The organism is Nitrosospira sp. TNL200 (assembly GCF_055386305.1).
In genome coordinates this window covers 1,263,684-1,321,354 of record NZ_AP041003.1, presented here as the reverse complement: position 1 = coordinate 1,321,354, position 57,671 = coordinate 1,263,684, and the positions used below count along the sequence as shown (strand labels likewise).

Sequence of the window (57,671 nt, the reverse complement as noted above, 5' to 3'; positions counted from 1 at the left end):
TTAAGAACTATGCCTGATTTTGAGATATGATTGGCGGGGATAATTCCAGAAATTCCGGTCATGCGAACTCTGATCACCTATTGCATGCTCTATCCCCGGCGTACCGCTTATGTGCTGATCGCCCTGCTGGCGGCAGGCGTCGCCGAAGGACTCAGCCTCACGGCCTTGCTTCCATTGCTTTCGGTTGCCGTCGGCAGCCCCGAAGACTCCGATATCGGGCGGCAAATCGTGAAAGTACTTAATGACGTAGGCATTGAACCCACGATCGGCGCCATGCTGTTGGTAATCGTGGGCGGCATGATCCTGAAAAGCATCATACTGCTGGTGGCGAACAGGCAGGTTGGCTACACCGTCGCGCATGTTGCGACCTCGCTGCGCCTCGAACTCATCGGGGCGCTTCTGGCAAGCCGGTGGCAATATTATTTGCGCCAGCCCATGGGGTCGCTCGCCAATTCCATTGCCACTGAAGCCAATCGGGCCGCCAATGGGTATGAGCATTGCGCCACCGTACTTGCGTTGTCGGTACAGGCGCTGGTTTATGGAACGGTTGCCATGTTCATTTCCTGGGAGGCGACCCTTTCCTCTTTTACCGTCGGTTTCCTCATGCTGCAGATATTGAGCAGCCTGATACGCGCCACCCGCCGCGCTGGCGCGAAACAGACCCACCTGTTGCGCCATTTGCTGACCTATCTTTCCGATATTCTTGGCTCGGTCAAATCGCTCAAGGCCATGGCACGCGACAATGTCGCCGACGCGATTCTGCGGGACCAGACCAAGCAGCTCGAAAAAGCCACCCGGCGCGAGGTCATGAGCAGGGAAGCGCTCTTGGCGCTGCAGGAACCCATTCTCGCCATCCTGATGGCTTCGGGATTGTATATAGCGCTGGTGATGTGGGAACTTACCCTTCCCTCAGTAATGGTCATTGCATTTTTGCTGGTGCGCATGCTTGGGTTGCTCAACAAGATACAGCGGCGGTACCAGCAACTGACAGCACAGGAAAGCGCGTACTGGGCCTTGCGAACATCGATCGAAGAAGCACGCGCGGCGGCTGAACGAAACACCGGCTCCCGCCGGCCTACGCTGAAAAGCGGGATCAGCCTGCGGCATATCCACTTCGATTACGGAACCAAAACGATATTCAAGGGCCTGGACCTTGAAATACCGGTGCGATCGTTCACCACGATTTCCGGAAGCTCGGGCGTTGGCAAAAGCACGCTGCTGGATTTACTGTGCGGTCTCGCCGAGCCTAAATCCGGCGAGATTTTCATTGATGGTATTTCGATGCGTGAAATTCATCCGCGCGACTGGCGGCACATGATAGGCTACGTATCGCAGGAAACGATATTGCTGCACGACACCATTCTCAGCAATATCCTCGTGGGTGCTCCGGCCCTGGGATATGCCGATGCCGAAAGAGCCCTGCGGCAGGCTGGCGCATGGGATTTCGTCAACGCGCTCCCTGACGGATTGCATACAATCGTCGGCGAACGCGGCGGCCTTCTTTCCGGTGGCCAGCGCCAACGCATCGCAATCGCCAGGGCACTGGCCCACCAACCCCAGTTTTTACTTCTCGACGAGCCGACAAGCTCGCTGGATCCGGAAAGCGAGCGAATAGTTTGCGAAACCTTGCAGGAGCTGGCGAAGAATCTTACCGTCATCGCCGTATCGCACCAGCCTGCGCTCATCAACGCGGCTGACACGATATATGCGCTCTCGAAAGGCAAGGCGGAACGGGTGCGATATCCGAGCATCCTGGAGAATGGCGCTCATCCTGCTGCCACCTGAACAGGGCAGCCTACTCCCCTCGCTGCCAGGTGACACGGATAGGATATTCAATGGCGAAGCGGCATCGGTACCACGATACCGCCCGTGCGTCCTCCGCATCTCGACGTTGCTGCGTCGTCGCCGCCTTCCGGGCTTTCAGATGCTCTTTCAGATCAGATGCCCACGGGATCGGCCGCGCGCTTCAACCGCCCCGTCCGGGGGAGCAGCAGGAAAAGCACGATGATGAGCATGAGGCCATGCAGCCACCAGAGACCCGGGACACGCCCCACGTCGCCGCGCAAAACCCAGTTCTGCGCCAGCACGCTCAGAGCATAATAGAGGGAAGAAACGCCGGCAGCGACCAGATAGGTCCTGGTACTCTTGTCCTGGCGCGGGGAAACGCGACTTAGCGGAACGGCGATCAGGGCCAGCAGGATAGTAGCCACCGGACGCGAAAGCCGCCATTGGAACTCGGCGATATCCTTTGGCCGGTCCGATAGCGATAATGCCGCGGTAGTCGTTGCTTTGCGATTGATTTCCGCAACCACCTTGTTATCGGTGAAATAGATCAGTTTTTCAAACTTCACGATGGTGTCTTTTTCGCCGGGCGAGCTCATGAGCTGGTAGATATAGCCATCGTAAAGATGGATCTGGGGCCGCTGGTCCACTACGGGCGGCTGCTGACGAGCCTCCTTGGCAACGATGATCTCGCTCCTGTCGGATTTTCTCATATAGTGGAATACGCCCTCCATCTGTTTGGCGGGATCACCCTTCGACTTCGATTCGATATAGATCACCCTGCCGCTACCCTCGCTGCCATAGAAACGTCCGGCCTGGAACCGGTCCGTATTCAACTCTCCCTCGGCCTGGGAGTTCAGGCTATAGCTTTCCTTGTAGGCCCATGGACGCACATAGATCGACAGCACTCCGCTGACGATCCCCACGGGGATGACGATCAGAAGCACGGCATATATCAGGCGCTTCTCGCTGACCCCAGCGGAGCGCAATACGATGATTTCCTGGTCCCGATGCAACCTGCTCAACGCCATGACGATGGCGATATAGATGGCGATGGGCATCACCACTTCGAGAGCGATGAGCGTCTTGAGCAGCAGCAGCTTTACCATGACGACGACGCCGAGCGTATTCGTCACTCCTTCGGCCAACAAACGGGCACTGATGAAACTTCCATACAGACCCATGAAAGTGACGCTTACCACCATGAACGGCCTTAACAACTCACGAGCGATATAACGTTCAATTATTTTCACGTAGTGCCCTGCACGAGGGTTAATCTCAGAAATATTTCACCGATATGGCAGGAAGCTCGTTCGAGTGCGACCGGGGGTGGTTATTGTAACCATTCGCCTCCACCTTAGGCCGGAAAGAACCAAAAAAACCATTACGGAAAATGGAGAAACGAGGAAAATAAACTACCCCCCAAGCCGGCTCACTGCATGCGTTAAATTATGGGAACCCTTTATGGGAACCCTATTTTCGGGGACGCCAACCAAGCCTGGGGCGCTGGAGAAGGAAACAATGCCGGAAGCAGGGGCAAGAATCGTGCAGCATCCGATTAACCAAGCCAAGTCAAGTCAAGTCAAGTCAAGAGGAAATAATATGAGAGCAACCAGAAGCTACAAAATCATCTTCGCCAATAATCAGGGGTCGTTTGCGGTAAACGCGCTCTCCCTTGCCTGCGACGGCTCGTGGCGGGATGCGGTCCAGCGCTACAACGGCAAGCATGATCTGGCGTTTATCGACGTGGAAGAAGAGAACGTGGCGCATCTGGAGGAAATGCTGGAGCAGGACGACAATGTTCTCTCCTATTTATGTATGGATCATTAAACCCAAATCCAGCTGTTGATCGCTCACTTCCAGTTTAAGGCTATGATCTATAAAGACTTTCAACGGTATTCGACGTTCACTTAAATGGTGAGTTCGCTACAGGGCGGATTCAGGTTAAAAAGAATCCGCGAAACCCGGCAATTCGCTCGGGCTGACGGAGCCCGGTTCGGGCTACTCCTGCACGCGACGGAATGCTCGGTGTGCATGCGGAAGAGCGGGCAACAACGCAAGACTTGGTCCAGCGCATCACGACTGTAGTAGTTGAGACTTCATCTGACAGTTACCCAATTTGACTTGGTGCGGTGTCAGATCAGATTTGGCTGTTCAGTGATGTGATTTTATCGTTCCAAACCTCCTTTGCGTCAATCAATATTTGCATGGGTGTGCGGCCGCAACACATCCTGCCCTGATGGGTGCGAGCCTCGTTGTAATAGCGCAACCAGTCATCCAGATCGATTTGCAACTCCTCGATTGACCCGGTATATCTTGCGCGGCCCGCCACCTGGTAGAACTCTTGCAGGATGGTCTTGTGGAAGCGCTCACAGATGCCGTTGGTCTGCGGGTGATTGGCTTTGGTCCGGGTATGCTCGATGTCGTTGATCGCCAGGTAGAGCTGGTAATCATGGGTTTCTGGCTTTCCGCAATACTCGGTCCCGCGATCAGTCACACACGGATCAGGCCCATGCCTTGCCCTGCGAAGAAGGGCAATACCTGATCATTGAGCAGATCGGCTGCCGTGATCGGCGTTTTGGTCGTATAGAGCTTGGCCGCCGCCCACTTGGAGTAGGCATCGACGAAGGTCTGCTGATAGATCCAGCCCACACCCTTGATCGTTCCCACATAGAAAGTGTCCTGGCTGCCAAGGTAGCCTGGATGCGCGGTTTCAATCTCGCCATGGGCCGCATCATCGTCCTGCTTCTTCTCCAGGGCACAAACCTGCACTTCGGTCAGCACTTCGCCGGTTTGCGCAACATGGCGTTCCAGGGCTGCCAGCCGCTTCCTGAATGATTCCAGATCGTGCCGCAGCCAGACTGAACGAACTCCTGAGGGCGAAATGAAGATGTCGCCTTTGCGCAGCTTGTTGGATACCCATACCTGCCCGAACGCAGGCTGCTCAATGGCAAATGCAGCCACTGCCATCTCCGCCGCTTCTTCAACCTCATTCCTGGGGTTGGGCTTTTTCCGGTTGGCATCGATCAGGGCATCGAGTCCGCCTGATTCCATCGCCGATTGATAGCGATAAAAGGCATCGTGGGAAAAGCCCATTACCCTGCAGGCGCGCGATACATTGCCAAGCTCGGCTGCCAGATTATCAAGGAGGCCCTTTAATATCCTTGTATCAGCCTTATGGAAATCAGTAACTTATAGCTAAATTGGTCGTTGGTATTTTTGGGCCGGATTAATAAGCAAACCTACCTTGTGTTTGATAACATTCTGTTGAAAACTACTGATGGGGTTACTCCTTTGCGCTTGCGCGCTCAATTGATAAAGATTTCGCAACCTCTATCAAACCGGGTAACCCCGCCTTTGGCAAGGCCCTACTGTCATAGATGGTCGCCCCGGTTTGTCAAGCATTCAGTCAATGACGGTAAGAAGGTAAAGACTGCAGTCATAGATCCGGACTTTCTTTGAGGCAAGGCCTCTGTCCCTGATGGAATATGCTGACTGGCTCCTCTAACAGATTAAATCGGAACTACTACAAATCAAGAAATGCCTTCAATTTCTCAGAAAGTGTTTCAGAATTTCTAGTTTCGCACTCCCAGACAACCAAATAGTCCCATCCAAGATCTTTAATCTCGTCTTGAACCCTCTGATCCCGAGCCTGATTTACCAAAAATTTCGCATCCCAAAACTCATTACGCGTCTTAGGGGTGGTGGTTTGTCGACAGCCCAGATGCCGGTGCCAAAAACATCCATGGACAAAGATCGCTTTCCGCCGCGGACGAAAAACGATATCCGGCCGACCTGGAAGCTCCTTTGCTTGCAGACGAAAGCGATATCCCAAGGCATGCAGAACCCTGCGAACAGTTATTTCCGGTTTGGTGTCCCTTGGTCCGATTCGGCCCATGAGAGCCGATCGTTTCGGTTCAATCGGCGGATCATTGATCACTAGATTTCGCCGTGAGTTTTCACATGCTCGACCAATATCTCGCCAATATACTCGCCCAAAAGAACCGGCACCGCGTTTCCGATCATCCTTCCAAGCGTACTAAAACTTATGGGCGCACCTTCAGGAACGAAGGCGTAGTCCTTCGGGAAGCTTTGAATCATTGCAGCTTCTCGCAAGCTGATTGCGCGATCTTGCTGCGGATGACCGAACCTGCCATTTCCGAACCCGTAGCATTGTGTCGTCATGGTGGGTGCGGGCTTATCCCACTCCATTCGCCCATAAACCGATGGATAGGTTGATCCGGTATCGCGCGCATGACAAGCCGAAACGAGTTCCTTCGGCCAATCCCTCCACGTTCCTCCCGGCTTCGAGTGACGCATACGAGCGAGATTCAAGTCACTGAGAGATGCCGACGCATGAAGAGGGTCGCTCGGATCCGAAGCACCCGCTACGAGCGCCGGCAAATCCCCAATTACATCTCTTACCGTAACTGGCGGCTTCTCCGCGTCGGGAATTGAGATTGGGCCGAGCAGGGAAGCCACGAGGACAAGGCGCTGCCGCCTTTGTGGCAAACCGATATCACGGCCGTCTACTACCCTGAAGTCGATATTGTAACCTGCACCCTCTAGATCGGCGACAAAATCCTTGAAAATTTGCTGCTTACAAAGTGGCGGGACATTTTCCATCGTTACCAGCGTAGGACGAACGGCTAGGACGAGCTTGGAAAACGATGAAAGAAGTTCCCAATCTTCGTGCGGCTCCTCGTGTTTAGCGGACTGGGCATAGGATGAAAACGGCTGGCACGGGGCGCAACCTGCAAGCAAAGTGATCTTCGAGCCATTAAATACTTTTTGAATATCAGATGGCATGAGTTTGCCAATATCTGCTTCGAGAAACTTTGCAGCATTATTGGCTTCCATCGGAAAACGACAGGCAGGGTCGAGATCGACGCCGAGCTGGATCTTGATGCCTGCCCTCATCAATCCGTGAGTCAGTCCTCCAACACCGCAAAAGAGGTCAATCGCTACGATTTGGCTTTCGGCGCCGCTCATGCCGCCAACTCTTCGGCCGTGAGGTATTCCTTATTACTTAGAAACGCCTCATATGATTCGGTCACCGCCTTCAGGAAAGGCAGAACCCTGTCGGCTAGCTTAGAAAGCTCATCCAACGTCAGATCATGTGCACCTTCTTCAAAAGTAGTTTGTCCGTGGGCGATATCGTTTCTTCGGCGTGATAAATACTTCAGAGCAGTCGTCTCGTCCCGATATATGCGCTCATACGCCGCACGCTTGATCTCATCCGACAAAACGAGTTTGCATCCGAGACGTTCCGCTACCTTTTTGATCGCTTCATCATCCCAACTTCCAGGTTCGCCTTTAACGACGAAAGCATCTAGAGCTTCGCCGGATACCAATACCCCGCTCACACGCGTCAGCCGCGTAATGGCTCCTTCGCCAACACGTTCCTCACCACCCCATATCGCAGCGCGTACCCATTCCTTCAGTACGGCTTCAGTCCACCGCTTCGGCTGCTCCGTTACGACTGTTTTGCCAACCACCACCATAGTTCGTGTAGCAACAGCTTCCACGATATTGTATAAGTGTATGAGTAAGCCGGACTTTAAGGTATTGACGTGCCTAATCTCGACTTGAGTATCCTTTTCATCCACGGCTTCGTCAACGCGAGCCTCAAGCAAGCGCGCTACAGAAAGGTGACGAGCGAATTCAGATTCCCGATCTGCGAGGTAGGCTAAAATGTCTTTCATTGCTGCAGCAACCAGTCTCGCACCAATTTTATTCGCCCCAACAGCTTGCTCTTCACATTGGCAGCATCAGATTTCGTCGCCGCTGCAAATTTGCTAGAATCCAAAAGCGGGGTGATATCAGGCGCGCGTTCGAAAAGGGTCGGATCGGCCCGCAGTGCGAGGGCAGAGCCAACCGCAATCGCTTCGAATCTGACGCGCGGAACTTGGTTGCCTGTCTCCGATTTCGTAAACCCATGAGGCGATATCTTTTCCACGAAGGAAAGTACCTTCTCGAATTCCACCTTCATTGCATCAATGGTCGGAGAAACGCTGGTCTGTTCAATCTCTGAAGCAGTCCGTTCATTCATTTCCTTGACGAACGAAAAATAGAACCGGCGAGGCTCTTCCTTGTAATTCGATATATCGCCATCACCATTTGCCAAAGCGGAATCGAAACTATTAAGATATGCAAAGAAACGTGTCACCAGTTCTTCGCGTTCACGCTTGTCGATGAGCGGCTGACTGATCGGAGTCAATTTAATGAACTCCGGCTCAACCGCGAGATCAACGATCAGATTCATGAAATGACCAGGGAGGCTACCTCGACGGATCTCTGCATCGTTCGCCGTCGTGCCACCCGTATTGATGCGTGCAAACATTTCGGTTCGCGTCTCCGCATCGGTAGTGTTGTCGAGAATGATTACCCGGATGGCAGTTTCCGCAAATTTAAGCTGTCGCGATACTAAAAAATCCATATAGCGCGACCCGTTTGCCGCCGGAATTGACTCTAAATCCCGCAAGGCAAATTTGTTCGCCATAAAATCCCTGATGGTACGCAAACGCTGCGAGCCATCTACAATTTCCATACGGCCATCCTTGTCTTGCCAAAAAAAGACAAATGGGATCGGCAGACCCATAAAAACAGACTCAATAAACTTCGACTGCTTAGTAGGACTCCATACCAACTCCCGCTGATAGCCCGGCACATAATATCGATCGGAATTCAACTTCTGAACAATAAACTCAAAGGAATACTCCGTCACCGTGAACTTCACGGTACGTGAATATTCCATAATTTGCTTTTCCGCTTCCTCAACGCGCGCAGAGTCCGGGAGCTTTCGCGTCGCCTTTTTCATCGTCCTCTCCCAATATTTAACCTGCTTAGATAAAGAATATCCTCTAACGAAGATTCTAGAGTTTCTCGTCCATATTGCTTCTCGCTCCCCCTAGAGTGCACAGATAGCGTTTCGCCACCGCGAAGTACCGCCCCAATCATTTACTCAACTCCAATACACCTTGTGGATTTCCAGCAAACTTGCCAGGTTTGGATGCCCCACGCGGTCTCTTTTTACCGGGCTCAAGGCGTGCAAAGACAGGATCGAAATCTATATCGTGACTCGACATCTCCGCGAGAAGACTTGCAATTATCGCCAGATGATCAGGCACCTCCCCTTGCTTTTTGTTATTTGAAATTGAGTTCGGCTGCATATTCATAAGATCCGCGAAGCGCCGGATACTCAGTCCCGCCTTACTAAGCTCGGCGATGAAATCGTCATAATTCATAGCGAAAGTCACCCATATTTTAATGAGTTTAACACATAAAAATATGTGTGTGCAATGCCTATTTCGCCGGGCAGACGCCCCCTTCCCGCACGTCTCGCCATGGCGAGCTCGCGCTCCGTGACGATGAATCACCTCAACATCAGCGCGATGGGCCTGACGGGATCGACGATTGGCTGGCCGGTTTCGCGGTCGCGTTCTGATTCATGCTTCCAAGGGTATGGAAGGCAAAAACGCTTGCATCCAAGGAAATCGAGGTACCCAAAACCAAGAAGTCAGTTCGCTTCGTTAAATTGCTTGAGCCGGCCTATCAAGCCTTGATCGCCCAGAAGCAGCACACATTCTTAGCTGGCAAGGAAGTATTCCAACATCCGAACTTGTTGCAGAGGTGGACCGGAGACAAGCAGATGCATGAGAGTTTTTGGCGACCTACCTTGGAGAAGGCGAAAGTAAGATATAGGCGACCGTATCAGACCAGGCATACGTACGCCAGCATGATGCTATCGGTAGGCGAACCTCTTGCCTGGGTGGCCGCTCAACTCGGCCATACGGACACAAAGATGGTTGAGGAAAGGTACGGGAAGTTTATGCCTGAAGCAATGCCTGATGCAGGATCAAAAGCCGTTTCAGTATTTTTCAGCGTGACAAAGGCATAGAAAAAATGCTGGCAAAATAGCACCAAAACAGACCATTTCCAGACCCATTCTATTTCTAATACTCTTTATAAATCAATAGCTTGTTGGTTGCGGGGGCAGGATTTGAACCTACGACCTTCGGGTTATGAGCCCGACGAGCTGCCAGACTGCTCCACCCCGCGATTCGCATTTTAGCAAAATGCCCGCATTGGCGTCAAAGATTTTCCTGCGGATCAATCAGCAAAGATCATTGACATGGCAACGAAACCCATCCAGGCCGGCATCGCCTGGAATACCCGATAAAAATGATCAAAAATCACGCTTATGAGATATAGCGCACAGAGCAGATCTGGTTTTGGTCTCTAAAATAAAAAGATAAAAAGTAAACGCCGAGAGATTCAAGGAACTCAAGTCTTGACAGCTCTACTCATGTTTCGCGGATACATTTCGAGTGAAATCGCTTGACGGATTTCCTCCCGGATGCATGCAGCTCTGCGAATGGCGCTCCCACCCCCTTCCGCATATGACAACGCCGAAACCAGGATAAACGAGGCCCGCGCGGCTCACCATTACTGGCCTGTACACTTCCCGGTTTCACTGATGCAGGTCAGCCGCATCAGCGAAAAGGAAACGGCATGCTTATAGGACATGATTACTGAGACAGAAATTCGAAGCGCAAAAATATTGATTGTGGATGACCAGGAATCCAATATTCTACTCCTGGAACACATGCTGGCCGTCGCGCAGTACACATCGATTTCCTCGACGACGCATCCCGAAGAGGTCTATGAATTGCACCGCCAGAATAACTACGACCTGATCCTGCTGGATTTGATGATGGCAGGCATGAACGGATTTCAGGTACTGAAAGCACTCAAGGAAATTGAGAAGGATGGATATCTCTCGGTACTGGTGATCACGGCAAATCCGGCATCCAAGCTGCACGCGCTCGAGGCGGGTGCAAGGGATTTCATCAGCAAGCCGTTTGACGTGACCGAAGTATTGGCGCGCGTTCGGAACCTGCTTGAAGTGCGTCTCCTGCATCAGCAGGCATACAGCTATGCCAAATCGCAGGAGTTCATGGCGCTGCATGACCCACTAACCGGTCTCGCGAACCGGCGGCTGCTTACGGAAAGGGTTTCCCAGGCCATTATCCATGCAAAAAGGAACAAGACCAGCATGGCGGTCGTTTACCTGGATCTGGATGGCTTCAGGCAAATCAATAATACCCTGGGCCATGACCTGGGAGATCTGCTGCTGAAAACCGTTGCCGCAAGGCTGGTGATGGCGGTGCGGCAGGAAGATACCGTGGCGCGCCTGGGAGGGGATGAATTTGTGGTGGCGATGCCTCACGTAAACGGCGCAGGCGGGGTATCGCTTGCGGCGGAAAAAATAATCCAATCGTTGTCGGAGCCCTATGCCATGGGGGGACATGAGGTCAGGGTAACGGGCAGCGCAGGCATAGGCCTTTTTCCCGATAGCGGGGCCGATGTTAAAACATTGCTCAAGAATGCGGATATGGCGCTGCTGAAAGCCAAGCAGGCAGGCAAAAATACTTATTTCATCGCGGAATGCACGAAATAGAATCTGGAATCGCGCGAAATACAGGAGCAAAACGGAAGAACCGGATGCGAGCGTTGCCAGCCGCATGATGGCAACTGCATATCGGTAAAATATTAGTTGCTTTGATATCTCATCCATTAGAATCAGACAAGCTGAACGAGTCGCGCCACGATGATCAATAGCGCTTAGACAGGATAGGAATAATGATTAGTAAATCCGATATCCAGAATGCCAGAATCCTGATCGTCGATGATCAGGAGGCCAACATCAGATTGCTCGAGCAGATGTTGAGCGATGCGAACTATACCTCCATTACTTCGGTCACCGATCCGCGCGAAGTCTGCGCTCTCTACGCTGAATACCGCTACGACCTGATTCTTCTGGATTTGCAGATGCCTGGAATGGACGGCTTTCAGGTGATCGAAGGCCTGAAGAAAATCGAAGCGGGAGGCTATCTTCCTGTGCTCGTCATCACTGCCCAGCCAGGGCACAAACTGAGAGCGCTGCAAGCGGGAGCGAAAGATTTCGTGAGCAAGCCTTTCGATCTGATCGAAGTTCAGACGCGCATCCACAACATGCTGGAAGTGCGCCTGCTGTATAAAAAACTGGAAAATTACAATAGGGAGCTGGAGCAGATCGTGGCTCAACGAACCGCGGAACTGCGTGAAAGCGAGGCGCGTTTCCGGCGACTGACCGAATTGGCTTCTGACTGGTACTGGGAACAGGACGAGAAAGGACACTTTACCAAGATCTACGGACCCGTCCTCGAAATGCTCGACATTTCGGTGGATAGCTTGCTGGGGGAAGCCAAGGGGAATAACGAAATGCACTGGAACGAAGCCGAGCATGCGCAGTTCAAGGCGAATATAACGGCACGGCGTCCTTTTCTCGACTTCGTTTACAGTCGAACCCGCGCCGATGGCTCGCGGCAGTTCCTGATGGTCAGCGGCGAGCCCATGTTCGATTCGTCGGGCCGCTTCACCGGTTATCGAGGAATAGGAAAAGATGTAACCGAAAGCATGCAATCCAAGCAAAACTCATAGGACCTCGGCGCTACCAGCCCGTTAGCAACTCGTTACCAGCCTGTTACCAGTCTTAGGGGTGCTATTTCCATTTCCGGCGTCACTTCTCCCAGGCCGAGAAAACAGTTCCTGCCGTCGTACAATCGAAGCCTTTGTCCTTCCTTAAGATTCGAAAAATCCGCGAGACACGCGTCCTTTCCCTCATTTGTGCGGTAAAGTCCGGCCTCGATCTCCCTGATCTTCCGCCCGTGCAGCAAAGCCTCGACCGATCCGTCAGCGAGAACGGCTGCAAAATAGCGATGCAAAAGCCTGTCGGCGGGCAGCAGGCAGGCGTCCCGCTGCGACAACGTCATTTCTCCTAGATCGCCCAGGGCGTGGGATTGCGAGATATCAAAATCGTCCAGGGCAACGCGGCGCAGGGCGGCGAGATATGCGCCGCCGCATCCCAGCGCAACGCCGATATCTTCGCCGAGAGTGCGTATATAGGTCCCGCTGCTACACTTGACAAAGATGCGCATTTCGTTTCGCGCGAGGCCCAGCATCCGCAAGTCGTGGATATGGATCTCGCGCGGCTTGCGCGGCAATTCCACTCCTTCCCTGGCATAGGCATAGAGCGGTTTGCCCTGCACCTTTATGGCGCTGTACATGGGAGGCGTTTGCATGATCGCGCCGGTAAAGCTTTTCAATACTGATTCGATCCGCCCAGGTTCGAAATGCATATCGCCGACATCGCGCTGCTGCCCATCCCGCGCCACCGAGATCTCGCCCTCGGCATCTCCCGTCGTGCTGGAATAGCCCAGCATGAGCGCGGCCTCGTAGCACTTGTCCGCTCCCAGCAACTCAGATGAAAATTTCGTCGCCTCTCCCAGGCAGATCGCCAGAAGGCCGGTAGCCATGGGGTCGAGCGTACCCGTATGACCGGCCTTGCGTGCCAGAAATAGCCGCTTGGCTCCTTGCAGAGCCTGATTCGAGGAAATATGAGGAGGCTTGTCCAGCAACAGGACACCGCTAACAGGGCGCTTTTCGCCTTTATGCTGCGCGTTGTCGAAAGTATGGGAAATCAGCGGATCCAGCCTGAACCTCGATAGGAAAGGTTTCCGTCGCGGAGCGCCCGGGAACCGGGCCATCCCGCCTGATGGAAAGACGCTGCATTGTCATCTGGGAGAAAATACGGGGAAGAAAATGACGTTATCGGAAGAAGACCATAGCCATGCGCGAGAGGCGGCTCGCTCGTTTCGCCACCTTATTGCGTCCACTATTCTTCGGCAGAACCATCCCGTGCCATGGCACGATCGATGAGTTGCGACAGGCGTACTCCGCGCTCCACCGATTCGTCATAGATAAAATGGAGCTGGGGAATGACCCTTAATTTGAGCCTGTGAGACAGGCGGCTGCGCAGAAACCCCGCCGCATGCTCCAATCCTCTGGCCGTAAGAAAATTATCGGCTTCGCTGTGAAGGGTGGTATAAAAAACCTTGGCGTGGGAGTAATCATGGCTCACCTCCACGCTGGTCAGCGTGATCATTCCGATACGCGGATCCTTCAGCTCGTTGCGAATCAAGTCCGCCAGTTCTCGCTGGATCTGGTCGGCGACCCGCAGCGTACGTGAATAATCCCTCGGCACGATATATTCCTGAAATCGACGGAATCGAGATGGCAACCCTTTATGGGACTACAGGCTGCGGGCGATTTCGACGATCTCGTAAGTTTCCAGCAAGTCGCCAATCTGGATGTCGTTAAAATTCTTCAGCGACAAGCCGCAGTCGAAACCTGCCCTGACCTCCTTCACGTCATCCTTGAAGCGCTTCAGCGAGTCCAGCTCGCCGCTGTAGATGATCGCGCCATTGCGTACCAGGCGCGCCAGCGATCCCCGCTTGACTATGCCTTCCAGCACATGGCAGCCCGCCACTGCTCCCACCTTCGAAATACGGAACACCTCGCGAATCTGGATCATTCCGGTGACGTTTTCCTTGCGATCCGGGGCCATCATCCCCGACAGCGCCGCCTTGATTTCATCAACGGCCTCGTAAATGATGCTGTAATACCGCACATCCACACCGGTCGAAGCGATAAGCTTGCGCGCGACCGTATCCGCACGGCTGTTGAAACCGATCACCACCGCCTTGGAAGCCAGCGCCAGATTAATGTCCGACTCGGTGATGGCGCCCACCCCGCTGTGGATGATGTTGACTCTAACCTCGTCCGTGGAAAGCCTTTCCAGGGCATGAGACAGCGCCTCGTACGAACCCTGTACATCGGCCTTGATGATGAGCGCCAGCACCTTGACCTCGCCCTTCTGCTCGAACACGTTCTCCAGCTTGGCCGCCTGCTGCCGGGCGAGCTTGACATCCCGGAATTTGCCTTGGCGAAATAGCGCAATCTCCCGCGCTTTGCGTTCGTCGGCCAACACCAATACCGCCTCGCCGGCAACGGGCACTTCCGACAAGCCCTGAATTTCCACCGGAATTGAAGGGCCCGCGGATTCAACCGGCTTGCCATTCTCATCGAGCATGGCCCGGACGCGGCCAAACACCGCACCCGCGAGCAGCACCTCTCCCCGCTTGAGCGTTCCGGACTGCACCAGTACAGTCGCCACCGGGCCGCGCCCCTTGTCCAGGCGCGACTCTATGACGATGCCTCTGGCAGGCGCCTCGACGGGCGCACGCAACTCCAGGACTTCAGCCTGGAGCAGCACGCTCTCCAAAAGCTCATCTATTCCTTGCCCGGTCTTTGCCGAAACTTCCACGAACATTGTGTCCCCGCCCCAATCCTCGGGAACGACCGACTGTGTCACGAGTTCCTGCCTGATGCGCTCGGAATTCGCCTCGGGTTTATCTATCTTGTTTACCGCCACGACGATGGGCACCTTGGCCGCCTTGGCATGGTGTATCGCCTCGATAGTCTGCGGCATCACGCCGTCATCCGCAGCCACCACCAGTACCACGAGATCCGTCACCTTCGCCCCGCGTGCGCGCATCGCGGTAAAAGCTTCGTGGCCGGGTGTATCGAGAAACGTCACCATGCCACGCTCGGTTTCCACATGATACGCGCCAATATGCTGGGTGATGCCTCCCGCCTCCCCGCTGGCTACCCGGGTGCGGCGAATATAATCCAGCAAAGAAGTCTTTCCGTGATCGACGTGGCCCATCACTGTAACTACTGGCGCACGTGGCTCGGTCTTGAACTCCGTAGCCGGCACTTCGGCATCCGCAAGAAATGCTTCAGGACTATCAAGCGCGGCATATTTGGCGACGTGGCCTAGCTCTTCCACCACGATCATCGCGGTTTCCTGATCCAGCATCTGGTTGATCGTTACCATATTTCCCATTTTCATCAAAGTCTTGATAACTTCAGCGGCCTTGATCGACATCTTCTGGGCGAGCGCTCCCACGGAAATCGTTTCCGGTACCGTGACCTCATGCACGACAGGCTCGGTCGGAGCGGAAAAACTATGAGCAACCTGATCTTCGGCAGGCTTGCCATGCCTGTCCCGGCGCGTGCGCCATCCTTTTCCTCCGGTCAGGTCTCCGCGAGTCTTCAGCCCGCGCTTCTCCACCCGCTCGTCCTTCCAGACAACCTGCTTGGTCTGCTTCTTTTTCTTCTCCGCCTTTGCCGCCTTGTCTTCGGCATTGACTACTGGTTTATGCAAGGTTCCTTCAGTGGAGGCGGGCTGTGCCTGGGGCGTTCCCGTACCGGCTCCAGCCTGAACGCCCGGCGCAGCGCCGGACTCCGCCGGTGCCGCCTCCGGAGCAGCCGTGGGAGTGGCGGTGGCAACAGCACCCGGGACGGCAGGTTCGGCTTCTGGCTCCTGCTCCCTGGATTCGGGTGCGCCAAGCTTGCGGCGTTGTTTCTCCTTGAGCTCAGCGGTCTGCCGGGCGATCAGTTCAGCCTGCTTTCTGGCTTCCTCTTCACGCAGCGCCTGCTGCGCGGCATCCACCACTGGCCTGGGCGCCTGAGAAGGAGCAGGCTGGACGGCGGGCGCTGCAGGCTCCGCGGCGCCCGCTCTGAGCGCCAGCCTGTCGCTCGAATCATCTTTCAACAATACCCGCTTCTTGCGCACTTCCACCTGAATGCTGCGAGGCTTGCCTGTGCTATCCGATTTCTTGATTTCCGAGGTCTGCCGACGAGGAGGGAGGCTGATCTTACTCTTCTCTCCTCTCGAGCCGTGAATCTTGCGAAGATATTCAAGAAGCTGGGTCTTGTCTTTCTCCGTGAGACTGTCTTCCGTCAGATGCTTGCTGACGCCGGCAGCCCGGAGCTGCTCCAGCAGTACCGCTGGCAACACTCCCAATTCACTAGCAAATTGTTCTACATTCATTGGAGGCACTAATAACCTTTAATAGCGCTGTCTACAGCACTTATCCCATAAAAATCAGGCAAACCATGGCGCCCGCGCCGCCATGATCAATTGCCTGGCGCGTTCGGCATCCATCTCCACTATTTCCACCAGGTCATCAACCGCCAGGTCGGCAAGATCTTCCTGGGTATTCACCCCCTTGGCAGCCAGTTCGCGCGCTGTCTGGCTATCCATGCCTTCCAGAGAAAGCAGGTCTTCCGCAATATGCTCCACCTTTTCCTCGCTGACTATCGCTTCAGTCAAAAGCGCATTGCGCGCCCTGGTACGCAGCTCGCTGACAGTCTGCTCATCGAAGGATTCTATTTCCAGCATTTCCCCGAGCGGCACATAGGCCACCTCCTCGATTGTGGTAAACCCTTCCTGCACCAGTATATCCGCCACCTCTTCGTCGACATCCAGTTTTTCCATGAAAAGCTGCCGGAGAACCGAAAACTCCTCCTCATTCTTTGCCTGGGACTCTTCCAGTGTCATGATGTTAAGCTCCCATCCAGTCAGTTCGGATGCAAGCCGTACATTCTGGCCTCCCCGGCCAATCGCCTGGGCGAGGTTATCCTCGTCCACCACGATGTCCATGCTGTGCCTTTCCTCGTCCACCAGTATGCTGCTGATTTCCGCGGGGGCCAGCGCATTAATGACGAAAGTCGCGGGATCCTCCGACCAGAGGATGATATCGACGCGCTCTCCCGCCAGTTCGCCGGTCACCGCCTGTACCCTGGAACCACGCATGCCGACACAGGTACCGATAGGGTCCACCCGCTGATCATGGGATTTGACCGCGATCTTCGCGCGGGAACCGGGATCCCGGGCAGCAACCTTGATTTCCAGCAGACCCTCCTCGATCTCCGGCACCTCCAGTTCGAACAGTTTTATCAGGAACTCCGGCGCGATTCGCGACAGTATCAGTTGCGGTCCCCTGGCGGTACGGTCCACCTTGTAGAGATAGGCGCGAACCCGGTCCCCCACCCGCAGGTTTTCCTTGGGAATCATCTGATCGCGGGGCAATGCCGCCTCGACTCTTCCAGACTCGATGATCGCATTGCCGCGCTCCATGCGCTTGATGGTTCCGGTAACCATGAATTCCTTGCGCTCAAGAAAATCGTTCAGGATCTGCTCGCGCTCCGCATCGCGTATTTTCTGGAATATCACCTGCTTGGCCGCCTGCGCTCCGATCCGGCCGAACTCCACCGGCTCCAGCACCTCCTCGATGAATTCTCCCGGCGTGACGTCCGGGTTACCCTGCAAGGCGGCACTCAAGGCTATCTGCCGCGCGGGATCCTCCATGGCATCATCCGCGACGACCTGCCAGCGGCGCAACGACTGATAGTCGCCCGTCTGATGATCGATGGACACACGCACATCGGCGTCTTCGTGAAAACGCTTTTTTGTAGCAGACGCCAACGCCAACTCCAGTGCAACGAAAACAATGCCCTTCTCGACATTCTTTTCGCGTGCCAACGCATCCACCAACAATAAAACCTCGCGGCTCATGTTACCTCCCGCCAATCTCTCAAATAGTTACAATTTGGGAACCAGACGCGCCCTTTCAAGATTATCGAGCTCAAGATCAAGCATTTTTCCGTCTACTTCCAGCTTTAACACGCCATCATCCACCCCACGCAGGATGCCAACAAAATTTCTTTGCCCCTGCAACGCCACGCGCAATTTCAGTCTAGCCGACTCTCCGGCGAAACGGATGAAATCAGACGTCTTTTTCAAAGGCCTGTCCAGTCCCGGCGATGAAATTTCCAACCGCCCATATTCGACATTCTCGACCGCCAGCAACCGGCTCAGGTGATTGCTCACCGCAACGCAATCGTCGACACTCACTCCTTCGGGTTTATCGATAAAAACCCGCAACAACCTTCCGTGCGGCGAACGCTCCACATCCACCAGTTCATAACCCAACCCGATCACGGTCGATTCAAGCAAATCATGCAGATCCATTTGCCTTCCTGGTTCCCCAGAAATAAAAAATGGGCTGAAAAAGCCCATGAAGATAACTCTATCTTAGCAAATTTTAATAATTAATGAAACAGACAGTTGGCATCGGGGAACCCTGAACAAGCCTGCCTTGTGCCGAAGAAGGCTACGCGGATGACATCGCCGCCGGCTGTCCTGCCGGCATCGCGGACTGCCGATCTTTCAACAAAACCCGGCCGCCGTGGATGATCGGGGTGATACAATCTGGCGGTTCGATGCATTCAGAAACCACACACGGAGGCGCCAGGTGGCTGCGATAAAATCGATTCTTCAAGAAACCCGCGTATTCCCGCCCCACCCTGAATTCGTCCAGCAAGCCAACGTTGCTGGAATGGAGGCCTATCTGGCGCTCTGCAATGAAGCCGAAAAAGATCATGAGGCATTCTGGGGAAGATTGGCCTTGGAGCATATCCTTTGGCAAAAACCCTTTACCCGCGTACTGGATGAAAGCAATCATCCTTTTTTCAAATGGTTCGAGGACGGTGAACTGAATGTATCGTACAACTGCCTGGATCGCCACCTGGACACCCAGCCGGACAAGCCAGCCATCATATTCGAGGCGGACGACGGCAGCATAACGGTTTCGACATACCGCGATCTTTACCGCCGTGTATGCCAGTTGGCCAATGGCCTCAAGTTGAGAGGCATCGGGAAGGGCGATCGGGTCGTTATCTACATGCCCATGAGCATCGAAGCAGTGGTGGCGATGCAAGCCTGCGCGCGCATCGGCGCTACGCACTCGGTGGTTTTTGGCGGCTTCTCCGCCAAGAGCCTGCATGAACGGATCGTCGATGCCGGGGCGGTAGCCGTCATTACTGCGGACGAACAGCATCGCGGCGGGAAACGAAACCACCTGAAAGCCGCGGTCGATGAAGCGATCGGCCTGGGCGGGACGGACTCAGTGAAATCGGTCGTAGTATACCAGCGCGGCGAGGGCAACGTATCCTGGAATCCGCACCAGGATGTCTGGTGGCACGACCTGGTCAAGGACCAGAGCGACACGTGCGAGCCCGAATGGCTCTCCGCCGAGCACCCGCTGTTCACACTTTACACCTCGGGATCAACGGGCAAACCGAAGGGTGTGCAGCACTCATCCGGCGGCTATCTGCTGGGTGCCGTCATGAGCATGAAATGGATTTTCGACTATAAGCCTGCCGACGTTTTCTGGTGCACTGCCGATGTCGGCTGGGTGACGGGACATAGCTACGTGGCCTATGGCCCACTGGCAGTCGGAGCGACGCAGCTCGTGTTCGAAGGCGTTCCCACCTATCCCGATGCGGGGCGCTTCTGGAAAATGATACAGGACCATAAGGTCACGACTTTTTACACCGCACCCACGGCGATTCGCTCGCTGATCAAACTCGGCGCGGATCTCCCGCCAAAATATGACCTTTCCTCCTTGCGGCTGCTCGGTTCCGTGGGCGAACCCATCAATCCGGAGGCATGGATGTGGTATTACACGGTCGTGGGGCAATCCCGCTGCCCGGTGGTGGACACCTGGTGGCAAACCGAGACGGGCAGCCACATGATCGCCCCCGCTCCTGGCGCTGTTCCGCTGAAGCCGGGCTCCTGCACCCTGCCGCTGCCGGGCATCAAGGCCGCTATCGTGGATGAAGCCGGGCATGACGTGGAAGATGGCAAGGGAGGATTCCTGGTCATCAAGCGGCCTTTCCCCTCGCAGGCGCGGACGTTGTGGGGCGATCCGGAGCGCTTCCATAAAACCTATTTTCCGCACGAGCTGGGCGGCAAGTACTATCTGGCTGGAGACTCCGCCAATCGGGATCTGGATGGCTACTTCTGGATAATGGGGCGTATTGACGACGTGCTGAATGTCGCCGGCCACCGTCTGGGGACGATGGAAATCGAGTCGGCGCTCGTAGCCAACCCGCTGGTCGCGGAAGCGGCGGTGGTAGGCAGGCCTGACGAAATCAGGGGAGAAGCGGTCGTGGCGTTCGTGGTTCTGAAAGGCTCCCGCGCCGAAGGTGCAAAGGCGCATGAAACTGCGGCCGAATTGCGCAACTGGGTTACGCGCGAAATCGGCCCTATCGCCCGTCCCGACGAAATCCGCTTTGGCGACAATCTTCCGAAGACCCGTTCCGGCAAAATCATGCGGCGCCTGCTGCGTACCCTTGCCCGGGGGGAAGAAATAACGCAGGATGTTTCCACGCTGGAGAATCCGGCGATACTCGATCAGTTGAAACAGCCCTGTCGCCCGATTTAACCGGCTTATCCTCTTCTTATGAACGAAAACCCGATCCAGGGAAAGGGGTTGTGATCGCACCCGCTTCGGCGCCCCTTTCCGGGGCCATGTCCAGGGTTACAGCGTATGGCCATGGGATCAGCGCCATCGACGCGGACTATCTCCGTCCCGGACTTGCCGCCATTCATCTGATCGTCGAGGGAAATAGAGGGGCACTCGTGGATGCCGGAACGTCGTCTTCCGTTCCCGCCGTGCTGCAAGCGCTGGAAGCGGGAAATCTGGACCCCGCCGATGTGGATTACCTGTTTTTGACCCATATCCACCTCGACCATGCGGGAGGAGCGGGCGAATTCATGTCCCGGCTGCCGAACGCAAAACTGGTGGTCCATCCTCGCGGCGCCCGCCATATGGCCGACCCCGCCCGTCTCATCGCGAGCGCGAAGGCGGTATATGGCGAAGCCGAATTCAACCGCCTGTACGGGACCATACGCCCGGTGGATGCGGCACGCATCGTCGAGGCGCCGGATGGTTTTACCCTGGATTTCCACGGCAGGCCATTGCTGTTTCTCGACACGCCGGGACATGCCCGCCACCACTACTGCATTTTCGACCGTGGAAACCGTCTGTTTTTTACGGGCGACACATTTGGTCTTTCCTATCGCGAGTTCGACGTGAATGGCATGGAGTTTGTGTTTCCGACCACTACCCCGGTGCAGTTCGACCCCGTGGCCGCGCACGCTTCAGTGGAACGCATCATGAGCTACGATCCGGTTTATGCCTTCCTGACGCATTATGGACGTATCGGTCACCTGTCCGCCCATGCGGCGGAATTGCACGGCTTGATAGATGCCCACGTCGCGATAGCGAGAAAGCTGCGCGGCGCATCGAATCGGCATGCCGCTCTGGTGAAGGAGATCCAGGAATTGCTGCTGCAACGCATTCTCGCGCATGGTTGCCAACTGCCGCATGAGGAAATTTGTGAACTGCTGAGCCTGGACGTCGGCCTGAACGCCCAGGGGCTCGAGCACTGGCTCGAACAATCGGAGGGGAAAGTGTAGAAACTCTATTTAAGGAAGCGCTGAATAAATCTCTGCTGGCGCGGCGGTGGCTTCGCGGGATGGGGTGCGCGAAAGGCGACGACGCGAATGGTGCGACCGCGCAGGGCGGAGCAGTGTCTTCCAGAGGAAGATGCGACCCCGTAGCGGGCTGTTGGCGCCCCATGTATACTTTGGCGCGCTCTGGCATCCCCGCCGCTGCCCGATCCCCGCTTCGCAGGGCCCCTCGGGCCACGCTCTGGGGAGCCATGGCGTTGCGCTCCCTGGCACCGTAGTCCCAGCTACCAGCTACGACCTGCGTCGCGCGCCTTATGATCATCCCGATTTTACCCACAACGCGCTCAGCGAGGATTTGCTCAGTGCTTCCTTAATGCCGCTCGGAAAATATCACATGAGCGGTTTTCCGTGAGGGCAGACCACTTGATTATGCTTGAACAGGCAAGTCTGGTTTCGGCCTCCATGCTTGGCCTCATAAAGCGCCCTGTCCGCCGCATTCACCATGGTCTCGGCATCGACCATATCGAATTCCTTGCACGCCACGCCGATGCTGACGGTGATACGGACATCCGCGTCGCCCACCCTGATGTTTGTGGATCCCACCTTTTTTCGCAAGCGTTCGGCCACGTTATATGCCGATTTCAAATCCGTATTGTGGCAGATAATCAGGAACTCTTCGCCGCCAAGGCGACAAACGCTGTCATCCTTGCGGGCCATGTTCTGGATTGCTTTTGCGGCTTCCTTGAGGATGACATCCCCTATCGCATGCCCATAGTTGTCATTTATCGATTTGAAATGATCGACATCGATCATGACAGCCGATAGCGGCTGGCCAGAACGATTTGCCCCGCTCCATTCCTGTGACAAAGCATGCAGGCCCGCGCGCCGGTTCGGCAGGCCCGTGAGCAGATCCGTCAGCGCAGCGTGCTCGAGCTTTCGATTGCTGATCGCCAGTTCCGCCGCGAACTGCTTGAGCTGGGCACGATCCCGCTCCCACGCACCCAGCAGCTTGACGTAACGCAACGCAGCACGCATCCTGGCCCTTAAAGCGGGAACATTCACCGGCTTGGTGACGTAATCATCCACTCCCGCCTCAAACGCTTCGATGATGGCGTTTTCCTCATCCATGGATGTCAACATGATGACATACATGGATTGCCCCCAGTCCGTAGCCCGCAGAGCGCGGCAAAAGCCTATTCCATCCATAACGGGCATGAGCCAGTCCGTTACCACTATCTGAGGCATCACTTCCAGTGCCATTGCCAATGCTTCCTGGCCATTTGCCGCCGAATGGACCGGATGGCCAAGCAGGCGGGCAAGTATGGCTTCCATCGTGATGCGGCTCGTGGCATCGTCCTCCACGAGAAGAATGCGCAAGCCGGACAAAGTATCTTCTCCATCGGACTTGGGAGCCGGCGCGAGCGCCAGTTTGGCGAACGAGGGAAGCGTATGGGTTGGCACTTTGAGCAATTCGCCCCATCCCCTCCATCGCAAAAAAATCTCATCAACCAGGGTCCCCAGGGCATCCACGTCCAGACCGATTTTGCCTCCAAGCAGCATAAGCTCGGGAATTTTGCTGTAGCGCTCCTTTTCCGGGGTCAGGCCGAGATCCGCCAGACACTTGGCGTGATAGAAAAGATGGGCTAGCCCGGATATTTCACCAAAAAGAAATCGGCTCAGTGTAATTCCCGCTTAAAATCAAGTTTCCACACAAGAAATAGCGAGCACTGAGCCGATGCCAAAGTGTACCAGTAATGAAATACGTTTGGGGCGCCTCGGGCGGCGCGAAATCATCGCCAATTTCGATGGTGGGGATATCAGCACTGAGGGTGGGGTTCTTCTGCTGCGGCAGGTCGACCGCAAGATCGGGTTGACCATGGCGGTGGCCAGGATCTTGTCGGACGGCCGCTACCCGGCGCGCATCAAGCACGACCTGCGCGCTCTGGTGGCGCAACGGGTGTACGCGCAGTGCCAAGGCTGGGAAGACTTGAGCGACCACGCCATGCTACGCCACGACCTGGCCATGCAAACGGCGATCGGCACGACCGCACCGCTAGCGTCGGCACCGACCCTGTGCCGTTTGGAGAACCGCGCCACGCGAGCGCAGGCCTGGGCGCTGCACGGGGTGCTGGTCGACCAGTTCGTGGCCAGTCATAAAACAGCCCCGCAGGAGCTGGTGCTCGACATCGATGCTTCCGACATTCCCCTGCACGGCGATCAGGAGCGCAGCCAGTTCCACGGTTACTACGACCACTACTGCTACCTTCCCCTGTATGTGTTCTGCGGCCAGTCGATGCTGGCCTGCTATCTGCGCAACAGCAGGATCGATGGCGCCAGGCACGCGGCAGCCGTGATCAAACTGCTGGTGACGCGGCTGCGCCAGAGCTGGCCCGAGGTACGCATCGTCGTGCGTGCCGACTCCGGCTTTTGCCGCCAGCGCCTGCTGCGCTGGTGCGAACGCCACAACGTCGGTTACACGATCGGCGTGGCGCGCAACAGGCGCCTCGAAAAACTGATGGCCGGCCAGGAGGCAGCGCTGCATCGCGCCTGGGAACAGACCCAGGTCAAGCAGCGCTCGGTCGGCGAGCTGCGCTACGCGGCCGACAGTTGGAACCGCGAGCGGCGCATCATCACGCGCCTTGAATACGGCGCCCAAGGCAATAATCCGCGCTTTGTCGTCACCAACCTCGGCTGGGATGCGGCACGGCTCTATGACGAATTCTACTGCGTGCGCGGCGAAGCCGAAAACCGCATCAAGGAAGCCCAGCTCGACTTGTTCGGCACGCGTGCCTCCTGCCACCGGTTTGCCGCCAACCAGTTGCGGCTGTTGTTCGCGGCCCTGGCCTATACGTTGATGGAGCGCTTGCGCGCGCTGTCCCTGGCCGGCACCGAACTGGAGCGCGCCTGCGCGGCGACGATCCGCGTGAAGCTGCTCAAGATCGGGGCCGTCATCGTACGCAACACGCGCCGCGTGCGCCTGCTACTCGCCTCCCACCACCCGCTACGCCACGTCTTTCTTATCGCCGCCCAAGCGCTGGCGCCGCCATAACCCGTTCCGAGTGCTGCCCCGGCATGTTGAAAAACCATGGGGGAAAGGGGGAGCTATCGCCGCAGGCCAGACAAATCGCCTTGAGCGCGGCGCGTGGACATCGCTATGACCAAAATGCACATCCCAACGGGCGCTTCACGGCCTCATTTGGCTCTTGGTGAAATATGCGGGCTAGTTCGTAGGGCCGCGAACCTTCGGAAAAGCCCGAAATCCCGGGCGCTTCGTGATGACAGGCTGGTTCGGCGAGAGAAAGGGGAATACCGCAGTCGGCCAGGATGACGGCAGTGAGTTCATTATGGTCGACGTGGAGTCGCTCGCGCTCCCGTTCCAGCAAAGACGTCCCTTCCTGTTGCGCCAGCAGGCCGCCATATTCAATGGGGTAAACGGTTGCGAGGGCCAAACAGCCGATGCGGGCAAGCAAACCGCAGGCGAAGAGTTCATCCGGGGATCCGCCTCGGGTAAGGCCGCCCAACTGCTGGCATGCCACTGCCATCAAGAGCGAGTGAGACCAGAAACCGGGATAATCGAACCCCTGGCATGGGCCGCTCGGATACTGGTCCACCAGGGAAAAACCCATCGCCAGCATGCGTGCAGTGGAAAGACCCAGGCGCATGACTGCATCGGGCACGGAAGCAACCGGCCGCCGGGAATGTGCCGCCGAATTGGCCAACTGGAGCAGGCGGCTGGATAGTGCCGGATCGGTCATTACCAGCTTGGCGATTTCTGCAATCGTTGCATCCTCGCGCCGGCAAACCTCCATGATGGCCAACGCCACCCCTTTGGGGGTGGGAAGCCGCACACCGGCTTCAAGCCCTTCCATTTTTTGCATTTCCGATCACGCCTGATCGCCCCTATGCCGTCAGGTTATATTCCCGACCTTCTGGTTATCCCTGCAGACCCTGTCTTTCCAGTCAACGGAAAAATTCCTCTCGCCGTTTATCCGCCAAGCATTATCATGCGTCATTCGCGCCCGCTCATCCGCCCGTCTTCTTCTGCCTCACTCTCTCGAAAAAACAGACCGCTGCCGCTGCCGCCACATTCAACGATTCGGTTCCGCCGGGCATGGGGATGCGGATGCGTTCCATGCAGGCTTGCAGCAACGCTTTGGAAAGCCCCGCTCCCTCGTTGCCGAACACGAGGGCGACCGGGCCTGCAAGATCGGCCTGATAGAGGGTTTTCCCTGCATCCAGTGTGCTGGCGATGACCTTGCCCTTGAATATCCCTGCCACCTCCGCAAGATTGGATCGCTCGTAAATCTGCAAGAGAAAATGCGCACCCATGGCGGCGCGCAGCGTCTTTGGAGACCAGGGGTCGGCGCAGCCATCGGAAAGATAAACGCGGCTTGCGCCGGCAGCCGCGGCGGAACGAAGGATGGAGCCAAAATTGCCCGGGTCCTGTATCGCTTCGAGCAGCACCCAGAACTCTTCCTTGCCGTTGTCATTATATTTGATCGCGCGAACCGATCCTGGCGAGGGGATGGGAACTACCGCCATGATGCCTGTCGGTGTGCGGACTGAAGAAATATCGTGGAACAATCCATCGCTCAGTACAGCTATCGCCATTTTCGCGCCTGTACCGCCTATACTGCCATCCACTTCCGCCAGCAGCCTTTTGATTTCCCGACTCTCGCGGCCGGTCTCGCTGACGATAATGCTTTCAGGTTGCCCGAGAGGCAGGTAGGCTTGAATGAGATGCACGCCGTCGAGGAGCGTCAAACCGGCGGCTTTTCTCTGACGTGAAGAGGCCGCGAGCTTGGCCAGGCGCTTGAAAAAGGGGTTATCGCGCGATGTAATGACCTGCTCTGATTTCATGCCGGAGCTGCCGGCTTGCCGGGATGGGTATGGGATTGCGATTCCAGTGGCGCGAATGGCGTCATTGGAACTGGCCGGTATTTGACATCCAGGACTTCCAGTTCTTCGATTCCCGCCGGCGCATGCAGCATCACCACCTCTCCTTCGCGCGCCTTGATCAGCGCGCGCGCGACAGGCGAAACCCAGCTGATATAGCCCCTGGCGGTGTCGATCTCATCCACGCCTACGATAGAAACCGTTTTTTCCTCGCCCGCCTGGTTTGCGAATCTTACCGTTGCACCGAAAAAAATTTGCGTTTCGTCTTCCCTTGGCGCGGCTGGATCGATTATTTCCGCGATATCCAGGCGCCGCGTAAGAAAGCGAATGCGCCGGTCGATTTCGCGCAGGCGCTTCTTGCCATAGATATAATCGCCATTCTCCGAGCGATCGCCATTGGACGCGGCCCAGGATACGGTTGCCGTGACCTGAGGACGCTCCCTGTTCATCAGCCAGAGAAACTCATCCATCAATCTTGCATGCCCCCCTGGAGTGATATAGTTCCGGGTTCCCGAAGGCAGGGATGAAATGGCGTTGCCAACCTCCTCCATGCTGGAATCATCGTCCGGATCGGTTTCTTTGGTAAAAGCCTTGCTCATGATTCTGCATGCTTCCTTCCTTAGAGTAAAATAACAGGGAAAACTTCCGGATCAAACATTCTGGAATCCACCTCGCGCCCCTCATCATGAACCGGACATGAATAGTTCCACACCCCCTTGGCGTAACCTCGCCTCCGCGCCGCATCGCGGCATGTTCCTGGCCGGCTCGCTGCAAGGCGTGATGACGTTGCTATGGTGGGTAATGGACCTGGCAGGACGCTATGGCATTGCCGGCAGCGTTGCCGGATGGGGCATGGCGCCCATGTGGGCACACGCCTTCCTGATGATCTACGGGTTTTTTCCATTCTTCATTCTGGGTTTTCTGTTTACCACATTTCCCAACTGGTTGAATGGCGAGAAAATTCCACCACGGGATTTCCTCGCCTCCTGCCTGCTGATGGCCATCGGTATTTTGCTTTTCTATCTGGGTCTGCTAACCGGGAAACAGTTCGTGGCAGCCGGCAGCACGCTGCTGCTGGCTGGGTTCAGCGTGGCGATTCGCGCGCTTGCTCGTGTTCTGCTGCGGGCGAAAGACCAGGACCGGCGTCACGCCGCCGCAGCCATGGTGGCGCTCATTTCCGGCTGGCTGGGAATGGCCGCCTATCTGCTGTGGCTGCTGGCGGACGCTGCCGTCCTGCTGGATTTTGCGCGTTCCGCGGGGATCTGGTTCTTTCTGCTGCCTATCGTCATGATCGTAAGCCACCGCATGATCCCATTTTTTTCCAGCCGCGTGCTGGATGATTATGTCCTGGTGAGGCCATACTGGATGCTCTGGCTGATGCTGGCCTGTTCCTTCATCCACGGCATGCTGCAATTGTCGGAAGATGCGTTTTCTTATCTGTGGCTGGTCGATTTTCCGCTGGCTGCCTGTGCGATCTACCTGTCTTTGACCTGGGGATTGTTGCGTAGTTTTCGCGTCCATCTCCTGGCGGTGCTGCACATTGCGTTTGCCTGGCTGCCCCTCTCCATGCTGCTATATGGCGTGCAAAGCCTGGTGTTTTTCACAAGCGGAGGCAGCCTGTCGCCGTTTGGCCTTGCTCCTTTGCACGCGCTGGCCATCGGGTATTTTGCCAGCATGGTGCTCGGCATGGCATCCAGGGTCACGCTGGGGCACTCCGGGCGCCCTCTGGCATTGGACCGATTCAGCTGGCTGCTGTTTATCGGTTTCCAGGCTGCCGTCGCGCTCCGCATCGCGCCGGATATTCTGCCTGAATCCCTAGGCGAAGCCGCCCCGGGCTTATATGTGCTGGCAGGATTATGCTGGCTGGTCTGTTTCTCTCTCTGGACAGGCCGCTATGCCCCTATCTACTGGCGGGAGCGGGTCGATGGCAAACCGGGATGACCGCGACTGGCCGGCCATGCTGCCCCTACCCTCTATCCTCCAGCCTTTTTTGACAGCGTCCGCCGCGCCTCATGCAGCGCGCCAAGCAACCCGGCCGTCGGGTTCATCACCACATGGATGGGGATTTCCTCCATGAGCGCCGCAAACCGGCCTTTGTCACGGAACGCCTTCAGGAATCCCCCTTCCCTCAGTTTGCCGATAATCCTTGGCGCAATTCCGCCTGCGACATATACCCCGCCGCGGGTAAGTCCCGCCAAAGCCAGGCTTCCCGCGTAAGCCCCGTAAACCGAGACGAACAGATCCATTGCCTCCAGCGCGACCGGATTACCCTCCTGGAAGGCGAGCCCGGTTACGCGGGGCGCGTCATCGGCATCCATCTGCATCCGCTCCGATACGGAAGTACGGGGATCCGCCTTGCTGGAAAGAAAATTAAAAACATGGGTCAATCCGGGGCCCGACAATACCCGCTCTACCGAAACATGCCCGAATTTCGCCCGCAGATACCCAAGCAACTCATCCTGCAATTCGTCGGCAGGCGCAAAATCCATATGACCTGCCTCGCTGGATAACGCAGCATATCCGCCTTCCTGCCAGGACGACCACGCGCCTCCCATGCCCGTTCCCGCCCCAAGCGCCACGCGCATTCCCCTGGCGAGCGGCTTTCCTGCCTGCAACGTGACCAGATCGTGTCCGGACAATATCTCGATGCTGAGCGCTACTGCGGCAAAGTCATTGATGAGCCTGACGCAGCGAATGGAAAACTCGCTCGCGAGAGCCTCCTCATTCATCAACCACGGCAGGTTCGTGAGGCTGGCGCCCTGTTCGGTTATCGGCCCCGCTACTGCAAAGCAGGCCGCGGCAGGGTTCCGGTCCGCCTCCACAAGTTGCGGCTGCTTCAGAAAATCCGCAACGATATCCGAGAAACTCGCGTACTCCCGGCTGGCATAACGGCGCTCGCAAAGCACTCGCATCTGCGAGCCATCTTCCCATTCGGCTGCCTGCAGCAGCACCTTGGTTCCGCCAATATCTCCACCGATGAAATAGCCGCTCATGATTCACTCCATCGTCGCGCCGTGTCCTGCCGGTAAAAAAGGGCCAGTTGCTCATAAACTGCTGGAAAACACTGCTTTACCATCAAAGGCCTTTCAAAAAAGGCCTCGCTGATGACAGCAAAAAATTCGGCAGGGTCCTCCGCGGCATAAGGGTCAAGGTAGAGGTCGACACCAAGCCCGATATCGTGCGGAACGTAAAAATCGGATGCAATGGCTTCGTCAGCCTCCGCATCCCCTACTTCCAGCCGAAATTTGGCATAGGCCGCACCGAATGCGTCGCTCCAGGCGCGCTGGCTCATGCCGGGGTGCAATGGCGGAAACCCATTGGCTTCCCCATTGAGCATATCCAGTTTATGGGCAAACTCATGTATCACCACGTTGTATCCTGCATCGGATTCAGCGGCTGCGGTATCTTCCCAGGAAAGAATGACTGGTCCGCCCAACCATGATTCCCCCGAGGCAGGTTCCACCAGATCGTGCACCACGCCATCATCGTCGACATATTCGTAACGCCGGATGAACTCTCCGGGGTAAACAATGATTTCCACCCATCCGCCATAATAATCCAGATCCAGGTTCAGTATCAGGATACAGGCTTGCGCCGCGATGAGCAGGCGCATTTCGTAGGTGACAACCAGCCCGTGTGCACCGCTTATCTGCTTGCCGTGAAGGAATAGCGCAACGCGTTCACGCAGGCGCAAAAGCTCATCCGGACTGAGGCCGCGCAGGAAACCCAGGCGATCCACCACACGTTGCCATGAATCGTCGGGTATGGGCTCGCTCTTGAGAATATGGCGCCGGCGCCAGCTTTTGATGTTCCACGCCATCAAGGCAATCCTGGACAAATCTCCACTGACGCGACGATGCTGTTCCTTATGTTCAGGAGTTCCCTTGAGAAGCCCTGAACAAGTCTTCGCAGGCGCGACGATGGCTTTGCGGAATGGAATGCAAGAGAGGCGACGACGCGAATGGTTGATCCCCTCCCGGTTCACGACCACTGGTCCTCATGTTCAAGGCATCCCTTGAGTATCGGTCGCGGGCGAGTCCAGCACCACCTCGCTCCCGGCTTGCCTGATGTCCAGCTCGACCGCATCGATACGGGCGAAACGCTGGCTGATCTTCCTGCTCGAAACATGCACCTCCTCGACATCCTGGTTGGCCTGGCGGATATGATCGGCCAGCTTTTTCATGCGCTCGTCGAAGCGGACAAAATCCTTGCCGAGCCGGGCAAGTTCATGCTTGATGACATGCACCTGTTCGCGCGTTTCTATATCTTTCAGTACCGCGCGGGCGGTGTTCAATACAGCCATCAGGGTGGTAGGCGAGACTATCCACACCTGCTTTTGCATGGCGTAGTCGACGATGTCTGCATGATAGGCATGGATTTCGGCGAACACCGCCTCCGCCGGAACGAACATCACCGCACCCTCGCAGGTTTCCGGGGGCAGGATATATTTGCCGGCGATGTCATCCACGTGCCGCTTCACATCCGCCTTGAATTGCTTTTGCGCCGCCACCCTGCTGGCGTCATCCGCATGCTGATCGAACATGCGATGAAAATTTTCCAACGGGAACTTGGAATCCACGGCCACCATGCCTGTAGGCGGCGGCAGGCGCAGCACGCAGTCCGCGCGATGGCCATTCCCGAGCGTATACTGCATGGCGTAGGCCGACGCCGGGAGAATATTTCGCACCAGCGCTTCCAGCTGTACCTCGCCAAATGCCCCGCGCGAACGCTTGTCGCCCAGCAATTCCTGCAGGCTGACCATGTTCGTGGTCAGGCTGTCTATTTTTTTCTGCGCCTCATCGATGGTCGCAAGCCGCGTCATGACACTGGTGAACGTCTCGTTGGTTTGCTTGAATCCCTCGTCCAGCCTTTCGGTGACATGCCCGCTGATCTGGTCCAGCCGTGTTTCCACCGTCGAGCGCAACTGCTCCGAAGTTTTGCCCAGCGCTTCCGACAACCGGTCACCCTGTTTTGCCAGCCCCTCGTGCAAATCCTTGAGCATGTCGCGGTGCTTTTCCTCCATGACCCTCGTTTGCTGCGACAGCAATTCGCGCACCAGTGTCGAAAGCATGCCCAGCCTTATTACCAGGAAAGCCATCGTGACAAGCAGAACAGCGGAAGCGGAAATGACGAGTAGCGTTTCGGACATAGTGTTTCGAGTATACCGGAGAATCTCGCTGCCGGAGCTTATCCTATTCACACTACGCAACCCATTCGAGCGTAACTGATCCCAGGAAGAAGTTCATGGCGATCTCTCAAACCTCTGGTTAAAGTAATAGCCAATTTCAGTACTACAACACCTCACTTCTCCTTGTCTCAAAATCTACTTCATCACCCTCATCAATTTATCAAAGCTGTCCACCACATCATACTTGACGTTTTCCGGAGCATATCGCCTGTTCATTTCATTGAAGAACTTGCGTGCGCACTTGATCTTGGTTTTTTCGATCTCCCGTAGTTCCATGGATAACATGGAACCTTTGGTTTCGGCGACGAAATAGATGTGCTTGACGCTTCCCTCCTTGAAGGCGATGGCCCAGTCGGGGTTGTAGTCTCCCACCGGCGTGGGGATCAGGAAGCCGCGCGGCAGTTTGGCGTAGACCACGACCTCATTTGCAGTGTCCAGCTCTTTCACGAACTCCCGTTCCACCTTCGAGTCCGTCAGTACATAGTCATAGATGTGCCGCTGAAGCTTATCCCCAGCCTTGCTGAAATTTTGCTGAGTTTGCCCGGTGGTAAAGATGTCGAGGTCGAACTTGTCCTCAACCGGATCGTAGGCAAGATGCTCGATGATGACTGTTGCCTTCTGTTCATTGATGAGTCGAATGGCCTCGGCGATGAAGCTCTCAGGGTTGGTTTTGAACTGCGCGAAGACCGCAACATTGATCCCCTTGAGGATTTCCGCCACCGTCCGCCGTGTCAGTTGTGTGCCTTCAGCCACTTTGCCGATCAGGTCGTACCTGACCGCTGAATGGATCGAATACCGGTTCGTCTCGGTTTCTGTCACCTTAAGGACAAAGGCATTCCCGTCCTTGATTTCGTCATAGGTAACAGCCGTAGCCTGTTCACCATGTTGGATGGTATATTGCAGCGGGGTAACGCGGAGACCGGCATCCTTATCGTTGAGAGCCGCAGCAGCCTTCTGCACCAGCTCGTCCGAGTCAAACTCGACGCTATAGGCCGCTTTGCGATTGATCCGCTGCCATAAGGCTTTGAACTCCTGTTTCTCGAAGTTGGCGTTGAGCGGGTTCTTCTTCGGCTTCCGGTCATCTCCAATATCCGGCAACTGGCTGGCGCTGAACACACCATCGATGAGATAAAACACGTGCTCGGCATGCGGCTTCAAGTCTTCCGGCAGATCGGCCAGCGTTCCGGCCTTCCTGGCATCGTGATAGACGGCGGTAATTTGGTCCGCATCGTCGGTGTAATCGTTCTTCACCAGATAACGATAAATTTGCCTGGCCATTTGTGGCGTGACCGGCACGTCACCGCTAGCCGTAGGGAGTACCTTGCCGGTGAAGTATTCCTCGTTCGCCACCCGTGGCCGGGCAGACAGCGAATCGCTGATATCCTTTTGCAGCGCCGCAACGAAATCCCTGTAGCTTTCGCTCGCGACCACGGTCAGCACGTTCACATCATGGACGATCGCGGGATGATCCATCCGATCGCCCTGCTGGTTGACCGATAGGCGCAGGCCACGTCCCACCTCCTGCCGTCGGGAGATGGTGTTGTCGCTGTGCTTGAGCGCGCAAATGACAAACACGTTCGGGTTATCCCACCCCTCGCGCAGCGCCGAGTGCGAAAAGATGAAGCGCACTGGCTCATTCAGCGATAGTAGCCGTTCCTTGTCCTTCAGGATCAGGTCGTAGGCATCCACATCGTCGGACTGCCCGGCGTCCTCGCCGCGCATGGCAACCGAGGGATCTACCAGCCGCTTGGTCTTCTTGTCGATGGAAAAGTAGCCGCTGTGGGTATTGCCCGCCGGAATACCCTTCAGGTACCTGACATAGGGCGTTTCGTCCAGATCAAGCACCTCGTTGAGGTACAGGTTGTATTCCTCCTCGAAAACGCGGGCGTACTCGCCCTTCTCGTCGGACGCGGAATAATTCCTGTACTTGGCCACCTCGTCGATGAAGAACAGAGTCAATACCTTCACGCCTTGCTGGAACAGTACCTGTTCCTTGTCGAAATGCGCTTTAACCGCTTCCCGAATCTGGATGCGGCGCAGCGCCGCTTCGGTCACATCGCCCGTGGCGTCGCCCACCGTCAACTCCACGCCATTGGTGAAGCTCAGTGTGTCGGTATTGGCGTTGATATCGGAGACAACAAAGCCGTCGCGATACTGGTCCAGCCTGTTAGAGAGGTCGAACAGATTATCCCCTTTGCCAAGCTTGCGAACGACGCGCTTGATACTGCCGCCCACCAGCTTTTGCTCGAACTCCACCCGCGCCTCGGGCGGCTTCTTACTCGAAATCTCGATGGATTGCAGGTAAAGGTACCCCGCCGTGCCCGCCAAGCCCTTCACCGATATGCCGCGCACGGCAATCTTCTTCACCAGCTTCTGGTTGTAAGCGTCCAGTGCGTCCAAGCGGTGGATCTTGTTATGCGTGGTCTTGTGGGTGGCGGAGTAGCGCAACACCATCAAGGGCTTGAAGTTGACCAGCGTATCCAGAGTCTTGCCGCCTTCCATCTTCTGCGGCTCGTCCAGGATCAGGATCGGGCGGTTGGCGCTGATGACGTCGATGGGTTTACGCGACTGGAAGTCGTCCAGCTCCTCATAGATGCGCCGGTTGTCCTTGCCGGTGGCATTGAACGCCTGCACGTTGATGACCATCACGTTGATGCCTGCATCCGACGAAAAGCTTTCCAGGTGATGCAACTGCTTGGAGTTGTAGATGAAAAAGCGGGCCTTCTTGTGGTAGCTCTGCAGGAAATGCTCGGCAGTGATCTCCAGCGACTTGGCTACACCCTCGCGAATGGCGATACTGGGCACAACGATAATGAATTTGCTCCAGCCATACAGCTTGTTCAGCTCGAAGATAGTCTTGATGTAACAGTAGGTCTTACCCGTGCCGGTTTCCATCTCAATGTCGAGGTTCACGCGGGCTATCCTGGTCTTGGCCAGCGCATCGGAAACGGGCAGGTTCTGCTGGCGCTGCACGTGCTGGATGTTGTCGAGCAGCGCTGTGTCCGACAGCAGCAGGTCGGCGTTCTTGAAACCCGCGTCGGAAAACAGACTGTCTGTCTTCGCCTTGGCCTTGCCGGGATCGATGCGATAACTGATGGCCTTGCTGGAGGCCGGCAACTGCGCCTTGAAGCAGCCCACCACCGCCTGCACGGCTGCGGTCTGGTAGGCCTGCGTCTTGAACTTCAGTTTCATCGCCGCCCCCTCAGATGCTCTTCACTTCGGTGGATGGCGACAAGAGCTTGAAGATCTGCTCCACGTTGATCTTGACGGCGCTGTCCTTGAAGCCCGCGTCGCGGAACACCACGCGCAGCGGCTGGCGCTTGGCCAGTTCCTTGACGAAGGCTTCGTCGATACCGCTGTGCGCATCAAAGCAGGCGGTCAGTGCGTTGCCATCGACAAAGAACACTCCCTTGCCCTGAATGGTTTCCCTGGTAATCGGCAGCGCCAAGTCGACACCCCAGTCCAGCATCACTTGGAACAGCAGGTCTTCCGCCGTGCGGTCGGGCTTGATGTTGTCCACGAACAAGTCGATGTTGGCCTTGTCGAGCGCATCAGGTGCGTAGTAGACGTCGGCCATGTTGGACGTGTCGATCTTGAGGACGCGGAAACCAACGTCCTGCTGCCAACCCTCATCGGACTCGCCTTCAAGCACCTGTTTGCCAGCCCGGCGAATTCGCTCCTTCCCAATTTCAGAGATGTTCTTGAATCCAGCCTTTTCCCCTACGGAGTCAGCCGCAAGCTCTTCCGCCAACTGCACCATGATGAAGCGACGATTTCCGCCTTCCTCAGCATTTACTGCTATGACCGCATGAGCCGTTGACGCAGAGCCGGAAAAGAAGTCCATAACGATGGAATCTGGATGACTGCCGATCTTTACGAGTTTGGCCATCAGTTCGGTAGACTTTGGGAAGTCCATGATGGCTGATCCAAACAGGTCTTTGATCGCCTTCCGTCCATAGTCGTTTGTTATCTCCTTATCCACCCAGAGGGATTTGACCAGCGTCTTGGCAACCTCCCCGTTTTCCCCATGTAGATAATCTTTCCGGTAGATGCGCCACTCATCGCCAGTAAGTTGCGTACAAAGCAGCTTTCCTTCCTTCGATACCTTTTCCTTCCCCCACGTCCAGCACGTCTTGACTCCGTTGGGTGCGTCTGGCCAGACCTCAATCTGAAAGTTGTCTTCCTTCTTGAGCGAAACAGCGCCTGTTGCTTTGTCCACATAAAGTGGGTAGTAGAGCTTCGGACGTGTGGTCGGATTGAACGCTTGGTTTCGATTGCGCAGGCCAAGCAGGCGATATGGACCTTGCCCATCCTTTTTATCGTACTCATCAACCATTTGGCCTTCCTTTTCAAGACCGCAAACTGATGAGGAATTGAGTCCGTCCTTTACGAACACGAGGACTGCTTCATGGGTCTTGGCGACAAATCTATCCAGATGACGACCACGAGGATTTAACTGAACAGCAAGTTGGGCGACAAAATTCTCTGATCCGAAAATCTCCGAGCAGATATTGATTAGATTGCTCGATTCGTTGTCGTCGATGCTGATAAACACCGCGCCGTCGTCCGTCAGAAGTCGAGACGCAAGTCGAAGTCGTGAATACATCATCGTCAGCCAGGCGGAATGGAAGCGTCCATTTGCCGTGGTATTGGCGGCCAGCCGATTGCCTTCCTCATCCACTTGATTCGACCGACGCAAGTATTCGTCCGCGTCTTCGGCAAAGTCATCCTCGTAGATGAAGTCATTGCCCGTGTTGTACGGCGGGTCGATGTAGATCATCTTCACCTTGCCCAGATACGTCTCTTGCAACAGCTTCAACGCATCCAGGTTGTCGCCTTCGATGAACAGGTTCTTCGTCGTATCGAAGTCTACGCTCTCGTCGCGTACCGGGCGCAGGGTTTTGGCGATCGGCGCATTAGCCGTCAACAACGCCTCGCGCTTGCCCGGCCAGTTCAGGTGGTAGCGTTCTTGCGGGCCTTCGACAATGGATGCAGAAAGCTCCTGTTTGAGCTGGTCGAAGTCCACCGCCAGCTTCACGCTGCCATCCTCGCCCCGCGCCTCCGTCACGCAGCCTGGGAACATCTCGCGGATGCGCGCGATGTTGTCTTCCGTCCGGTTGGGCGAGTGCATTTTCAGTTTGTCCATGTTCTTGTCCTGTTCGTAATCGAGCCGCTGCCGTGGATCAACGGCTGAGACTTTCCAGTTCTGATTTGAGTTGTCGCACGGCAGCGTTGATCTCCACCTTGCGGTTGAATTGCTTTTCCTTTTCCAGCCGCGCTGTGGTCTTGTCCAGCTCGCGCTGCTTGGCCTGCATCTGCTCCACACGCGCCACGAGTTCGGCCAGCGTTTCCTGCGACCGCGCGGCCAAGGGAATCAGGCGATGCAACAGTTGTTCATACAGTCCACCCATGTGCAAGGCCACGGGCATGGCCCCACGTTCGCAGCCTGTTGGTAACCAATCCGTTGCAAAGTAGTCGGAAAGCACCCAGCGGCTGGCGTCGGCCTCCCCTCCTGATAAGAATGGCCGCTTATAGGCGGCGATCACCTGCGTTCTGCCCTCAAAGGCCAACTCGAACAGGATGGGGAATGGAATGGCCCCATCGATGCAGCGCAGCACGTCGCGGTGCAATTCCGGCGTCTTGAGCTGGAGACTGAAAACTTGAATCTCGGGCACGCCTGGCCGAGCGGGGAGGTTCAGCGTTTCTGGAGCCAGCTTGTATGCCCAGACGATCTGCTCCACCTGTTTGACGAACAGATCCTTCAACCGAGCATTGGCTCCGCTGTGTTCGTATACCCTGTTCTTGGGCAGCGTACGCCCAAAGGCGGCCTGCGCGGGGTAGCCAATGAGAGCTGAATGCCGCAACGTAGGATTGACTTGGCTCATCCAGCCTCCTGTATCACCAGAAAAGCAATCAGTTCGAAGTCATCCAAGCCGGAAATGGTGCCCGTGAGCGCGGTGGTCTTGCCGCCACTGAACAGGCTGTCGAGGTCTTTTTCTTCCTTTACCTCGATCATCGAGCTGATGGCTTGGTTCAACAGATCGGAGTATGGCTGCATCTTGCGGCCGTCGGCTGTCATTTTGTTGAACTGTTGGCAAGCATCCGCAATTGGTTCTGCTTGGCCCTTGCAGCACGAACGTGCCAAGTCGAGCAGACGCTTGGCCTCAGTGTGGTCGTGGATCACTTCGCCTTCCTGACTGACGTAGATCAGGTAGTACGGGTGCAGCCGATTGTGTTGCGGCAGGTGCGCAGGGGGGTTCACACCCGAGTTGCGATTGCGCAGAGTGAAGATGACGCCGGGCGCAAGGCCCAGATCAACGTTGGCCGGCACGACGGCATGCAGGCCATTGGGCGTCCTATCGAGTTTGCCATGGGTCTTGACGTAATTCAGCAAGTCCATGCGGAAGTCATTCAGACCCAGGTCCGTAATGGAAATGCCGGTCTTCAAGTCTTCCAATTCGATGACTTCCTCCTGCAAGCGGCGCAGTTGCTCCTTGCGGTACGCCATGTCGTTGGCCTGCGCGGAAATCACGTTGTCGTCGCCGGTGGCGGTGACGTCCACGATCATCATCCGGTTTTCGACACGCTCCTTAAGGTTTATGTATTCGTCCAGCGAAATATCAGGCCAGTAGTTCACCAACTGAATGCTGCTGTTGGGCGAACCGATGCGATCCACTCGCCCGAAGCGCTGGATGATGCGGACCGGATTCCAGTGGATGTCGTAGTTGATGAGGTAGTCGCAATCCTGAAGGTTCTGGCCTTCGGAGATGCAGTCGGTGCCAATGAGCAAGTCAATTTCCGCCGGCTCGTTGGGCAGCACGATGGCCTTTTCCTTGGAGCGCGGTGAGAACAGCGTCAGTAGTTCCTGAAAGTCATACGCCTTGGGCAGAGTGGATTTGGGCCGGTCGCTGCCAGTGACCTTGCCGGAGTGCAGTTGCTGGCGGTGCAACAGGTCAGGTGCAAGGTTGGCGTAGAGATAGTCCGCCGTGTCAGCAAAGGCAGTGAAGATCAGCACCTTCTTGTTGCCAGGGTTGATCGGGTTGCCAATTTTTTCCAGTACAAGGACCTTGAGATGCTGGAGCTTGGCATCGTCAGCCGGAGCTATCTTTGCCATCGAGGCCAGCAGCATCTCAATATTGGCAAGATCAACCTTGAGATCGTGTTCCCATGACGGCAAGTCCATGTCAGCTAGGCTGATCTTGACTTTGCCGCCGACATCGCCGCTCTGATCCAGCCCTTCGAACGGATCATCTTCCTCGGCATCGAGGCTTTCCAGCACCTCAGTCAGATCGCCTACGCTGGCAGCGTTGCCGGTCTGGTTGAAGGCCGCGATCTTCGCCAACGTGTTCTGGTGATTGGCCTGCAAGGATTGCAGGGTGAGACGGAATGACTGGACGGAGCTTTCCAGACGTTTGAGCAGATTGACCGTCATCAGCGCCTGCAGGCTCTTCTCGCGATCAACCTGCCGGAATCTACCTGCGCCACCTGGAACCTGCGTGTCGTACATCTCTTCGTATTTCTTCAAGCGACTCGGCAGGATGTAGCTGACAGGGGCATAAACGGCGAGCTTGAGTCTGGACAAATGCTCGAAAATCTTGTTGAAGCCCATCACGTCCGAGCGTGAGGTCAGCGCACAATGGAATGACAGAGGCTTGCGACGCTCGGGGAAATGGCCGATGTCCTTAGTATCGTAGAAGGTCTGGATATGCTTGCGCGAGCGTGCGATGGTGACGCTGTCCAGCAGCTCGAAGAAGTCGAAGTCCAGTGCGTTAAGGATTGCACGAGATGTGCGTTCCTGCGGCGGCAGTCTGGACCAGGCATTGAATGCGGTCTGCGCATTGCGAAAGACCTCCTCCACCGACTTGCTGGTACGCAGCTTCTTGCTGAGGTTCTCGGAATCTCCCTCATAGGCCAACGAGAGCTGATTGCGCAAATCGGTGAAGCGGTTGTTCACCGGCGTGGCCGAGAGCATCAGCACCTTGGTCTTCACGCCTTCGCGGATAACCTTGTTCATCAGCTTCTGGTAGCGAGTCTCCCTATCCTTGAAAGCATCGTTGTTGCGGAAGTTGTGCGATTCGTCGATGACCACGAGGTCGTAGTTGCCCCAGTTGATGCGGTTGAGTGGTGTACCGAAGGATTCGCCGCTGGTGCGGCTCAGATCGGTGTGGCACAGCACGTCGTAGCTGAAGCGGTCGCGGGCGAAGATGTTGGTCTTGAGGTTGCGGTTGTAGTTGAGCCAGTTGTCCGCCAACTTCTTCGGGCACAGCACCAGCACCGAACGGTTGCGCAACTCGTAGTACTTAATGACCGCGAGTGCGGTAAACGTCTTACCGAGACCGACGCTGTCGGCCAGAATGCAGCCGCTGTAGGTTTCCAACTTGTTGATGATCCCGGTGGCCGCGTCCCTCTGGTAATTGAAGAGTTTGTTCCAGATCAGGGTGTCCTGATAGCCGGTGCGATCATTGGGCAACACATCCTCGTCGATGTCGTCCAGGAACTCGTTGAAAATGTTATAGAGCACCAGGAAGTAGATGCTCTCGGGCGAGTTCTCCTGGTAGATGGATGCGATGTGCTCGCAGATGTGGGCGGTCACATCCTCCAACTTTTCGGAGTCGTTCCAAATTTGATCGAATAGACTGAGATAGGTGTTCGCAAAAGGAGCCCCTATCTTGTTGACCAGATTGGAGACGGCGTTTCCTTGGCTGTAGCCCAGATCGACAGCGGTAAAGCCATGCAGTGGGACGTAAGCACTGTTGGCGCCATCGGCTTGCACGCAGGCGAATTGCTGCATTGGCACTTTGCTGCGGTTGCTCCTGAACTTGGCCTTGCGCCGTATCCAGTCAGCGCATTCCTTGGCAACTGCCTTCTGGGTGAGCTTATTGCGCAATTGGATTTCAAACTCGCTGCCATACAGGTTACGCTCCCGGTCGAGCTTGGGAATGTGGAATTCCCTGCGCTCCCGACGAATCTTGTCCGTCACCTCATCCGCAACGAAGGCAGGCGCGGTGAAGATGAAACTCAGTTCATCGATCTTTTCCAGTTCTGCCTTCAGCGCCTCGTAAGCGTACATTGAGAAGCAGGATGCCGCGACCTTCAGTCGAGCATGAGGCTTGATCATTCGCTTCAAGTCATCGCCAAGCAGGCAATTTATATTGTCAATTAAATCCATGCGGATCAAAAGCTTTCAATCATCCTTGAAGAGGCTTCAATACTAGACCAACCTATATTTTAAACTTTATAGACGAGCTAACCATCGGACATAGGTACACCTGTCATCTAGTAGGGTCTATCCCCGCCGTGGAGATTGGCTCCCTCCTGAGCACGGATGATGTACCAGGCCGTTATCTGTCACTTTCGGTTGTGCCAAGCAGGAGATCAGCGCTGCCACCAATCTCCTAAGAACTGTGCGTGAGAATTCTTACTTCACACGGGCTGGGTGTCCCATACGCCTGATACGATCCGGCATCCCGGCTACTGTCGATACAGCTTCGCGGTTCATCGGACTATGCTCTGGGAAACCATAACTTGCGTTGCTTGGCATCGTAGTCCAAGCTATAACCTTTGTCGCGCCTTATAGTCATCCCAACTTTATCAACAACACTTCCAGCGGAGACTTGTTCGGAGGTTCCATAATGAATAAAGGAATATGCGTGATTGTCGGCGCCGGTCCGGGCAACGGCGCCGCCATGGGCGCTGAATTTGCCGCAGCCGGTTACCGCGTGGTGCTCTGTGCCCGCAGCAAGGAAAAATTGAACGCAATCGCGGAGAAGATTCCGGGTGCCAGCACCTATGCATACGATGTCAGGGATACGCAAGCCGCACCCGATGTCTTCGCCCGCATCCGCGCCGAGGTCGGCCCGGTGGACATACTGATCTATAACGCTGGCGCCGGCGCGTTTAAAAATGTGGACAATTCGACTTTGGAAGACTTCCAGTCCGCCTGGGAAGTGAATTGCAGGGGACTGTTTCTTGCCGTGAAAGAGGTGCTTCCAGACATGCGAGTGGCGGGAAAGGGCAGCATCATCGCCATTGGCGCCACCGCGTCAATAAAAGGCGGCGCCAACTTCGCGCCTTTTGCGTCCGCCAAGGCTGGTCAACGAGGACTTGCCCAATCGCTGGCCAGACACCTCGGCCCCGAGAAGATCCATGTCAGCTACGTCATACTCGATGGAGTCGTCAATTTGCAGCGGACACGGCAGCAGATGCCGGATAAAGCGGACGAATTCTTTCTGGAGCCCTCGCAGATAGCAAAAACGGTTCTCTTTCTTGCGCAACAGCCAACTCAGGCATGGAGCTTCGAACTCGACCTTCGCCCTTTTGGAGAAAAATGGTGAAATCTGGCAGGAAGCCATGAAGCAGCCTCACACCAGGAAAGCCACACCGGAGGAATGCATATTCCTGTTCGACGTGGACAATACGCTGCTGGACAATGATCACGTCATCGAAGATCTGAAACATCACCTCACACAGGAGTTCGGCCGCGAGAGCAGCGATCGGTACTGGACCCTGTTCGAGGCGCTGCGAACCGAACTTGGCTATGCGGATTACCTCGGCGCCTTGCAGCGATACCGGATGAACCACATCAATGAACCGGAACTACTGCTGATGTCAGGCTTTCTGCTGGAATACCCTTTTGCCGAGCGCCTTTATCCGCATGCAGTGGATGCCCTATCCCATGTCCGTCGCTGGGGAAAAACCGTCATCCTGTCGGATGGCGACGTCGTTTTCCAGCCGCGCAAGATCCAGCGTTCCGGATTATGGGACGCGGTCGAGGGCCGGGTATTGATCTACATCCACAAGGAAAAAATGCTGCACGCGGTGGAAGCACGTTACCCGGCCCGGCATTACGTGATGATCGACGACAAGCTGCGCATTCTGGCTTCGATGAAAAACAGCATGGGAAGACGCTTGACCTCCATCTTTCCCCGGCAGGGACATTACGCGCACGACCCCAATAATCTCGTGCTATACCCCTCGGCCGATATCACGCTCGAGCGCATCGGCGATCTGGTTCATCACGATTTCGATCCCTTCCTCTCTACCTGACGGATTTCCCTTCTCCCATCCCTCCGTTCTGCTCATTCCGGACCATTCTCGCTGCCTATCGCGCACCGATGGGATAATAGCGCTGGCTTCCCATCTGGTTACGGCGGCGCTGGGATACCCGTTCCTTGTAGCTGCCCGAGTCATTGGCGCTTTCCATTTTTTTCTCCTGCCGCTCCCTCTCCTGCCGCTCCTTGCGCGCTTTCCTTCCGACCCGCCGGCCCTCCTCCTGTCCCTTCTGCGCCCACGGCCTCGTCTCCCAGGGTTTTTCCTCCGCCTGCTTCTCCCAGGGTCTTGCCTCCCACGACTTTGCCTCGCCACTTTGCAGCCTTGACTGCCTTGACTGACCCTGCTGCCTGCTGCTCCGGTTATAGCGCGGATCGCTCCTGCGCGACTCATCCTTTTGCAATTCACGCTGGCTCGATAAACCGCTTTCATATGCCATGGCGGATCGCGAATCCAGCCCCGCCAGGGCTACCAGGACCACCGGGACGGTGAATGCCGCGTGGAAGATTTTCATATGGTTCGACTCCTTGGTTATCTTGGTTATCTATGCGCGTAATATTCTTCTGCCGCCCGAGGGCTTCCTCATTTCCGGGGATCCTCGAACAAGTCTTCCTTGGCCTCGCGTTGCGGCGAAGGATAGGTGATGTTCAGCCCGTCGGTTCGCGCCCACGGAGTTATCGAATGCACTTTTCGAGACCCCTTGCCGATGATGTCCTCCACCCGGATTCCTCGAAGGATGAGCGCATCCGCGATGAGCGAACGATGGCACCGCCAGGGCAGCGCTTCGGCACACATCAGCACACAGCGCTCGCGGCCGCCAAGCTCCGCCACGGCCTGCACATTCCCGGCAAATTCAGGCGTTTGCATGTAGTCGGCATATCCGCGAAAAGAAGCATTGCGCCAGCCATCATTGAGCGACTCCTTGCGGGCATGGCGAAGTCCGCCGAGGCCCGGCAGATGGCTATAGCCGATGCTGACTGTTTGCAGGGAACGGGGCAATGTTTCCTTATTGAACTGGGGGTTTTGCCGCGACCGGGGCACTGTGCGCACATCCAGGACATGTCTGACTTCATTGTCCCTCAACAGATCGAGAAACTCGTCCAGGGGATGCGTGGAATGCCCGATAGTGCAGATCATGGGGTCGGGAAGCACCTGGATTTTTTCCATTTGCCTCGCTTGCTCGCTCATGGGCCGGTGCTCCGCTTTCAATGGTCAGCCTAGCTCACTCGCTTGCGCGTGGTTCACGCATCACTCTGGCGGGGGGCGAGGCCACGCAGCCAAAGCGCGAAGAGTTGAGCTCCACATCGGCTCGCGCCCACGCCTCTTTGAAGCGCGCCTCGACGAGCGCCGCCCGATCGTTCTTGTTTTGAACACGCAACGCCTGTAGCAAGCCATACAACGCCCAGCCGTTGTTGCGGTTTCGCCTCAGATCCTCCCAATACACGGTTTCCGCCTCGGCCGGTCGTCCCGCTTCCAGAAGCATGGCGCCCAGCGTAAGCCTGGCAGGGGCATGCAATTCCGGCGGCTCGGTGTAGGCCAGTTCATCCTCCAGACGAACGGCACGTTCCAGATGGTTGATGGCGGATTCGAATTGCCCCCGGGCGAGCGCGATTTCCCCTGCGAGCACTTCGGGCCCGATAACGAGCACAGCGCGCCCCGTGTTGAGCGACATCAGCGGCACATTGAGGCCCGGCCCCTTGACGATCTCCCGCAGAGCCGCCAGTTCCTGCTCAGCCTGCTGCAATTGCCGCGTTGCGGAAAATGCCAGTCCCCGCACATAATGCCAGCCTCCCTTGAGAAATGCGTTCGTCGCCGGCGGCGCGGGCTCCTGCAGGATCTGGTTCCACCTGCCAAACCTGGCATATGCCCAATAGGGCACCACGCGGTATATGGCGGTTGCCGGGACCTGCCGCAGTGTTGCATCATCTATCGTGCTGGCAACCTGTCGCGCCGCATCGATCGCCAGCTGGCTTTGCCCATCCATCGCGGCGGCTGCCCAGAGAACATGAATATTGTGCGGAACATACATCACCGGATATATTCCTGACGCATGCCGCTGCGCGAGGTATTTTTTGTCCGCCGCCATGGCCATCTGGTTGCTCTTTATAGCATCCGCATATCGTCCCACCCGCAGGTAGATGTGAGAAGGCATATGCACCAGATGCCCTGCTGCGGGCATCAGGCCGAGCAGGGTGTCCGCCGCCACTTCTCCCCGCTCGGGCGTGCTGGTCGGCTCGACCAGATGGATGTAAAAATGGACGGCTCCAGGGTGTATCGGATTGCGCCGCATGACGGACTCGGTAAGCGCCACGATTTCAGTGGTTTCAGGCATGGGATAGCCATCACGCATCCAGTAGCCCCAGGAGTTGAGATCCATCACGGATTCAACATACAGCATGGCTATATCGAGATCATCGGTAAAGCGCGCGTGCGCCTGACGCATGGCATCCGCATAGGCCTTGTCATTAGTCTTGCGCTGATCGGGATTGCCCGTATAACGCTTCTCCAGCGCGGTGATGAGCGCCCGCTCCCGGGGAGATGCGCCAGCCTTGAGCGAAACGGCCTTTTGTATGTATTCCAGCGCCGGCCCCTCGGCCTCCGCCGGCATGGGTGCATTGATATTCGGTCCAAGTACGAGGGCCTGTCCCCAGTAGGCCATCGCAAGCGTCGGATCGAGCCGCGCCGCTTCCTCGAAAGCCCTGCCGGCTTCGGCATGGTTGAATCCGTAGGAAAGATTCATCCCCTGGTTCATGTATCGCTGCGCCAGTTTATTCCGCGTCGATACCGGAAATGTATGCGGACCCAGGTCCAGCAGTGCAGGCGCGGCGCTGTCGCCTCCGGTACTCCCGGTACCGTCTTCCTCCGGGGGTGAATGATGCGTATGCGCTGCCGATATGCGCATGGCAGCGGATGCATCCGCCACGCCGGCCCCGGCGGATCGTGCGATTTCTGATGCTCGGGCAGCCTGAACAAAGCCGGCGGGAACGCAGACGGATGCGATAAAACATCCCGTAACGAATGCAGCGGGCAAACAATCGCCGCTCAATCGCATGATGCCGTCTCCCTGTTGACCGTCATCGGGGCGCAGGATGCCGTAGCGCCGCCAACTGCGCCAGACCGAAATGAATAAAGGCCAGCGCCGCCAGGACGGGAGCAAAAAGATTAAAAAACGGTATGAACTGCACCAGACCGGTCAGCAACCCCAGGCCCCACAATGACGCCTGATGGGTGGAAAATATGACACGCATTTCCTCGTGGCTGGCATGCTCCAGCAACGCATCGTACCGGAACAGCCGCTGGTTCAGATAGGCTGCAGCGACAAAGGGTATGATCACGCCCAGGCCGAGCAGCCAGAGGGGAAGCGTAATCAGCCATATGCCCAGAAAGATGCCAACCGCGATTGACGCATTGGCAAGGCTGCCTGTGAAGCCGCTGCCGCCCTTCAGTTCAAGCTGGGGGTAATCGCGATCCGCTACCAGTCGAATCAGGGCAGTCATGGCAAACAATGCGGTAAGCACCAGTGCGGTAGCAAATACCAGCGGCACGAAGAGCATCAGGTGTATCGTGAGCTGGATGCCGTGGGCAACCCAGCTCGGCTTTATATCTTCCAGCCAGGTTTGCATCCCTATGGCGTCCAGGCCGCTAACGAGCCATCCGGAGAAGATGTCCCAGAATGCGATGCCTAGAATTATCCATGACAGGGCCGCCGCGAGAACGGGCCAGACGACGATCCATAACACCTGAAACTGGAATAAATCCCGAAACGCACGAGTAAGCGCATCAAGGACGAGAGCCATGAAGCCTCCTTTGCCGGATATCCCTCGGGAGCAATAGCCTGTGCCCTGGCTATTGCTCCCATGGTAGCACAATAGATTGGCTCTCTCGTCTTATCACGCCTCAACAGTTTTCACACTTGCCCGGTTCTCCAAGCGACTTGCCGCTCTCATGATCCTTGCAGTTGTGGCAATGCCAATACTTCTTCTTATAAGCCTTGCCCTCGCAATTCCGGCCCGACCAGCACCTGTACCCACCCTTCGCGGTTGCCTCTGCTTCTCCCCCTTCCCCCTCCTCCGCAGGAGCAGGAGCTGGGGCCGGTACAACCCGTTCTTCCCAGGAGAGATTGTATTGAGCAGTAGCATATGCCCAGTTCACATCCCCATCGGTGCCCCAGAACTCGTTCTCGCTGTCGGCAGCCAATTCGACGTAGGCCACCAGGTAAACGTCCACGCTCTTCCAGGCGCCTCCGCCCGGCTGGTCCCAGTTCAATGGCATGGATTCATTCAGCACTGCCAGTTCGCCCTCATCCGTCTTGCTCAACGGAATTTTCACATCGACCGTCGCTTCACCCACGGGAAGCGAAACATCGACTTCGCCGATGGACGACTTCTTCGCTTCGCTGCGCCCGCCGTCGTGAATGGGAGGAAACAGCGATTTTTGCGCGGGGGCGGGATCCGCAATGGTTCGCACCGCCACATTTCCGGCAACCGCCGCGCCAGCCTGGGCATAGTGCAGATCGTCGGCTTCCGCACCTCCGAAAATGCTGGCCCCTCCCCTGAGGGTGAGCAGGTTGTTGTCGGTTCCGGTATGCACGAAGGTATAGCGTGTGTCGCGCCGCATCAGCAGATGGGCATTCCCGCCGTATATTTTCCAGAAACCCGCCACCTGCCAGGACTTGGCTTTTCCATAGACGCCCGTCGCGAGCGCAACCGCCAGATTGCTGGCGTTGCCGCTCGTGCTGTCGCCGATTATCGGCTTGGTATTGGTGACCGTCTCGGTCAGTGCCCAGGCGCCCTGCATGACGTGGCCGTTGGTTCGCCCGCTGACATGGGGCAGTGCTGACGAACGTTGCACCCTATTCTCCGCCCCATCCGCAGACAGGATGTGCTGTGCCTGAATGCCGCCGGAGAAACCGGATGCTGCCGATTGCTCTTTCTTCTTTTCCGCTTCGCAGGCGGAGCAGGCGCGCTGCAGGGAAGGGGCAAAGCTGGAACTGAGGCCGGCCTGTTCCGTTTGCGGCTTTCTTTCCGCCTGCAGCGGCGCTCCCCCGGTCTGCTGCACCACATGTGTGAGTTCGTGCGCGGTCAACGCCAGATCCTCCGGACCGTGCCCTGCGCCATAGTAGATGTCTGCCCCATGGGTGAAAGCACGCGCTCCCACGTCCCGGTTCATCTGGATGGCATCGGCTCCAGTGTGGGCGCGAACCTGGCTGAAATCCATGCCGAAGCGCGGCTCCATGAAGCTGCGCACCGCTTCCGGCAGAGGGCTGCCGCCGCCCTTGCTGCGGTTCAGGCTGGATTCGACATCTTCTCCGGCCTCGAAGCTTCCTGACAGGGAGGCAGGCTTGGCCAGCACGGTCTGGGTCCGTCGGATCGGCTGGGCCTGGTCTTCGTCCGCTCCAGCCTGCCGCATGGTCCCCATGCAGCTTCGCTGCAAGGCGGCTTCCTTTTCCGGTTCCTCTTCTTCGGGCTGGCGCTGGGATTGCTGTGCCTGGACGAAAGGGGTAATAGCCGCGCCAAGCGAACCGGACGGGCTGGGCTGCAGCAGTTTGTCCCTGTCCTTGTCTTTTTCCGCTTCTTCCGGTGTTTGGTTCCCCGGGATGCCCGCGCGCTGGACGGAACCGGCCCCGAAGGATGGGAAGGCATCGGGCATGCTCATTACCTGACGGGAAACGCGGTCGGCTTCCTGTTCGTACTGGTCGTCGGCAGCCCCCACGGTAAGCTTGGGCTGGATGCGGCTCATCCTGCAATCCATGATCCTGCCTTCGTGGGTGAGGCGTTTCGCCTGGATCAGCTCCCCTACCCGCCGATTGCCTAGTGCACGCTGCAACTGGAGGAACGGTGCGGAGCGCCCATCCTGATGCGAATGAAAAAAGGAGGCCTGGGCTCTATGATGAGCGAGCGGTTGTTTTGCTCTCTCAGGTGGCTCGGGCGAAAACTGTGCGGACATGTCTCATTTCCTGTATCGGCACTTGCATGCCATGATGGCGATTACGCTCGCCTCTCTGCTGACGCTTCGGCACGAAGCGCATCCCTGTCTCGTCAAAATCCAGTCTAAACATAGACAATAGATCGCACGTAATCAAGTTTGAAGCGATCACACCGCCTTTTCCGGCGATGCATCAGCTGCATTTGCAAAAAAAGTTCATGGCAACGATGATGGTATCCCCGGGATGAGCGACGCTCTCACCTCGGGTCGTCCTTTCTGCATTCCGCGGTGTTTAGAGAATCATCACCGGTCAGGTCTCCCCGATCGCCACCAGTTCCTTGAAGGGAGCAACAAAATCGCTCTCGGAAACGAGCTTGCCCATTTTCTGGTACTCGCGCTGGGTTGCACGCACGAGATGGCGCATTTCCACCACGCCGGTATCATCCGCTGCCAGAAACGCTGCGGATAGCGCGATGTTTCGTATGTTGCCTCCTGTTATCTGGAACCGACGCGCCAGGAATTTAAGGTCCAGGCCAGGGTTGCGCGGCGTGGCCTCTGGCCAGACGCTCTCCCAGATCCTGCTCCTGTCCTCCTCCGCCGGAAACGGGAACTCGACGGTAAAATGCAGCCGGCGGACAAAAGCCTCATCCATGTTCTTGCGGAAATTACTTGCCAGGATGACGATGCCCTCATGCTCCTCCATGCGCTGCAGCAGATAACCTGTCTCGATGTTGGCGTAGCGGTCGTGCGAATCCTTGACCTCGCTGCGCTTTCCGAACAGGGCATCCGCTTCGTCGAAGAAGAGGATTGCATTCGAAGTTTCGGCCTCATCGAAAATCCGGGAAAGGTTCTTCTCGGTCTCGCCGATATATTTGCTCACGACGGTTGACAGGTCGATCTTGTACAGGTCCAGGCCCAGTTCGCCCGCGATGATATCCGCCGCCATGGTCTTGCCGGTGCCGGACGGGCCTGCAAAAAGCACGCACAGACCCTTTCCCATTGCAAGCTTGCGGTCGAAACCCCAATCGCCATAGACGCGATCGCGGTATTTGACATGGTTGCAGATTTCACGCAATTGCTCGGTACGATCGCGGGGAAGAACGATGTCATTCCAGGAGTACCTGGATGCGATCTTGTGCGCCAGGGCGGACAGCTTCTGGTTGGAATGCAGCCGGCACGCCTCATAGAGTTCGTGCAAGGTGATACGCGGCCTATCCGGATTCCGCCAGCGCGCGAGGTTTGCTGCGGTCTCCACCGTGCTGCGGATTTCGCTGCGCGAGAACTTGAATTTCACCGCAAGCTCGTCAATACCATGTGGACTGGTATCGGTTTCATACGCAGCCAGCGCGGACCGCCATATCCGGCCGCGCTGGATAAAACCGGGCCGGGGAAGCGCAACCGCGTGGTAAATGATCCCGAGCGGCACATCGGTCGGATTCACGCCAGCCTCACTGTCCACAAAAGATAGCGGACAACCGTGTTTCAGGCTCTCCATGAAGATCAGGAATGTACTGCGGCGCTGGTCGGTGTTCAATGAATGTGCGCCTTTCCAGAATAATGCCGCATCCCCCAGGCGCGCTTCGCGCCGAATCAGGACAATCATTCTATTGAACTCGATATCGGATTCCACTGCGAGCCGCTCAAGATCGGCAATCAGCAGGCGCTGGTTTCGGTAGCGGCATGACGCCTGCGCCATGCGCAGCTTGTCCGGTGCGCCGGCTCCCTGCAATTGCAGCACCAGGGGATGCGATTCCGAAGCAGCCGCTGCGAAGCTCATCATCCCTTGCCTGGTCTCCTCGTCCAGTTCGAGGGGATCATCTTCCGCAGCGTCGTCACTATCCATGAATTCCGCAAAAGGGCGAATGCGCTCGTCGATGCCATTTGCGCCCAGCAGGTACTGGACGATGCGATCATCCGTTTTCAGGTACTTCGACAGCAAGGGTGGGCGGGGCTGGGCAGGGTCCTCCAGCATCTCGACCAGATGGAAGCGCAGCAGCGGCGATTCCGGCTGAAGATTCCGCCGTGCCTCGATGCTTTGTTCGAGCGAAGGAGCGAGGAGGTTGAATATCAAGCCAACACCGGGCCTTTTCTTGCTGACATCATCCTGGAGGTAGGCGTACAGTTTCTCGTAGCGCAGATCGAATTCCACCGCCATGCAAACCAGCAAGACATCGATGTCGAAGGGGTCGAGTTCAAACAGTTGCCGCACACGCTCCAGCCTCAGCTCGATTCCCTGTTGCAAGCTCGCCTGCCTGCACTGCTCTATGCGATGCTGCAGCATGCCCAGCTCGGAAGCCAGATCCGCGGGCCATGGCTCGGGGGAGAACCACTGCGGCAAGCCGATGGGTTTGCGCAATAACGCATCGACTTCCTGCTCATAAATATACAAGCCGCGAAACTGCTCATCCTCGCCCGACAGCTTGCGCTGATGCGCGATCTGGAAACGCAGGAGCAGGTCGATGCGCTCCATTTCCGCCAGGAGATGAGACAAGGAGTCAGGGTAGGCCTGCATGAGCTTCTGTTATCGCTTGTTATTCCACTTCGCCAGTCGCCCGCTCAGTATGATATCTCGACCGAAACCAGGGATATCCTGGCATATCCGCTGCTCCTGATATCCAGCGAAAGCGTGCCGCACTCGGCATCGAGCTCTCCGCTTTTGATCACGCAGGTTTCGTCATAGGGTCCGCCGGAGATCTCCTTTTCAAGCAGCTTGTTGCCCTTATCCTCCCGCCCGCCGACATGTTTTTTCCCAACCGCGTCCCAACCACCCCGGAAAAGGGTGATCGTCAGCTTTTTTTCATTTTCCTCGCCCGCAATCCTCAGCCGGTGGACACGCGTCACGCCGGGGGGAAGCGGAATTGCCATGGTTCCCCCCGCACCCTTGGTATTGGGCTTGCCATCGAAATCGCGATGTGCTCTGGCCTCCGTCGCGCCGATCCGGAAAGGGGGAGGAGGCGCCTCTTCCTTCGGATCATTATCCTGGGGAATGGCGGTCGGCCGGAACGGAAGCCGCAGCCAGCCCTTGCGCAACCCCGGCTCCAGCATGGCGGCGGTGACCGATCCGGGCGAAAGCACATTGCGCAACTCCCGGCGATTCGCGATACTGATCGATTCGGCAGACAGCTTGCCATGATCGTCGAGCTGCACGGTGGCAAGCGGTACCGCAGCCTCCTCGATTCCGGTCGAAGCAGCGAGCACGCCATAATATTCCATGCGCGAATGGTCCTTCGAAGGCTGCTCGGTTTCATAGCTGGCGGTGATCTGGACCTGGGAGGACGGCGGGAAAGTGGACAGATCGAGTGTCTCGGACTGGCCGAAAACCACCTCGCGGCCCCGGCCATCGATCGCATAGCCGGAACTGACGCTGACCGCTGTATCGCCGGCGCGTATCACGTCGAGTCCGCGCACCACTCCCCATCCATGCAGGTTGAGACTGTGCCGGGCCCGTTCATGGGCATGATATCTCTGTTCATCGATAAAATCGTCCTGCAGCAGCAATTGCCCATGGAAATAGGCCGGCTTCTTGCCGATGATTTGTCTTTTACGCATGATCATCCTCCTTCTCCCCTGAGAACCGCTGGGGCTCCCTCGATGAGCATTCCTCGGAAACAAGCATCCTTATCATTTTATCTGGCCCTTTTTCGTCAAATCATTCAGGTTCTGATAGCTTCGTCCGGTTGCGGAAACCGCAGCCGCAGCTCATAGGTTGTATGGGCCGGCTTGGCGAAATCGATGATCTCGCGCACCCGCTGCCCGAATTGTTCCCTGGACTCCCTGTTTTCCTGCTGGAATTCACGTTCTTCCACATCGATGGCGATGCAAAACCAGAATGGGCGATCACCGCCGAGCAGGGTATCCTCGCCCACTCTCGCCTGCCCGACAACCAGTCCCGACGCAGCCTGATCGTCTATTGCCACCCGTGAAATTTCCGGAAAACAGATTTTCAGCAACTGTTCCAGGTAAGGGCGCGTGCCGCGCCTGCCATACAGGGACGCAATGCGGGAGATAATGCTTCTCAGCTGCTGGGGCGGAAATAACGCGTGCGGCGTGAATGCGACCCAGGTAGCCAGCCAGGGCAGGAACCGATCTGGCGCCTGATCCACCTGCAGCCACCCGGGAACCTCGTCGCCGCGGGGAGAGAAGAGGCCGGGAATCGCTTCGATCTGCTCTTCGATTCCGGCCGGCTCCTGCTCCCCGGCGCGAAAAAGCATTTCCTCGAAAACACCCAGCAGGCGGCGAAGATTCCCCGTGGAATCCGCAGCGCGGTAGATGGCGGGCAAGCTGTCCAGCAGCCGTGTTCCCGCCTCACCCATCGTAGCCTCCAATTCCTTGCGCATCGAGAATGCGCACATCCTCCGCGGCCAGGCTCAGCCGCAGGAGCTCCCAGGGCCGCAGAAGGATGGACACAAGCCTGCCTTCATCATTGCGAAGCAGGCGTCCCGAGCCCAGCATTTTCCGCCCGCCCAGCAGCGTATCAACTCCAATGGTCGAGCGGATTCCCACCTGGATGCCCAGCGCGGAATCCGGCTGGGCCAGATCTTTCTCCCTGTCGCTCATCTGAAGGACGCGAACATGCTCGACATAATCCACACCGGCTGTTTCATCGATCGCCTCGATCAACTCCCCGATGCGCAACGGTTTGCCAAACAGCAAGCCGCCGCGACTGCCATCCATCTCCCCGGTCTGGAGATCCTGCCGCGGCAAGCTGAACCGGCGCCACAGGTTTTCACTCAGGGCGGCCGACAATTGCTGCGCCGATTGCCCGGGCTGGGGAGCGATGGCTGCGCCGATGGCGACATGAAGATAAAGCGGCGCCACTACGTGCACGCGCGTCGTGAGAAGAGATCTTGCGAGCAGATCGTGCTTTATCTTTTCGCGCAGTTCCGCCGCCGAGGCCTCATCGAGTTCGCGTTCCGGCGCAACAATGACGCTGACGTGCGCCCGCTGATCGGAGGCGCCCGGATCCATGCGCCCCACCCGATCTGCTTCCAGGTTGATGCAGGGTACGCAGTGCATGCTTACCGGATACTCGGGCCCAAGGTGATCGCGAGCGGTATTACGCGCGATTTGTTCGAAATCCCGGGTGGTAACGGCGCACTCGTTGCCCATCAGATCCTGAACCACATAGCCTATCGCCGCGTCGAGTTCAGCAGCTCCGGCTATCGCTATCGCACAATCCATTTCCTTTTCGAGGTCGATGGAACGAGGCCGTGCAAGGCTTTCCCCGCCTTCGCGTTGGTCGCCAGCGAGCAGAGCGAGAAACTGCGCCTTGTTCTCTTCCTCCAGGCCTTCCCAGTTTCCCCCTTTCAATAGCTTCAGGAATTGCAGCTTGCTTGCCGGAGTGATCCGGCCAATCCGGTAAACCAGCATCTCGGTGAAATAGGCCAGCAGCTCTACCAGCGTGATGCCGGGATCTGAAGGATTGTGATTGGTCCATCCCGGCGCGACGACTGGCAGCAGGGACAGGCCCTCCTGCAAAAGGTCGTCATAACTCCGGTCGTCAAGTTTAGGCGTCAGCATAGGCTGACCTCATGCCGGCCCGCGCAAACGAGAAAAGTGCCTGCCGCCAGGAGGCCTGGCCGCTCCTCCTCGCTGTGCAGCTCCAGCGACCGGACATGATCCAGCCCACCGATTGCAGCGATCACCGGGTAAATATCGGATGCATGCGGCTGTTGCCCGAATCGCCAGCCTTGCCCGTCCAATCCGCCTGTCAGCGGATGCAGGAAGCGGTTCAACCGTGTTTCGCATTCGACTATCGCACCGGCCCGGGAGGCATCCGCACACCATGCGATTTCCATAATGACGGCGATACTGACATACTCGGGACCGGTTACGATCATATCCACGCCGATCGGCCGGCGATCATCCAGGAATGCCTTCACGGTCCGCAGCAATTCAAACGAAGGCCGGGGACGCGGCTCTGCTTTGCCGGGCACGATGATCACGCCGATCATGCCGGGCTCCGGCCGCCCTTCCAGGGAATCGCGCGGCAGGTCCTCGCCTGGAATGCATCTGGCATGGGCGACCAGGGGCGAAGCCATGCGGGCAAGATCCGCATAATCATCCATGCAGATTGCCCGGCCGCGGTGCCTGATCTGGGCGGCCGCCCGGCGTCTCAGGACCTCCTTGTCCTCCTGGTCCTGGCCACCTGCCGCGGCTTCGGCATTCATTACCGCTTCCACATAGGGAATCGTAGTATGCAATTGCGTGATGGCGCCAGCCGGTACATTGCCGCGCGCACCCCCTCCGGTATGATATTCCCGCAATCGGATGTTGTTGGCTCCGGATGGAGGAATACGGCCATGCCTTCCATCTCCGAAGCGGATGCTGCCGGTGTGGCGGTCCACGGCATAATGCCGCGAGCTGGAGCCGGATACGGAGAAATCCTCGACCTCGATCCAGGTTACCCAGGTTATCCAGGTGTCACCGGCCGATGCTGGAATTCCCGCGGAGCCGGGCGCACGGAACCATTCCTGCCGCGAATGGACCGCCCCCCGTTCATCCATCGCCATGCGCGCTTCACGCGCCTCGCACACTTCCAGCGCCAATTTCCCGATGATGGGACGGCGCAGCACATGGAATACCTGATTGGGCCTGCCGTTGCTGGACCCGAGAATCTCGTTTTCCAGCCGGATCGTCTGGGTTGCCAGGACGGTATTCAGCAATAGCCGGCGCGGCAGATCCGGATGCGGAAACCCAGGCTGGCGATCGGGCGCCGGACGAACCGGACCATTCCAGACCAGGCGCAGCCAGAAGAACTTCCGGCGCGGATCGAGCACCGATCTCTCCCATGGCGATATATCCTCGGGGAACTGCAATTCCACTATGCCCGGGATACGGAACCCCTGCGTCAGGTCCGTGACCGTGCAGTCGTTCCAGCCTGATGCGCCGCGAACCTGCCAGCGTGGCAAAGGAAGGACATCCGGGCGGCCTGCGCATGACAATCGAATGTCGCCGCCTCCGGGAACCGCGTAAAGACTGACTGTGCGCCCGGCTAGTTCCGCCGCGCTACGGGCGGCGAGCGCCAGGTAAACCAATAGCCCATCTTTTCTCGGTGCTGGAAACGGGTTGAATGGTTGGGCCGGCAATGGATCGACCTCGCGGTATTCGAGATCGCTTTCAACGATCAGATGCTCGGGGGGAAAGGGCCCGAGCTCGGAAAAGGAGGAGAGCGATACCTTGGCGATGGAAGGCGGATTCACGGAAGGCCAGCCGCCCACGGCTGCGGGTTGATCGCCGGCATAGTGTCCGCTTGCCAGCCGCGCACGCACCCACCCCCCTCTCGCCGCGTTCACCATGGCGGGAACGGCATCGTCCGGGATCAGCAAATCGACTTTACCATCCTGGGTCAGCGACAACGTCCCATCGGAACACTCCAGCCGTACCCAGCCTCGCTCGGTATAGCCTTCCCAGCGCAACTGCGGATTACCCCCCCTGCTCACGGCAGGAATGGGAGAATCCGGGGCGCCCGCCGGGTTGGTAAGCCGGATATCCAGGACCGCGTGTGTCCGCGCCCTGGCGAAGCTTTCGGAGCGGACATAAAACACCTCTCCGAAGCGCGGCCTTTCGCCCAGAGGGAAAAAATCCATACTGGTATCGAGTGGAATGCCGCCATGGAAAACGCCATCCATTTTCTCATGCTCGGCAATAAAACATCCGGTGATCTCGATCCGCCTGATGGAAACCACGGGACTGGAATCCGCGGGACCGCTGCCCGCAGAACCGGAACCGGGAACAGATCCGGAAGCGGCATCGTCGTGGAGACTCCGCCTTTGGTACAAGCGGCACGTCAGCCAGGGGAGAGTTTCCGCACCGATCATCCAGCCCGGCCATTTTTCCGGTGGACTGAAAACCACCTCGCCGCTGCAGGACAGGTCGCGGGTCGTGTCCACCTCGGGCTGGAGAGGAAAAAAGCCCTTTTCATCCCGTATTCCCCACTGGATACGTGTCCCCTGAGGCTGGGCTGGCTGGACCGGCCCATCTTCCAGTTCGATACCCAGCCGAAGCCGGTTGATGCCGGACACACCGATAATTGCTGGTTGCGCGATATGCAGCGCCCGCTCCAGCGGGACTGCTTCGGATGAAACAGGATAAGGGGAGCTCCAGCTCCCCGCGCCGTCCGGGAATATCATGCTGCTCACGTCGGCATGAACCCGCCTTTGCCCATCTGCCGCCACCGCACGCACCAGTTCCGCCCGCGCCAGCGGCAGATCCTTCACCGTTTCGAATATCACCGCCCCGGCCCCGTCTTTTCCGGATGCAGAAACCTGGGTGGATTTCTCCACGACGGCAGAGAAATTCTGCACGGAACCGGCCGCGTTGAACGTCAGCGGCACCCATGCGGGCGCCGCCGGCATGGGAGTGGCATTGAGCATGTCGATAAAGGCCTGGTGATGGCTTTCAGGCACCTGGTTCAAACGCTGGACCAGGATTCCGCAGTAGCGCGTAAATATGGCTGCCAGGGCGTCTTGCAGAGGATCCACTCCCGCTGGCGCGAAGCCTTGCGCCGCGAGACGCGCCGCCACCAGCGCGGCAATTTCCCCTTCCGACAGGACATGTTCCCGCATCAGCGGCGCCTGGATCGCCTTCACGTGAGCGCCCTTTCGAGATAAAAGGGATAAACCAGGTTGAAGCGGTTGTCCGTGGTTCGCACCCGGTAATCAATCAAAATCATCAGTTGCTCGCCCCTGTCCCCGGCGCTGGAGACGTCCACGCCCAGCACCTCGATCCTCGGTTCCCAGTTTTGCAGGGCTTCACGCACCTCGAATGCGGCCATGG

At 57.0% G+C, this 57,671-nt stretch carries 45 protein-coding genes, 1 tRNA gene and 1 pseudogene (1 of these 47 only partly in view); 12 read left to right on the top strand and 35 right to left on the bottom strand.

The features are described 5' to 3' along the window. Positions 1-60 precede the first annotated feature (60 nt). Positions 61-1,785, top strand: a complete 1,725-nt coding sequence (locus ACZ5CE_RS05875) for an ABC transporter ATP-binding protein (protein ID WP_464576880.1) — start codon at positions 61-63, stop codon at positions 1,783-1,785. A 152-nt stretch (positions 1,786-1,937) separates the two neighbouring features. Here the strand turns inward: ACZ5CE_RS05875 and lptF are convergent, their stop codons facing one another. After that, on the bottom strand, positions 1,938-3,035 hold the full coding sequence (gene lptF, locus ACZ5CE_RS05870) for an LPS export ABC transporter permease LptF (protein WP_464576878.1): 1,098 nt from the start codon (positions 3,033-3,035) through the stop codon (positions 1,938-1,940). 349 nt (positions 3,036-3,384) lie between these two features. Here lptF and ACZ5CE_RS05865 point away from each other — a divergent pair, with 349 nt between their 5' ends. Beyond that, on the top strand, positions 3,385-3,612 hold the full coding sequence (locus tag ACZ5CE_RS05865; protein WP_464576877.1) for a hypothetical protein: 228 nt from the start codon (positions 3,385-3,387) through the stop codon (positions 3,610-3,612). Between the two features lie 310 nt (positions 3,613-3,922). Here the strand turns inward: ACZ5CE_RS05865 and ACZ5CE_RS05860 are convergent. The 6 genes and pseudogenes from ACZ5CE_RS05860 to ACZ5CE_RS05835 form a co-directional block, all read right to left on the bottom strand. Beyond that, positions 3,923-4,944 (bottom strand): annotated as a pseudogene (locus ACZ5CE_RS05860) (IS481 family transposase). 364 nt (positions 4,945-5,308) lie between these two features. After that, on the bottom strand, positions 5,309-5,722 hold the full coding sequence (locus ACZ5CE_RS05855) for a very short patch repair endonuclease (protein WP_464576875.1): 414 nt from the start codon (positions 5,720-5,722) through the stop codon (positions 5,309-5,311). After that, positions 5,722-6,774, bottom strand: coding sequence for a DNA cytosine methyltransferase (locus ACZ5CE_RS05850; protein ID WP_464576873.1), 1,053 nt, complete (start codon positions 6,772-6,774; stop codon positions 5,722-5,724). The genes ACZ5CE_RS05855 and ACZ5CE_RS05850 overlap by 1 nt, the downstream gene beginning before the upstream one ends. Then, positions 6,771-7,487 carry an MAE_28990/MAE_18760 family HEPN-like nuclease gene (locus ACZ5CE_RS05845; protein WP_464576871.1) on the bottom strand — a complete coding sequence of 239 codons (717 nt, stop codon included), beginning with the start codon at positions 7,485-7,487 and terminating at the stop codon, positions 6,771-6,773. The genes ACZ5CE_RS05850 and ACZ5CE_RS05845 overlap by 4 nt, the downstream gene beginning before the upstream one ends. Next, a complete protein-coding gene (locus ACZ5CE_RS05840; protein WP_464576869.1) occupies positions 7,484-8,602 on the bottom strand; it encodes a DUF262 domain-containing protein in 1,119 nt (372 codons plus the stop codon). The genes ACZ5CE_RS05845 and ACZ5CE_RS05840 overlap by 4 nt, the downstream gene beginning before the upstream one ends. A gap of 136 nt (positions 8,603-8,738) precedes the next feature. Further along, positions 8,739-9,029 carry a hypothetical protein gene (locus ACZ5CE_RS05835; protein WP_464576868.1) on the bottom strand — a complete coding sequence of 97 codons (291 nt, stop codon included), beginning with the start codon at positions 9,027-9,029 and terminating at the stop codon, positions 8,739-8,741. Positions 9,030-9,232: 203 nt separating this feature from the next. On the opposite strand from ACZ5CE_RS05835, the gene ACZ5CE_RS05830 reads away from it, so the two are divergent. After that, complete coding sequence (locus tag ACZ5CE_RS05830; RefSeq protein WP_464576866.1) at positions 9,233-9,682, top strand: tyrosine-type recombinase/integrase; 450 nt, start codon at positions 9,233-9,235, stop codon at positions 9,680-9,682. A gap of 84 nt (positions 9,683-9,766) precedes the next feature. On the opposite strand, the gene ACZ5CE_RS05825 is transcribed toward ACZ5CE_RS05830, so the two are convergent. Further along, positions 9,767-9,843 (bottom strand) — tRNA-Met (locus ACZ5CE_RS05825). 466 nt (positions 9,844-10,309) lie between these two features. Here ACZ5CE_RS05825 and ACZ5CE_RS05820 point away from each other — a divergent pair. Together ACZ5CE_RS05820 and ACZ5CE_RS05815 are read left to right on the top strand one after the other, a co-directional pair. After that, entirely contained in the window at positions 10,310-11,245 is a 936-nt protein-coding gene (locus ACZ5CE_RS05820) for a response regulator (protein WP_464576865.1), read from the top strand. Positions 11,246-11,427: 182 nt separating this feature from the next. Continuing rightward, entirely contained in the window at positions 11,428-12,267 is an 840-nt protein-coding gene (locus ACZ5CE_RS05815; RefSeq protein WP_464576864.1) for a response regulator, read from the top strand. Positions 12,268-12,299: 32 nt separating this feature from the next. Here the strand turns inward: ACZ5CE_RS05815 and truB are convergent, their stop codons facing one another. The 5 genes from truB to rimP form a co-directional block, all read right to left on the bottom strand. Beyond that, on the bottom strand, positions 12,300-13,373 hold the full coding sequence (truB, locus tag ACZ5CE_RS05810) for a tRNA pseudouridine(55) synthase TruB (RefSeq protein ID WP_464576863.1): 1,074 nt from the start codon (positions 13,371-13,373) through the stop codon (positions 12,300-12,302). A gap of 128 nt (positions 13,374-13,501) precedes the next feature. Continuing rightward, a complete protein-coding gene (gene rbfA, locus ACZ5CE_RS05805) occupies positions 13,502-13,870 on the bottom strand; it encodes a 30S ribosome-binding factor RbfA (RefSeq protein ID WP_464576861.1) in 369 nt (122 codons plus the stop codon). Positions 13,871-13,918: 48 nt separating this feature from the next. Beyond that, positions 13,919-16,573: a translation initiation factor IF-2 gene (gene infB / locus ACZ5CE_RS05800; protein WP_464576859.1), complete on the bottom strand. Its 2,655-nt coding sequence runs from the start codon at positions 16,571-16,573 to the stop codon at positions 13,919-13,921. Between the two features lie 45 nt (positions 16,574-16,618). Further along, positions 16,619-18,091 carry a transcription termination factor NusA gene (gene nusA, locus ACZ5CE_RS05795; RefSeq protein WP_464576858.1) on the bottom strand — a complete coding sequence of 491 codons (1,473 nt, stop codon included), beginning with the start codon at positions 18,089-18,091 and terminating at the stop codon, positions 16,619-16,621. A gap of 27 nt (positions 18,092-18,118) precedes the next feature. Continuing rightward, positions 18,119-18,547, bottom strand: coding sequence for a ribosome maturation factor RimP (gene rimP / locus ACZ5CE_RS05790; protein WP_464576857.1), 429 nt, complete (start codon positions 18,545-18,547; stop codon positions 18,119-18,121). 283 nt (positions 18,548-18,830) lie between these two features. On the opposite strand from rimP, the gene acs reads away from it, so the two are divergent. Then, on the top strand, positions 18,831-20,804 hold the full coding sequence (acs, locus tag ACZ5CE_RS05785; protein WP_464576856.1) for an acetate--CoA ligase: 1,974 nt from the start codon (positions 18,831-18,833) through the stop codon (positions 20,802-20,804). Positions 20,805-20,890: 86 nt separating this feature from the next. Beyond that, on the top strand, positions 20,891-21,841 hold the full coding sequence (locus ACZ5CE_RS05780; protein WP_464577442.1) for an MBL fold metallo-hydrolase: 951 nt from the start codon (positions 20,891-20,893) through the stop codon (positions 21,839-21,841). 384 nt (positions 21,842-22,225) lie between these two features. On the opposite strand, the gene ACZ5CE_RS05775 is transcribed toward ACZ5CE_RS05780, so the two are convergent. Then, complete coding sequence (locus ACZ5CE_RS05775) at positions 22,226-23,296, bottom strand: GGDEF domain-containing response regulator (protein WP_464576855.1); 1,071 nt, start codon at positions 23,294-23,296, stop codon at positions 22,226-22,228. On the opposite strand from ACZ5CE_RS05775, the gene ACZ5CE_RS05770 reads away from it, so the two are divergent. Next, positions 23,285-23,482 (top strand): hypothetical protein, encoded by a 198-nt coding sequence (locus ACZ5CE_RS05770; protein WP_464576854.1) that lies wholly within the window; start codon positions 23,285-23,287, stop codon positions 23,480-23,482. The two genes, ACZ5CE_RS05775 and ACZ5CE_RS05770, sit on opposite strands and share 12 nt — an antisense overlap. 88 nt (positions 23,483-23,570) lie before the next feature. Next, positions 23,571-24,884 carry an IS1380 family transposase gene (locus ACZ5CE_RS05765; protein ID WP_464574401.1) on the top strand — a complete coding sequence of 438 codons (1,314 nt, stop codon included), beginning with the start codon at positions 23,571-23,573 and terminating at the stop codon, positions 24,882-24,884. Positions 24,885-24,987: 103 nt separating this feature from the next. On the opposite strand, the gene ACZ5CE_RS05760 is transcribed toward ACZ5CE_RS05765, so the two are convergent. The 3 genes from ACZ5CE_RS05760 to greB all read right to left on the bottom strand — a co-directional run bounded on the left by ACZ5CE_RS05760 (position 24,988) and on the right by greB (position 27,330). After that, entirely contained in the window at positions 24,988-25,704 is a 717-nt protein-coding gene (locus ACZ5CE_RS05760; RefSeq protein WP_464576853.1) for an HDOD domain-containing protein, read from the bottom strand. Positions 25,705-25,858: 154 nt separating this feature from the next. After that, positions 25,859-26,695 carry a TrmH family RNA methyltransferase gene (locus ACZ5CE_RS05755; RefSeq protein ID WP_464576852.1) on the bottom strand — a complete coding sequence of 279 codons (837 nt, stop codon included), beginning with the start codon at positions 26,693-26,695 and terminating at the stop codon, positions 25,859-25,861. Beyond that, positions 26,692-27,330 (bottom strand): transcription elongation factor GreB, encoded by a 639-nt coding sequence (gene greB, locus ACZ5CE_RS05750; protein WP_464576851.1) that lies wholly within the window; start codon positions 27,328-27,330, stop codon positions 26,692-26,694. Before greB ends, ACZ5CE_RS05755 begins: the two co-directional genes overlap by 4 nt. Positions 27,331-27,427: 97 nt before the next feature. Here greB and ACZ5CE_RS05745 point away from each other — a divergent pair, with 97 nt between their 5' ends. Continuing rightward, on the top strand, positions 27,428-28,672 hold the full coding sequence (locus tag ACZ5CE_RS05745) for an NnrS family protein (RefSeq protein ID WP_464576850.1): 1,245 nt from the start codon (positions 27,428-27,430) through the stop codon (positions 28,670-28,672). A gap of 32 nt (positions 28,673-28,704) precedes the next feature. Here ACZ5CE_RS05745 and glk read toward each other — a convergent pair whose 3' ends face one another. From glk to ACZ5CE_RS05710, 7 genes are all read right to left on the bottom strand, one after another. Beyond that, positions 28,705-29,724: a glucokinase gene (gene glk / locus ACZ5CE_RS05740; protein ID WP_464576849.1), complete on the bottom strand. Its 1,020-nt coding sequence runs from the start codon at positions 29,722-29,724 to the stop codon at positions 28,705-28,707. Continuing rightward, a complete protein-coding gene (locus tag ACZ5CE_RS05735) occupies positions 29,721-30,551 on the bottom strand; it encodes a M90 family metallopeptidase (protein WP_464576848.1) in 831 nt (276 codons plus the stop codon). Before ACZ5CE_RS05735 ends, glk begins: the two co-directional genes overlap by 4 nt. A gap of 183 nt (positions 30,552-30,734) precedes the next feature. Continuing rightward, positions 30,735-31,880 (bottom strand): DNA recombination protein RmuC, encoded by a 1,146-nt coding sequence (locus ACZ5CE_RS05730; RefSeq protein WP_464576847.1) that lies wholly within the window; start codon positions 31,878-31,880, stop codon positions 30,735-30,737. Between the two features lie 174 nt (positions 31,881-32,054). Further along, positions 32,055-35,111 (bottom strand): type III restriction-modification system endonuclease, encoded by a 3,057-nt coding sequence (locus ACZ5CE_RS05725; RefSeq protein ID WP_464576846.1) that lies wholly within the window; start codon positions 35,109-35,111, stop codon positions 32,055-32,057. 10 nt (positions 35,112-35,121) lie between these two features. Further along, positions 35,122-37,065, bottom strand: coding sequence for a site-specific DNA-methyltransferase (locus ACZ5CE_RS05720; protein ID WP_464576845.1), 1,944 nt, complete (start codon positions 37,063-37,065; stop codon positions 35,122-35,124). A gap of 37 nt (positions 37,066-37,102) precedes the next feature. Next, complete coding sequence (locus ACZ5CE_RS05715; protein ID WP_464576844.1) at positions 37,103-37,804, bottom strand: DUF4391 domain-containing protein; 702 nt, start codon at positions 37,802-37,804, stop codon at positions 37,103-37,105. Continuing rightward, entirely contained in the window at positions 37,801-41,037 is a 3,237-nt protein-coding gene (locus ACZ5CE_RS05710; RefSeq protein WP_464577441.1) for a helicase-related protein, read from the bottom strand. The genes ACZ5CE_RS05715 and ACZ5CE_RS05710 overlap by 4 nt, the downstream gene beginning before the upstream one ends. A 514-nt stretch (positions 41,038-41,551) precedes the next feature. Here ACZ5CE_RS05710 and ACZ5CE_RS05705 point away from each other — a divergent pair. Both ACZ5CE_RS05705 and ACZ5CE_RS05700 read left to right on the top strand, forming a co-directional pair. Continuing rightward, entirely contained in the window at positions 41,552-42,253 is a 702-nt protein-coding gene (locus ACZ5CE_RS05705) for an SDR family NAD(P)-dependent oxidoreductase (protein ID WP_464576843.1), read from the top strand. A 16-nt stretch (positions 42,254-42,269) separates the two neighbouring features. Next, complete coding sequence (locus tag ACZ5CE_RS05700) at positions 42,270-42,965, top strand: HAD family hydrolase (RefSeq protein ID WP_464576842.1); 696 nt, start codon at positions 42,270-42,272, stop codon at positions 42,963-42,965. 55 nt (positions 42,966-43,020) lie between these two features. On the opposite strand, the gene ACZ5CE_RS05695 is transcribed toward ACZ5CE_RS05700, so the two are convergent. From ACZ5CE_RS05695 to ACZ5CE_RS05645, 11 genes are all read right to left on the bottom strand, one after another. After that, positions 43,021-43,482 carry a hypothetical protein gene (locus tag ACZ5CE_RS05695; RefSeq protein WP_464576841.1) on the bottom strand — a complete coding sequence of 154 codons (462 nt, stop codon included), beginning with the start codon at positions 43,480-43,482 and terminating at the stop codon, positions 43,021-43,023. Positions 43,483-43,550: 68 nt separating this feature from the next. Continuing rightward, a complete protein-coding gene (locus ACZ5CE_RS05690) occupies positions 43,551-44,156 on the bottom strand; it encodes a DUF488 domain-containing protein (RefSeq protein ID WP_464576840.1) in 606 nt (201 codons plus the stop codon). Between the two features lie 34 nt (positions 44,157-44,190). Further along, positions 44,191-46,020, bottom strand: a complete 1,830-nt coding sequence (locus tag ACZ5CE_RS05685; protein WP_464576839.1) for a tetratricopeptide repeat protein — start codon at positions 46,018-46,020, stop codon at positions 44,191-44,193. Positions 46,021-46,042: 22 nt separating this feature from the next. Then, positions 46,043-46,765 (bottom strand): EI24 domain-containing protein, encoded by a 723-nt coding sequence (locus ACZ5CE_RS05680; RefSeq protein WP_464576838.1) that lies wholly within the window; start codon positions 46,763-46,765, stop codon positions 46,043-46,045. Between the two features lie 100 nt (positions 46,766-46,865). Further along, positions 46,866-48,914 (bottom strand): eCIS core domain-containing protein, encoded by a 2,049-nt coding sequence (locus ACZ5CE_RS05675; protein ID WP_464576837.1) that lies wholly within the window; start codon positions 48,912-48,914, stop codon positions 46,866-46,868. 289 nt (positions 48,915-49,203) lie between these two features. Then, positions 49,204-51,405 carry an ATP-binding protein gene (locus tag ACZ5CE_RS05670; RefSeq protein ID WP_464576836.1) on the bottom strand — a complete coding sequence of 734 codons (2,202 nt, stop codon included), beginning with the start codon at positions 51,403-51,405 and terminating at the stop codon, positions 49,204-49,206. A gap of 44 nt (positions 51,406-51,449) precedes the next feature. Then, positions 51,450-52,442, bottom strand: a complete 993-nt coding sequence (locus ACZ5CE_RS05665; RefSeq protein WP_464576835.1) for a hypothetical protein — start codon at positions 52,440-52,442, stop codon at positions 51,450-51,452. Positions 52,443-52,546: 104 nt separating this feature from the next. Continuing rightward, positions 52,547-53,230, bottom strand: a complete 684-nt coding sequence (locus ACZ5CE_RS05660; RefSeq protein WP_464576834.1) for a hypothetical protein — start codon at positions 53,228-53,230, stop codon at positions 52,547-52,549. Continuing rightward, entirely contained in the window at positions 53,199-54,413 is a 1,215-nt protein-coding gene (locus ACZ5CE_RS05655; RefSeq protein WP_464576833.1) for a hypothetical protein, read from the bottom strand. The genes ACZ5CE_RS05660 and ACZ5CE_RS05655 overlap by 32 nt, the downstream gene beginning before the upstream one ends. After that, positions 54,407-57,484: a putative baseplate assembly protein gene (locus tag ACZ5CE_RS05650; RefSeq protein ID WP_464576832.1), complete on the bottom strand. Its 3,078-nt coding sequence runs from the start codon at positions 57,482-57,484 to the stop codon at positions 54,407-54,409. The genes ACZ5CE_RS05655 and ACZ5CE_RS05650 overlap by 7 nt, the downstream gene beginning before the upstream one ends. Then, on the bottom strand, positions 57,481-57,671 hold the final stretch of the coding sequence (locus ACZ5CE_RS05645) for a GPW/gp25 family protein (RefSeq protein WP_464576831.1). Its footprint extends 220 nt past the window's final position; 191 of the gene's 411 nt are visible here — the last part of the coding sequence; its start codon lies off the right edge, out of view — the gene reads right to left on this strand; it ends in the stop codon at positions 57,481-57,483. The genes ACZ5CE_RS05650 and ACZ5CE_RS05645 overlap by 4 nt, the downstream gene beginning before the upstream one ends.

Coding starts and splice junctions, on each gene's coding strand:
- nusA (WP_464576858.1), bottom strand. CDS start 18,091: ATGAGCCGCGAGGTTTTATTGTTGGTGGATGCGTTGGCACGCGAAAAG.
- ACZ5CE_RS05715 (WP_464576844.1), bottom strand. CDS start 37,804: ATGAGCCAAGTCAATCCTACGTTGCGGCATTCAGCTCTCATTGGCTAC.
- ACZ5CE_RS05670 (WP_464576836.1), bottom strand. CDS start 51,405: ATGCAGGCCTACCCTGACTCCTTGTCTCATCTCCTGGCGGAAATGGAG.
- ACZ5CE_RS05765 (WP_464574401.1), top strand. CDS start 23,571: ATGCCAAAGTGTACCAGTAATGAAATACGTTTGGGGCGCCTCGGGCGG.
- ACZ5CE_RS05820 (WP_464576865.1), top strand. CDS start 10,310: ATGATTACTGAGACAGAAATTCGAAGCGCAAAAATATTGATTGTGGAT.
- ACZ5CE_RS05840 (WP_464576869.1), bottom strand. CDS start 8,602: ATGAAAAAGGCGACGCGAAAGCTCCCGGACTCTGCGCGCGTTGAGGAA.
- ACZ5CE_RS05780 (WP_464577442.1), top strand. CDS start 20,891: ATGTCCAGGGTTACAGCGTATGGCCATGGGATCAGCGCCATCGACGCG.
- ACZ5CE_RS05845 (WP_464576871.1), bottom strand. CDS start 7,487: ATGAAAGACATTTTAGCCTACCTCGCAGATCGGGAATCTGAATTCGCT.
- ACZ5CE_RS05760 (WP_464576853.1), bottom strand. CDS start 25,704: ATGGAAGGGCTTGAAGCCGGTGTGCGGCTTCCCACCCCCAAAGGGGTG.
- ACZ5CE_RS05680 (WP_464576838.1), bottom strand. CDS start 46,765: ATGGCTCTCGTCCTTGATGCGCTTACTCGTGCGTTTCGGGATTTATTC.
- ACZ5CE_RS05660 (WP_464576834.1), bottom strand. CDS start 53,230: ATGCGCAAGGAATTGGAGGCTACGATGGGTGAGGCGGGAACACGGCTG.
- rimP (WP_464576857.1), bottom strand. CDS start 18,547: ATGGATCTGCATGATTTGCTTGAATCGACCGTGATCGGGTTGGGTTAT.
- ACZ5CE_RS05720 (WP_464576845.1), bottom strand. CDS start 37,065: ATGGACAAACTGAAAATGCACTCGCCCAACCGGACGGAAGACAACATC.
- ACZ5CE_RS05675 (WP_464576837.1), bottom strand. CDS start 48,914: ATGTCCGCACAGTTTTCGCCCGAGCCACCTGAGAGAGCAAAACAACCG.
- ACZ5CE_RS05665 (WP_464576835.1), bottom strand. CDS start 52,442: ATGCGTAAAAGACAAATCATCGGCAAGAAGCCGGCCTATTTCCATGGG.
- ACZ5CE_RS05690 (WP_464576840.1), bottom strand. CDS start 44,156: ATGAGCGAGCAAGCGAGGCAAATGGAAAAAATCCAGGTGCTTCCCGAC.
- ACZ5CE_RS05655 (WP_464576833.1), bottom strand. CDS start 54,413: ATGCTGACGCCTAAACTTGACGACCGGAGTTATGACGACCTTTTGCAG.
- ACZ5CE_RS05685 (WP_464576839.1), bottom strand. CDS start 46,020: ATGCGATTGAGCGGCGATTGTTTGCCCGCTGCATTCGTTACGGGATGT.
- greB (WP_464576851.1), bottom strand. CDS start 27,330: ATGAGCAAGGCTTTTACCAAAGAAACCGATCCGGACGATGATTCCAGC.
- ACZ5CE_RS05705 (WP_464576843.1), top strand. CDS start 41,552: ATGAATAAAGGAATATGCGTGATTGTCGGCGCCGGTCCGGGCAACGGC.
- ACZ5CE_RS05700 (WP_464576842.1), top strand. CDS start 42,270: ATGAAGCAGCCTCACACCAGGAAAGCCACACCGGAGGAATGCATATTC.
- ACZ5CE_RS05695 (WP_464576841.1), bottom strand. CDS start 43,482: ATGAAAATCTTCCACGCGGCATTCACCGTCCCGGTGGTCCTGGTAGCC.
- truB (WP_464576863.1), bottom strand. CDS start 13,373: ATGGCCCGGTTCCCGGGCGCTCCGCGACGGAAACCTTTCCTATCGAGG.
- ACZ5CE_RS05865 (WP_464576877.1), top strand. CDS start 3,385: ATGAGAGCAACCAGAAGCTACAAAATCATCTTCGCCAATAATCAGGGG.
- ACZ5CE_RS05755 (WP_464576852.1), bottom strand. CDS start 26,695: ATGAAATCAGAGCAGGTCATTACATCGCGCGATAACCCCTTTTTCAAG.
- ACZ5CE_RS05745 (WP_464576850.1), top strand. CDS start 27,428: ATGAATAGTTCCACACCCCCTTGGCGTAACCTCGCCTCCGCGCCGCAT.
- ACZ5CE_RS05830 (WP_464576866.1), top strand. CDS start 9,233: ATGCTTCCAAGGGTATGGAAGGCAAAAACGCTTGCATCCAAGGAAATC.
- ACZ5CE_RS05710 (WP_464577441.1), bottom strand. CDS start 41,037: ATGATCAAGCCTCATGCTCGACTGAAGGTCGCGGCATCCTGCTTCTCA.
- ACZ5CE_RS05835 (WP_464576868.1), bottom strand. CDS start 9,029: ATGAATTATGACGATTTCATCGCCGAGCTTAGTAAGGCGGGACTGAGT.
- ACZ5CE_RS05725 (WP_464576846.1), bottom strand. CDS start 35,111: ATGAAACTGAAGTTCAAGACGCAGGCCTACCAGACCGCAGCCGTGCAG.
- ACZ5CE_RS05730 (WP_464576847.1), bottom strand. CDS start 31,880: ATGTCCGAAACGCTACTCGTCATTTCCGCTTCCGCTGTTCTGCTTGTC.
- ACZ5CE_RS05815 (WP_464576864.1), top strand. CDS start 11,428: ATGATTAGTAAATCCGATATCCAGAATGCCAGAATCCTGATCGTCGAT.
- ACZ5CE_RS05850 (WP_464576873.1), bottom strand. CDS start 6,774: ATGAGCGGCGCCGAAAGCCAAATCGTAGCGATTGACCTCTTTTGCGGT.
- ACZ5CE_RS05875 (WP_464576880.1), top strand. CDS start 61: ATGCGAACTCTGATCACCTATTGCATGCTCTATCCCCGGCGTACCGCT.
- ACZ5CE_RS05735 (WP_464576848.1), bottom strand. CDS start 30,551: ATGGCGTGGAACATCAAAAGCTGGCGCCGGCGCCATATTCTCAAGAGC.
- glk (WP_464576849.1), bottom strand. CDS start 29,724: ATGAGCGGCTATTTCATCGGTGGAGATATTGGCGGAACCAAGGTGCTG.
- ACZ5CE_RS05770 (WP_464576854.1), top strand. CDS start 23,285: ATGGGTTGGCACTTTGAGCAATTCGCCCCATCCCCTCCATCGCAAAAA.